A 55,410-nucleotide genomic window follows, 5' to 3' on the forward strand; every position below is an offset into this window, starting at 1 on the left:
CACGCCGGCCATTCTTGGCGGTGGCCGCAGCGTCATGATCGCCGAGCTGATCTACCTGCGCCTGTTCCAGAGCCCCGACTGGGGGCTGGGCGCTGCCATCAGCGTCATCCTCATGCTCATCGTCGGCGCGCTCCTGATCCTGATGCTGCGGCTCGTGCGGCCGAACAAGATGCTGGGTTGAGCCGATGTCGATGAAGCCCACGCCCATTGCCGTTTTCCTCGCTTTTGCCGTGGCGCTGTTCCTGCTCCTGCCGCTGATCGCCGTCGTGCCGGTCTCCTTCACCCCCGCGCGTTTCCTGTCCATGCCGACCGATGTCTGGTCGCTCCGGCATTACCAGGCGCTCCTCGACAATCCGGCCTGGCTGCAGAGCATCTGGCTCAGCCTGCGCATCGGTATCCTCAGTTCAGTGATCGCGACGTTGCTGGCACTGATGTTCAGTCTCGGCATCTGGATGTTCCGCCCGTGGTTCGGCAGCCTGCTGTTCGGCTTCGTGCTGTTGCCGATGGTGGCGCCGCCGGTGGTTTCGGCCATCACGCTGTATTTCTTCCTGACGACCCTGTCCAAGGTCAACGATGTCGTCGCCTACGATACTTGGGTCGGCGTTGCGATTGCCCATGCGGTAATGATCGCGCCGTTTGCGGTGGTCATGGTGACGGTTGCGCTTGCGCAGGTGGACCGGCGGATCGATCTGGCCGCGCGCGGTTTCGGCGCCTCCGTCAGCCAGCGGATATTCAAGATCATCCTGCCGAACATTAAGTTCGGCGTGTTCACCGCCTTCTTCCTCTCCTTCGTGCTCTCCTGGGAAGAGATCGGCGTGACGCTGTTCATCACCAGCGTTGATGCGGTGACGCTGCCGCGGATGATGTGGATGGGTTTGCGCGACAATATCGATCCGGCCATCGCGGCGATCTCGGTGATCCTGATCATTATCGTTATCACGGTCATCCTGGTTAAGACCGCCATCACCCTCAAGCTTTCCCGTAAATCCTGAGATAACGAGCCGCAGGTCTTGCGCGCGGTTGAATTATACAATTGTATAGCAATGAATGAGACGAGGAACACCCGCATGATCAGCACCGGCATGTATCTGACGAAACTGCTGACGTCCTATGGCGTCGATACCGTCTTCGGCATTCCGGGCGTGCATACGGTCGAGCTTTATCGCGGGCTGGCCGGCAGTACGATCCGGCACGTGACGCCGCGCCACGAGCAGGGGGCGGGTTTCATGGCCGATGGTTATGCGCGGGCCACCGGCAGGCCGGGCGTCTGCTTCATCATCACCGGGCCGGGCATGACCAATATCGTCACCGCGATGGGCCAGGCCTATGGTGACAGTATCCCGATGCTGGTGATCTCGACCGTCAATGCGCATGGCCGGATGGGCTCGGGCGAAGGCTGGCTGCATGAGCTGCCCAACCAGCAGGCGCTGGTGAGCGGCGTCTCAGCCTTCAGCTGCACCGTCAACCGGCCGGAGGACCTGGCACCGGCTTTGGCGCGGGCCTTCGCGATCTTCGACAGCGCCCGGCCGCGTCCGGTGCATATCGAGCTGCCGATCAACGTCATGCTCGCTTCGGCAGAGCACTTTGCCCTGCCGCAAAAGCCTGTCCGCCTGTCGCGACCGGCCGGTGACGTTAGCGCATTGAAGGCAGCGGCAACATTGCTTGACGGCGCGAAGGCACCGGTCATCCTGGTGGGCGGCGGCGCAATCGGTGCGGCAGCGCAAATCCGCGCGTTGGCGGAAAAGCTCGATGCGCCTGTGGTGATGACCACCAATGGCCGAGGCATCCTGCCGTTGGGGCATACGCTGGCGGTCAACCTTTCAGCCAGCATGCCGGCCACCCGCGCGCTGATCGAGGCCGCCGATGTGGTGCTCGGCATCGGCACGGAGCTTGGGCCGACCGATTACGATATGTACGAGGATGGGCTCTTTTCCATTCCCGGTGCCTTCATTCGCGTCGATATCGATCCGGCGCAACTAATGCGCACCCACGCACCCGAAATCGGCATTGTCGGCGATGCGGCGGCCTGCGCGGCCGGGTTGGCGGAGCTGGTGGCGCAGTGTGTTCACGATGGTGCGGCGCGCGCGGCGCAGGTCGAAACACTCGTCCACCGCGACGTTCCGGCCGCCATGCTCGACGACCTGATCATTCTGGAAACGATCCGCGATACACTACCGGACGTGCTGATCGCCGGGGATTCGACTCAGCTCGTCTATGCCGGCAACACAGCCTATGAGGCGGCCTCGCCGGGCTCCTATTTCAACTCGGCGACCGGTTACGGCACGCTCGGCTACGGCCTTCCGGCGGGCATCGGCGCCAAGATCGGGCGGCCGGAGCGGCCGGTCGTGGTGCTGGCGGGAGACGGCGGCCTGCAGTTCTCGCTGGCCGAACTTGCCTCGGCAATGGAGGCGAAGGCGCCTGTCATCCTGATGCTGCATGACAATGGCGGCTATGGCGAAATCAAGTCCTACATGGTGTCGAAGAACATTCCGACGCTCGGCGTCGATCTGCATACGCCGGATTTCATCGCCATCGGCCGGGCCTATGGCTGGCATGCGGAACGACTGGAGAGCTTCGAGGCCTTGAAGCCAGCGCTTGAAGCGGCGCAGGGAAGGGACGTCCCGACCATACTGGTGTTCGGCGACGCTTTTCGCGTGCAGGCGGCGGGCGGCAAGCGGTAGTTGGAACGCCTGTCACTCGGCCGGCTGCACCCGGGCAATCGACATCGCTGCATAGCCGCCTGATGTCAAAAGAATGATGACGCAGACATAGATGTCGGCGGTCATGGTGAGCCCGACGGCGCGCGAGAGGAACCCGGCGAGGATGGCGGGAATGCTGAAGGCGAGATAGCTCTGGACATAATACGCTGAAAGCAGCCCGGCGCGTTCCTCCGGCTTGGCGAGCGGCATGATCGTGCTGACGGCGCCGAGGAAGCAGGAGCCGAAGCCGGTACCGGCGATGATCGTGCCGGAAAACAGCAGCGCCACAAGACCGGTGTGGACGCCGGCAACGACGATCAACAGCCCGGTCATCATCGTAAAGACGCCAAGCGTCAGGTTGGCACGAGCCGGCTTCTGCCGCCGGAAAAAGACCGCGAGTGCGCCGCTGAGCGTGAGGGCCGCAACGGTCAGGCCGCCGGTCATCGGTGAATGATTGCCGGTGGCGGCACCCACGAGCGACGGCATCAAAGAGAGATAGAAACCGCCGAGCGACCAGATCGAGATATTGATCGGTGTGATGGCCATCAGCGACGGGCGGACCTGCGGCGGCACGCCGGCATGCGGGCGCAGCGATGCCAGCGCGCCGGGCTTGGACACAGCCGTTTCGGGAACGCTCCAGATGAAGACGGCCTGCGCCAGCAAGGCTGCGAAAACCACGAGATAGACCAGACGCATCGGATCGGGCGCGAACTGGACGAGCGCGCCGGCGCCCAACGCACCGACGGCCATGCCGAGAAGCGGCGAAATGCTGTTGACGATCGGTCCTGTTGTCTTGTTGGCGTCGACCAATGCTGCGCCGATGGCGCCGCTGGCGGCCCCCGTGGCGAGGCCCTGGACGATGCGGGCGGCGATCAGCCAGGCCGGACTGTCTGCCAGTATGAACAGCAGCATTGCGGCTGCCTGCAGCAGGATGGCGGCGAAGATGACGGGCCGCCGGCCGATATGGTCGGATAGGGAGCCGACGATCAAAAGGGTCGTCAGCAGGCTGAAGGCATAGACGCTGAAGATGAAGGTGAGCAGGATCGGCGAGAAATGCCAGTTCACCTGATAGAGGTGATAGAGCGGCGTCGGCGCTGCGGATGCGGCAAGGAACGTGACCAGCGTCACCGCATGGAAGCCCAGGGCCCAGCGCCGTTTGGCGGGTGAAAGGCTGCCGGGAACAGGTTCACTTTTGCTCGACATAGCGCTATGGTTCCTAAAAGCTAAAATATTGCTTTAGCCCTTGTAGAGCGAAGCCGGTCTAAAAGCAAATTATTTGCGTTAGTGGTTTTGGGAGGCGAGCAGTAAGCGGAGATGGTGCGATGACCATACGGGAGAATATCAGGCCGGGCGGGCGCAGTGCCCGTGTGCAGGCCTCGGTGCACCAGGCGGTGCGCGGCCTCCTGTCGACGATGGACCGGAGCGACGTGACGATCCCGCTGATTGCCACTGAGGCTGGCGTCACGCCGTCAACGATCTACCGGCGCTGGGGCGATCTGCAGGAACTGCTGGCCGATGTGGCTGTCGAACGCCTGCGCCCGGATGTGGCCCCGAAGGATACAGGTTCGGCGCGCACCGATCTTATGCAATGGGCCGAGCAATATGCCGATGAAATGGCCTCCGGCATCGGCCGGGCGATGATCCGAGACGTGCTCGCCAGCGTTGGCGCAGATACCGGCAATGCCGGAAAATGTTGCAGCTATACCCGCGAACAACTGCAGATCATTGCTGAGCGCGCACGCGATCGCGGTGAGGACTTTCCGGATGTGGAAACGGTGATCGACACAGTCGTCGCCCCGATCATGTACCGCATTCTCTTCGACGACGTGCCCCCGGCCTCCGAGAAGGTTTTGGCGCTGGTCGAGGGTATGATGCCGCAACAGGGATAGGCGCTATTAGGCCCGCATCTTGAAGTCGGCCTGCCGAGTGCGACAGTGACGACGAAGGGGCAGGTGACCATTCCCAAGCCGGTGCGGGATTTTCTCGGTATCGTGCCGGGAACGCGGGTGGATTTTCAGCGTGCCGCCGACGGCAGTGTCGTGCTGACACGCGCCGACGAAAAACGCCCCGCCAGCCGCTTCAGCAAACTGCGCGGCCATGCCGGCAAGGGGTTGAGCACCGATGCCATCATGGCGCTGACGCGTGGTGACGAGTGACGCTGGTCGATACCAACGTTCTGCTCGACGTGATCACCGACGATCCGGACTGGGCAGACTGGTCGATCGTACAGTTAGAAACTGCTGCATTGCGCGGCCCCCTCTGATCAACGATGTTGTCTATGCCGAACTTGCGGTGCGCTACGAGCGGATCGAGCGGCTGGAGGCGTTTCTCTCTCCGAGGCCGGGATCGAGCTCGCCGCCATGCCTCGCCCGGCTCTGTTTCTGGCCGGAAAAGTCTTTCAGAAATACCGCAAGGCGGGTGGGTCGCGTGCCGGTGTCCTGCCGGATTTTTTTATTGGCGCGCATGCGGCTGTTGATAGGCTGGACCTGCTGACCAGGGATACGGGGCGGTACCGGATGTATTTTCCAACGATGAAGTTGATTGCGCCGGATCGGTAGGGGCGTTGGAATTGCGGACTAGGATAGCGGCTACCGAACAAACCGTCGGAGCTTGGCGCTCGTCTGAAGCGCCAGACGTTGTCGCGAGCTATATCTTGTTTTTGGCATGTTTTGTCTGGCGTCATCCGGGACTTGTTCCGGGAACCAGCCACGGCACGTCTGCGCCGTGAATAGACTTAACCCAACCTGGAACGGTTCTTTCACCACGCAGACGCGCGGTGGCTGGATGCCTGTGACAAGCACAGGCATGACGCAGGAGAGTTTGGCAACACTCCAGGGAGCCACGGGCTGTCTATCATCGGAAAAAGCCGGGCAAATCCTCGGCCCGTCATTCCTCAAATCATCCCTGATTCCGGCGGGACAGGCTTTTCCTTTGGCTTGTACCCGACCGATTGGAGCGCGACATAAAAGACCGGGGTCAGGAACAGGCCGAGGATGGTGACGCCGAGCATGCCGGAGAAGACTGCGGTGCCGAGCGACTGGCGCATTTCCGCACCCGGGCCTGTGGCGATCATCAGCGGCACGACGCCCAGGATGAAGGCAAAGGCCGTCATCAGGATCGGCCGCAGGCGAAGGCGGCTGGCCTCGACTGCGGCATTGACCGGGTTCATCCCGTCATCCTGCGCTTGTCGGGCGAACTCGACGATCAGGATGGCGTTCTTGGCCGCAAGGCCGATGAGAACGATCAGCCCGATCTGGGTCAGGATGTTGTTGTCCTGCCCCCTCAAGTGAACGCCGATCAGAGCGGCGAGAACGGCCATCGGCACGACGAGGATGATCGCCAGTGGCAGGATCCAGCTTTCATATTGGGCCGACAGCGCCAGGAAGACGAAGATCACCGAGAGGGCGAAGATGAAGATCGCTGTATTGCCGGTATTGCGTTCCTGGAAGGCAAGGTCGGTCCATTCGAACGAAGTGCCCGGCGGCAATATCTGTGCAGCCAGAGCCTCCATCTTGTCGAGCGCGGTGCCGGTCGAGACGCCGGGGGCGGGATTGCCCTGGATCGGGACCGACACATACATATTGTAGCGCTGGACGAGCGATGGGCCTGTGGTATCGCGGATATCGACGAGCGTTCCGAGCGGCACCAGGGCGCCGGTGGCGGAACGCACCTTCAGGTCGAGAATGTCCTCCCGGTCCAGCCGAAACTGCTGGTCGGCCTGCGCCCGGACCTGGTAGACGCGGCCAAAGGCGTTGAAGTCGTTAACGTAGGAGGTGCCAAGGTTGATCGACAGCGTTTCGAAGATGTTGGGGATCGGCACGCTCAGCGCCCGTGCTTTGTCGCGGTCGATCGCCAGGAAATATTGTGGGCTGGAGGCAGAGAAGGTCGTGAAGACGCCGGTCAGCCCCTCCGTCTGGTTAGCGGCGCCCATCATCTGATAGGCAAGGCCAAGCGCCCGGCGCATGTCGGAGCTTTCGCGGTCGACGATCTGCATTTTGAAGCCGCCGGAATTGCCGATGCCGCGGATCGACGGCGGCGGCACGGCGATGATGAAGGCTTCCTGCAGCGATTGCATCGTGCCGTAGAGCTGGCCGATGATCTGGTTGGCACTCTGGCCGTGTTTCAAGCGCTCCTCGAAGCTTTCGAACGGTGTGAAGATGACGCCGGAATTCGAGGCATTGGTGAAGGTCGCGCCGTTGAAGCCGGCAAAGGAAACCGCACCGCTGATGCCGGGCACCTTGCGGATCATCTCGGTCGCCTTCTGAACCACTGCATCGGTACGGGCCAGCGAGGCGCCGTCGGGCAATTGCACGACGACGATCGCATAGCCCTGGTCCATGGTCGGGACAAAGCCGCGCGGCACGATCTGCGACATGTACCAGGTGCCGGCGAGCAACCCGAAGAAAACCAGCAGGGTGGCGCCAAGCGCCACCTTCGTCGAGACCAGATGGTGGACGATCCACGAATAACCTTGGGTCATCCGGTCGAAACCGTTGTTGAAGCCGTTGGCAAGCCCCCTGAAGACGCGGGTGAACGGATTTCGGGTTTCGTGATGCTCCTGGTGCGGGCGCAGGATCAGGGCGGCCAGCGCCGGCGACAAGGTTAGCGAGTTCAGCGCCGAAATCGCCGTCGCCACGGAGATCGTCACGGCGAACTGCAGGTAGAACTGCCCGGAAATGCCGGGGATGAAGGCGGTCGGTACGAAGACGGCGATCAGCACTAGCGAGATAGCAATGACGGCGGTGCCGACCTCGTCCATCGTCACATGCGCCGCCTGTTTGGGCGTCATTCCCTTGGCCAGATTTCGCTCGACATTTTCCACCACGACGATGGCGTCATCCACCACAATACCGATCGCTAGCACGAGCCCGAACAACGTGAGCATATTGAGCGAGAAGCCGAAGGCGAGCAGGAAGGCGAAGCAGCCGATCAGCGACACCGGGATGGCAATGATGGGGATCAGCGCCGTACGCCAAGATTGCAGGAAGACGAGCACCACGATGGCAACCAGAATGGCCGCCTCGAGGATGGTCTTGTAGACCTCGTTGATCGATTCCGAAATGAATTCGGTCGGGTTGTAGACGATGGTATATTCGAGGCCCGGCGGGAAATCCTTCTTCAGGGTTTCCATTGTCGCCTTGATCTGCTCAGCCGCTTCAAGCGCATTGGTGCCCGGTCGCGAGAAGATACCCATGGCGACTGCCGCCTTGCCGTTCAGGTAGCTGTTGGTGACGTAATCCTTGGCGCCAAGTTCGATGCGGGCCACATCCTGCAGTGTCACAAGCCGTCCGTTTGTCGTCGATTTGACGATGACGTAGCGGAATTGGCGGGGGTCGTTGAAGCGGCCCTGGGTCGTTACCGTGTACTGGAAGGCATTGGTGCCCGCGGTGGGCGGGCCGCCGATGGAACCGCCGGAAACCTGGACGTTTTGGTCGCGCAGCGACTGAACGACATCGCCTGAGGTCATTCCATACGAAGCCAGTTTTTCCGGGTCGAGCCAGATGCGCAGCGCATATTCGCGCTCACCGAACAGGATGACGTCACCAACACCCTCAAGCCGCACCAGCTGATCGCGGGCGCGGCTGCGGGCATAGTTGGAGACGTAAAGCTGGTCATAGCGGTCGTTCGGCGAGAGCAAATGGACGACCATCATCAGGTCGGGCGAGCTTTTCGCAGTCGTGATGCCGATGCGGCGGACTTCTTCCGGCAGGCGCGGTTCGGCGATCGAGACGCGGTTCTGGACGAGCACCTGCGCCTTGTCGAGATCGGTGCCGAGCTTGAAGGTGACGGTTAGCGCCATCGAACCGTCGGCAGTCGAATAGGAAGACATGTAAAGCATGTCCTCGACGCCATTGATTTCCTGTTCGAGCGGCGTGGAGACCGTATCGGCAATGGTCTCGGCGTCGGCGCCCGGATAGGCAGTGCGGATGACGATGGTTGGGGGCGCAATTTCCGGATATTGCGCGACGGGCAACTGGAAATAGGCGATGCCGCCGACAATCAGGAGGACAATTGACAGCACCGACGCGAAGATCGGTCTGTCCACGAAGAAATGGGCAAATCTCATTGACCATTCTCCGTCGTCGCGGCGGCTTCGGGCGGCAGGACAACCAGCTTGGGATCGACAATCACGCCGGGCCGCAGCCGTGTCAGGCCGTTGACCACGATGGTCTCGTCGCCGGCCATGCCTTCGCGGATGACGCGGTAGCCGTAGAGTTTTGGTCCGATGCGAACGGGTTTGGTGACGAAGCTGCCATCCTCGGCCACGACATAGACGACACGCTGATCCTGGTCGGAGCCGATCGCTTCATCAGGAACGAGAATGCCCTTGTAGGTGTTGGATGCATTGACCTCAACACGGCCGAACAGACCGGGCTGCAGGACGAATTTCGGATTGTCGAAACGGGCGCGCACCCGCATCGTGCCGGTTTCCTGATCGACGCGATTCTCGGCAAAATCAAGCTTGCCTTTGAACGGTTTCTCGGTGCTGTCGGCAATGGTCACCGACACTTCCAGCGCGCCGCCGCCTTCCTGCAGGTTGCTGCCGTGTTCGCGGGCAACGCGGGCATAGTTCAACAGGCGGCGCTCATCGACATCGAAGTAAAAGTCGATCGGATCCAGCGAAACGATCGTCGTCAATGCGGTCTGGTCCGGCTGCACGAGGTTGCCGACGGAGATCAGCCGCCGGTCGATACGGCCGCTGAGCGGGGCAAAGATCGTAGTATATTCCATGTCGAGCTTGGCCCGGGCAAGGCTTGCCTCGGCGCCGCGCAGATTGGCTTGGCCGGACTGCAGTTCGCGTCGGCGGTCATCCAGGGTAGAGACAGAAAGCGTTCCTTTTTGCACGAGTGCTTCCGTGCGGTTGAATTCCGATTCCGCGAAGGTCAGCGACGACTTCGCCACTTCCAGCGCAGATGTTGCGACGTCGAGCGCGGTCTTGAAGGGGCGCTGGTCGATGACGAAGAGCGGATCGCCTTTCTTGACCATCGCGCCGTCCTTGAAATTGACCTGGTCGAGATAACCGCCGACACGCGAGCGCAGTGTCACTTCATCGACGGCTTCGAAGCGGCCGATGAACTCGTCGCTATCGACGACATCGCGGACAACGGGTTTGGCCACGGTGACCGCGGCCTTTGGTTGTTCCTGTGCGAGAGAGGGGCCTGCGGAGACTGTAGTTGAGAAGAGCAGTAGTGCCGGAACAAGCCAGTGTCGTACCATGGTGAGCCCCCTGAAGCGCATGAAACACGTTATCCCACGCGGTTGAGCGTGGCAGTTCTTGACGTTTTAGATTGGTCAGGCCGCCAAATTCCATGTGATTTCGGGCAGTCTGGGCAGGGGCATGACCAAGTCGCGGGTCGTTCAAAATCAACAAATATTTCAAGTCGGTAGATGATTTGCCCGCTGGTTGCCCCAGCCGTTGAAGCCGCAGCTATATCAAGCAGGCAATGCTATTTTCACCTGTAGCTTACATTATTCGAATTTCGTGTCACCACGGAAAAGACACGATCCGGTACGCGTGTGTTATTTAAGATTTTCCTTCCGTTTGCCGGGGCTAAATTACTCCCCAAGCAACACTTCCATAGGCAAGCGGCCTTTCTGCAAGCGGCGCGGCGCGAAATTCGCGAAAACCGGAGTTTTCACCCCGGTTGTCAATGTCTCGGCCTTGCGCGGTCTCTACGGTCGCATGATTTTCGTCTGCAGCTTATGGGCGATCCAGGCGGCGAAGGAGCCGAGACCGCTGACGGCGGCGAGTTCGGAGAAGGCGAGGATTCCGGGTTCGAGATGGGCGGCGAACAAGGTGATCAGGCCGAGGAAATAGGCCGGCACATTATTGACCGGTGGTAGGGCTCGCAGCGAAACGACGACGATCGCCACCACGAAGACGACCGGGCCGAAGGCGAGCGGACCGATCAGCGGTATCAGTGCACCGACGGCGGCAGCTGCGCCGACACCGAAGGCGATGCCGATGACAAGGCACAGATAGCTGAAGAATGCGTCGCTGGCCGAATGGCCGCGGACGAAGAACGCCACCCAGCCCATGAACATCGCCCAAACCGGCCAGCCGAGGCTGGCGGATGCGGTTGCGGCGATGGCGGCGGTGAGCGCAGCCGCAAGCGTCAGGATGGTAAAGCGCACCGAGGTCGGCGCCAGCGCCGCTTTGATTTCGAAGGTCATTGTCTTCTCCTTGAGATCTGTGTGTAGGAAAGCCGGCTCTCCAATCGTCCGGGGGCCGGTCGATCGCGGTTAGCCGTTGTCGATGGGCTTCAGAAGGTCTGACAGGCCTATATTGCGGAACATTTCGGCCCGCATGCGGTCGGCAACGCCGTTGACGATCTCGGCGCCATCCTGAGACGGATCCACATGGACGCGGAACGGTCGGGTGCCGAAGGGACTGTTGACGATATCGACGACGGCTGCGGCAACGGAGGCTGGATCAGCGTCGATCGGTTCCAGAGTGGCCAGACCCTGCAGCGCCTTTTCCGGCACGCCCTTGTAAGGACCTTCATTGTATTCGGCGGCGCGAGCCTGATCGGCCGGAGAGCCGGAATGGGCAAAGTGATTGGTGCCCTTGGTGAAGGCGCCGGGCACGACGATCGAGGTCTCGATGCCCCAACGGGAAAGCTCGGCAGCATAGGAGACAGCCAGCGAGTCCATCGCCGCCTTTGCGGCGAAGTAGGGCGACAGGTAGGGAGGTGTTCCGCCTCGGGTCGAGGAGGAGGAAATCCAGACGACCAGGCCCTTGCCCTGCTTGCGCATGTGGGGGAGCGCTGCGCGGTTCACCCGCTGGGTGGACAGCACATTGATGTCGTAAAGTTCGGCGAACTGTTCCGGCGTGAAGGCTTCGGCCGGACCGAAGGACATGTGGCCGGCATTGTGGATGATGACATCAATACGGCCGGCCTCCGCGATGATGGTGGCGATGCCAGCTACGACGGAAGCATCGGAGGCGACATCGAGTTCGACGGAGCGCAGATCGACATTGTGTTCCGCAGCGAAAGCCGCTGCATTGGCAACCGCTTTGACGTTACGGGTGTCGGTGGCGCGCATGCCGGCATAGACGGTGTGGCCGGCGGTTGAGAGCGCGCGGGCGGTCATGGCGCCGAAGCCGCTGGAGGCACCGGTGACGACGATTACTTGCTTGGTCATCGAGTTAATCCATCTGAAGAAGCGTGGGGGATTGAGTTTTTCGAAATTCGTTGCGGGGCCGTGCGTCGGAGATTGTGCTCCGCCATTCTGGTTTGGCGCTCAGACCATGCCGCCATTGGCGCGCAGGACCTGGCCGTTGATCCAGGAGCCGTCAGGGCCGGTGAGGAAGGCGACGGCGGAGGCGATGTCTTGCGGGGTGCCGAGGCGTTCGAGCGGGTTCATCTTCGACATACGGGCGATCAGCTCGTCGCTCTTGCCGTTGAGGAAAAGGTCTGTGGCCGTTGGGCCAGGAGCCACCGCATTGACGGTGATCGAGCGGCCGCGCAGTTCCTTCGACAGGATGGCGGTGAGCGTTTCGACGGCCGCCTTGGTGGCGGCATAGACACTATAATTTTCGAGCTTCAGGCCGACGACACTGGTTGAGAAATTGACGATCCGGCCGCCGTCACGCAGACGCTTTGCCGCTTCCCTGAGCGTGTTGAACGTGCCCTTCAAGTTGATGGCAATCTGGCGGTCGAACAGGGCGTCGGTGCTTTCGGCGAGCGATGAGAGCGCCATGATGCCGGCATTGTTGACGAGCACATCGACGCCACCGAAGGCGGCTTCCGCCGCGTCGAACATTTTGCGGACCGCTTCCGCGTCGCTGACGTCGGCTTTTGCGGTCAGAGCACGGCCGCCTATGTCTTCAATTTTCCGGGCCAGTGCTTCGGCGGGCGCTGCATCGCCGGAATAGTTGATGACGACGGTGAAACCGTCTTTCGCAAGGCGTTCGGCGATGGCTGCACCAATACCGCGCGAGGCGCCGGTGACGATGGCGACTTTGTTGCTGTTGTCGGGCATTTCATTCTCCTTGATTAACCACGCCACGGCGCGTTTTCGATGAGGAGAGGATGCAGCTTTTCATCCGGCGGATAATGAGCCATTATTCGGCATCACTATTCGGAAATGGCGAACAATCCCCGATGGACAGATTTGAAGCGATGCGGGTGTTTTCGCGCGTGGTGGAGCGGCGCAGTTTTACGCTGGCCGCCGAAGACACGGGCCTTCCCCGCTCGACCGTGACCGATGCGGTGAAGCAGCTGGAAGCCCGGCTGGGCGTTCGCCTTCTCCAGCGGACGACCCGCCAGGTCAGCCCGACGCTTGACGGCGAGGCCTATTACCGCCGCTGTCTGACCATTCTGTCCGATATCGAGGATGCCGAAGGCGCCTTTGCCGGGGCCAAGCCGAAGGGCTTGCTGCGCGTCGATGTGCACGGCAAGCTGGCTAGGCATTTCGTTCTGCCCGGATTGCCGGCGTTCCTTGACACATATCCGGATATCCAACTCTATATGAGCGAAGGCGACAGGCTGGTGGATCTGATCCGCGAGGGGATCGACTGCGTGCTGCGCGTCGGCGACTTGCAGGACAGCGACATGATCGCCCGGCGGGTGGCGCTTCTGGAGGAGGTGACCTGCGTTTCGCCGGAATACATTGCCCGCTTCGGCCTGCCGAACAGCATTGACGAACTTTCCGGGCACCAGATGATCGGCTTCTGGTCGACGGCGATCGGTGGCCTGCTGCCGCTGGAGTTTACGGTTGCAGGCGGCATCCGTACCGTGTCGCTGCCGGCTGTGGTGTCCGTCAACGGTGCCGACACGCTGGCGGCGGTGGCGCGGCTGGGGCTCGGCATCATGCAGGCGCCGCGTTACTCGCTGGAAGAGGACCTGAAAAACGGTACTCTTGTTGCCATCCTGCCGGACAATCCGCCGTCCCGCACGCCGGTCTCGTTGCTTTATCCCCGCAGCCGCCAGTTGTCGCCGCGGGTGCGCGTTTTCATCGACTGGCTGTCCCGCGAATTTGTCACACGCCAGGACGATATATAAAAAGACGCTTGTTGAGCCTTGCCTTTCGGCTGTCGGCCACCCACATGCGCGACACTTCAGCCATCCCCTCATACGTCCTCCCCGCACGGCCCAACCATCGGAACCCGCCGTTCCCCAAAATCGTTCCGGATCGACGGGTTATGCGCTAGACGTGTGAATGTCCGCAGGAATCAAGGAAATCGACATGAACGCAGACCATATCGGCGAGATTTCCGCCTGGTTGACGACGCAGGGCCTTAAGGGCACCGATGAAATGGACATCGTCAACGGCTTCTGTCAGCGCGTCCGCGCCGCCGGCATGCGGCTTGATCGCGGCCTTGCGCTGATCGATACGCTGCATCCGGTCTATGAGGGACGGGCCTTCCAATGGGACAGCAAGGAGCCGGTGAAAGCGGCCTTCGAATACGGACCGACCAATGAGGGTGTCTCCGCCGAGAACTGGGAGCGCTCGGCGTTCTTTCACCTGCGCGAGAAAAATCAGAGCGAAATTCGCCGGCGTCTCGGTTTCGGCGATCCCGCCGATTTCTACATGCTGGATGTGATGCTGGCAGCCGGGCACAAGGACTATATCGCGATGATCCATCGCTTCGCCCAGGATAGCCATATCGGCGATATGGACTGCTTTTATTCGCACTGGACGACGATGGACGAGGAGGGTTTTCGCGAGGAAGACCTCACAGCACTTCGGCAACTGGTTCCGGTACTGGCACTGGCGATCAAGTCGGGATCTCTGACACGTATTTCGCGTACCATTGCCGAGGTCTATCTTGGCGAAGATGCCGCCAAGCAGGTTCTCGAAGGCCGTATCTCGCGTGGCAAGGCCGAGCGGATTTCCGCCGTGCTGTGGTTTTCCGACCTGCAGAACTATACCCGCATCTCCGACAACCTGCCGCCGGACGAGATCATCCCGTTCCTGAACGACTATGCCGATGCGGTGATCTCCTCCATCCACGAAGCCGGCGGCAACGTGCTGAAGCTGATCGGCGATGGTACGCTGGCGATCTTCAAGGCCGAGGAACGTGAGGACGCTTGCGGCCGGGCCTTGCTTGCCGAACAGAATTTGCGTGCAAAGCTGAAGGGGCTGAACGAATTTCGCATGCTCGAAGGGCGCCCCGTCACCGAGGTCTATCTCGGCCTGCATATCGGCGATGTCTTCTATGGCAATATTGGCTCGAGCGACCGGCTGGATTTCACCGTTATCGGCCCGGCTGTCAACGAGGTCAGCCGCATCGCCTCGATGTGCCGTTTCGTCGATCGCAGCGTCATCATGTCATCGCAGTTCGTTGCCGCAGCACCACCGCCGCGCAATTCGGAAGTGGTCTCCATCGGTCGCTACGCGCTGCGCGGCGTCAAGCGTGCCCAGGAACTGTTCACGCTGATGCCGTTGGAAAAGGCTGTCGAATAGCTCAGGCGTTTTCGGCTGCCTGAGCGCGGCGATGCTTGAGAAAGATGGCATCCGACGGGTTCGAGGCAAGGTCGATGGCGCGATCATCGGCGGCGAGTGCTGCGCTGTTCTGGCCACAGCGTGACAGCAGTTCGGCTTGGGCAGCATGAAACGGCTGATAGGCTGCGAGTACCGGCGCCAGCGATTCCAAACCCGCAGACCGGCCTCGATTGGCCGGCTTCTGCAAATGCAACCGCGCGGTTCAGCCGCCCCGGTCTGTCCGTGCCAGGACCTCGATGGCCCGGGCAACGGATCGCCGATCGGGAGCGGCCGGGTGCATCAGGAATTAGAGTCCATCAATGGCCGCACCTCGATGGTGCAATAGGCGGCCGAGGGGATCATGGCGGCGTAGCGCAAGGCGGCATCCAGATCGGGAACCTCCATGACGAAGAAGCAACCCAGCCGCTCCTTGGTTTCGGCAAAAGGGCCATCCATGGTTTCCACCTTGCCCCCGCGAACCCGTACGCTTGTGGCCGTATCAATGTCCTGCAGGCCTTCGCCGGAGACATAGACCCCTGCTGCTTTCAAGGTTTCGTTGAAGGCAAAGTAACCCTGCATCATGGTGTCGAATTCGGGTGTGCCATTGGCCAATTCCAGCGCCGGGTCGGAATGATCAGTGCCATATACTGCATAGTGGATCTCCTCATGGATCGTGTAGTTTCAATGGCCTGCACGACGGTCGAGTTCAATCTTGATACCCCAAGAAGCTGGCTGATCGGGAATTTCGACATGGCATGGATTATTTTGCAGAACCTGGCAGACGATAGGGATGGCGGCGAACGAGAAAGGGACTTTCGCCAGTTTAAGAAAAACGAACGTCCACAACCGACGCGGGGATGGTGATCTCGTCACCCAGCGACCATTCCGCTGCGCGCGCCGCCATGCTGGCTGGAACCTTTGGCGATCCGCCGGGGCCTGGAGGCACGTCATAGGTAGCGTGTCCGTCATGCGGCAGGATCACACCATAGCCGCGTTGCATCGCCGCCCGGGCGGTCGCTGCCACGCACATTTCGGACAGCACACCGCAGAGGGCAACGGTTTGCACGGCCGACGCCACGAGCAGGTCGTGCAATGATGTGCCATCGAAGCCGTCATCTGCGGTTTTCCGCACCACGCTTTCGCCGGCAAGCGGTGGAAAGTGAAGTGCCCAGCCGGGCTGATGCGGCTCATCGGCCGTGTCGGGCGCTCCGTCATTCTGCAGGAAAATAACCGGAACCTTTGCCGCGCGCGCCGAGCCAATCAGAGCCTCGACAGCTTTGAGCAATCCGGCATGGTCCGGGACAGCCCCGATCCCGGTGACGAAGGCCACTTGGACATCGACAACAATCAGGGCATCCGCCGTTGCCTCAACACTCTCTGATTGCTCCACCAAAATGTTCCTCGTTCGCTTTCATCACATCGCAAAGATCGGGAAGTCGTGTGGATATGAGGACTGTTTCGCCGCCAGGACATGGAGCCATTCGGTCGGCTTGTTGTCATATCCGCTTCCCGATTGCGCCTCGATCCAGATAGATGCCCAGCCCAGTTTGGCGTAGGTGTCTCTCAGCCAGCTTTCGGAAGGATAGTTGTAATACCGGTCGAACTCGTCGCGGCCTTCGGTCTCTCCAGCCTTGAAGCTGGCATAGAAAACCCCGCCTGCCTTCAACGCAGCATGGATGCGGGCGAGGATATCCGGCAGTTCGGCTCTGGGGATGTGGAGAAGACAGGCATTGGCCCATATGCCGTCATAGGCTCCTTGCTCGTCGAGATCGCCGAACAGCAATGTGGCGACCGGGATTCCCAAGCGTTTTTCTGCTTCGCCGGCAATTTCGGGGGTGCCGTCCGTCGGGCGGACGTCAAATCCTTTCGCTAACATGAATTCGCTGTCTTGGCCGCCGCCGCATCCGAGTTCAAGAATAGTCGCGCCCGGCTGCAATTGCGCGAGAAAGCTCTCGATCCGGCCCCGGCTCGGCTCCTGGCCTCTGGCTGTGTATTTGATGGCTTCCATTCCGTAGAAGCGCAGGGTGTTGGAATCGTGAGACATTGCTCTTTCAGGAATTTCTCATAAACCATTGTTTATATTGAGAATACTAAAAGTCGTTGACAATGTCAAAACCGGTAGTTGAACCCTGTCTTCTCGATCGGAAATCAGACCTTCCGACCGGCCTCGTTGAAGAAATGCAGATTTTCCACTGGAAGCCTGACATCGACCTCGCCCTGCATGCCGAGGAAACGGCGGTCGAGCGTGAAGGCCTTGAAGGCGACCGGGCCGAGTTTCAAATGGACGATGATGCCGAAGCCGGTGGGTTCGACCAGATCGACGGTGGCCTTGAGAACATCCGTGCCTTCGGCGCCGAGAACGACGTGTTCCGGTCGGATGCCGAGCGTGGCGCGGCTTCCGTCGGCGAGATTGGCGGTGCCCCCGAGTGGCAGAACGATGCCGCCGGTCAGCGCAAAGCTTGCTGTGTCTTCAGTCACCATGTAGCGGCCTTCGAAGAAGTTCATGCCCGGCGAGCCGATGAACCCGGCGACGAACAGGTTGGCGGGATTGTCGTAGAGTTCGAGGGGACTGCCGACCTGCTGGATGATACCGCCATGCATGGCGACGATCCGGTCGGCCAGCGTCATTGCTTCGATTTGGTCATGGGTGACGTAGATCGAGGTGGCGCCGAGATCCTGATGCAGCTTCTTGATTTCGGCGCGCATTTGTTCGCGCAGGCGGGCGTCAAGGTTGGACAGCGGCTCGTCAAACAGGAAAGCTTTCGGCTCACGCACGATGGCGCGGCCCATGGCGACGCGCTGGCGCTGGCCGCCGGAGAGCGCTTTCGGGCGGCGTTCCATCAGCGGATCGAGCCCGAGTTTCGTGGCAGCGCTGGCGACGACGGAGGCGATCTTTTCCTTCGCAGTCTTTCGTAGCCGCAGGCTGTAGCTCATGTTTTTCGCGACGCTCATATGTGGATAGAGCGCGTAGGACTGGAACACCATGGCGATATCGCGGTCCTTCGGCGCAAGATCGTTGACACGCTTGCCGTCGATGCGAATTTCGCCATCGGTAACGGCTTCCAGGCCGGCAATCATCCGCAGCAGCGTAGACTTGCCGCAGCCCGACGGGCCGACCAGAACGACGAATTCGCCGTCCTTGATCTCGAGATCGATGCCGTGCAGCACCGGGTGGATGCCGTAGGACTTGTGGATAGCGGCGATATCGATGGATGCCATGGGATCAGCCTTTCACGGCGCCGGCCGTCAGGCCCTGCACGAGGTAACGTTGGATCAACAGGAAGAACAGGCAGGCCGGGATGAGCGCCATGACGCCCGCCGCCATCATCTGTCCAAAATCGACCGAGAATTTCGATACGAAGGAAAGCAGCCCGACCGGGAAGGTCGCTGAATCGTTGCCGGAAATCAGCATCAGCGAGAACAAAAGCTCGCTCCAGGCGGCGGTGAAGACGAAGCCGAGGGTCGCGGCAATACCCGGCAGCGTCAGCGGCAGGATGATCTGCCGGAAGGCGACGAACTGGGTGGCGCCGTCGATCATCGCGGCTTCCTCGAGATCCTTCGGGATCCCGTCGAAGAAGGACTGCATCAGGAACGTGGCAAAGGGCACGTTGAAGGCGGTGTAGACGATAACGAGGCCGGTGAGGCTGTTGGTGAGGCCGAGCGGCGACAGGATCTTGAAGATCGGCGCTACCAACATGACCAGTGGGAACATTTGGGTCAGCAGCATCAGCGTGATGATCCAGTACTTGCCACGGAAATTGAAGCGCGACATGGCGTAGCCGGCAAGCGAGGCAAGCACTGTGACGATGATGGCAGTCGAGCCGGAGACGATCAGGCTGTTCTTAAAGAAGGTCGGAAATTCGCTGTGTTTCAAGACAAAGTCGAAATGCTCGAAGCTGGTCCGCGACGGCCACATCTTGATGCCCTCGGAGTAGAGCAGCTTGTTGGGCGTCACCGAGACTTTCAACAGCCAGTAGAGCGGGAACAACGCGAAGATGACATAGGCGATAATGGCCAGACGATGGGCTAGGATGGAGGCGATGCGTTTGCCGGTCATGATCTCAATCCTTGCTCAACAGCCACTGACGCAGGATCACGATCAGCATGGAATAGGTGATCAAAAGCGCGAGCAGGACGAGCGCGATGGCCGAGGCATAGCCAAAGTCGAGTCGCTTGAAGGCCTGGGTGAAGATGTAGCTTGCGACGATCTGGCTGCGGTCGGCTGGCCCGCCATTGGTCATGACGATGATCAGGTCGGCGAAATTGGAGATCCAGACGGTGCGCAGAAGAACCGTGATGGCGATGGTCGGGGCGAGGAAGGGCAGGGTGATCGAGATGAAACGCTGCACCGGTCCGGCGCCGTCGATGCTGGCCGCTTCGTAAAGGTCGCGCGGGATCGCCTGCAGGGCCGCCAAAAGGGTAATGGCGAAGAAGGGAATGCCCCACCAGACATTGGCGATGATCGGTCCCCACATCGACAACTGTGGATCCGACAGAATGTTGTAGGGTTCGTTCATCAGGCCAAGGGCAAACAGCCAATGGGGAATGGGGCCGACGACGGGGTTGAACAGCCAGGCCCAGTTGAGGCCGGCAAGAAAGCTTGGAACCGCCCACGGCAGGAAAACCAGCGCCTGCACGATGGCGCGGCCGTAGAATGGCTTATCCAGCAAAAGCGCCAGGATCAGGCCGAAGACGAACTGCAGCAAGACGGACCAGCCGGTCCACCACAGCGTGTTCTTCAAGGCTCGAAAGAAATTCTGGTCCTGCGATAGCGTCCTGAAGTGATCGAGGCCGATGAAGCCGCCGGACATCGGATTGAGCAGCTGGATATCGCGGAAGGCGTAGGAGATGCCGAGGATCAGCGGCACCAGCATGACGGTGACGATCAGGATCAGCGCGGGCGCGCTATAGAGATAGGGGGCGGAGGCATCGGCAAGGCGCTTCTTCAGCGGCCGCTGGTCCCTGCGCACGCCGTCATTGCGGGCTGCTGCATGTGAAGCCATCGTCAAATATTTCCATTTCGCGGCGCGTTGAGGCGTGCCGGCTTTTCCGTCAGGGGAATGAGCCGCAGGCAGCCGACATCATGTCGCTGCCTGCGGTTAAAGGCTGATGACTTATTTGCTCGCGAGGAACTTCTGTTGAGCCTTGGTCATGTAGTCAGCCCATTGCTTGGCCATTTCTTCCGGCGTGATATCGCCGAGCATGGCTTCCTGGCTGGTCTTGATCGCCATCGAATCCTTGAAGAAGGCGAATTCTTCCAGGTAGGTCGGCATGACGGTCGGAACGGCGTCCTTGTCTGCCAGTTCCTCGAACCAGCCCTTGAACTGATCCGTGGCGAAGAAGGGGTCCTTCTCGGCGGACTTGAGTGCCGGCAGGGCGCCGATCTTCTTGTTCCACTCGATATTGCCTTCCGGGCCTTCAAGCGTGGCGATCAGCTTCCAGGACAGATCCTTGTTTGCACTGGCCGACATCATCGACCAGCCGGCAAAGCCGATGGTTGGGAATGTCTTGCCGGATGGGCCTTTCGGCATGGTGGTGACGCCGTAATCGGCCGCATCCATGCGCTCGGCGATGGCGATCAGCGCGTCCGGATCCTGATCAAGCATCGCGCAAGTGCCGGTATAGAAGCCGGCGACGATCTCGTTGAAGCCCCAGTTGACGCTGTCCTTTGGCGCATAGCCGTTCTTGTAGAGGTCGATCATCCAGGTGAAGCCCTTGACCCAGCCTTCTTCCGAGAATTTCGAGGTACCGTCGGCATTGAAAAAGGTGTTGTCGCCCGCCATTGTGGCGCCCATCATCATCCAGCCGTTGAGGCCGCCCGGACCGCCGCGCATGCAATAGGCATATTTGCCCGGCAGCTTCTTGATCTTCTCGGCGGCTGCAACGAAATCGTCCATCGTCTTCGGCGGGCCGTCGACGCCGGCTTCAGCGAAGATCTTCTTGTTGTAGAACATGGCGCGTAGATAAAAGCCGTAAGGCAGCATATAGGCCGTGTCCTTGACGTCGCGGCCAAGTTCAAGGGCGCGATCCGTCAGTTCCGGGGTCTGGTCCCAGGTCTTGAGGTAAGGCTCAAGGCTTTCGAGCATGCCGTTATTGGCATAGAGCGACAGCCACGTGTCCGGCATTTCCATAACGTCCGGGATTTCGCCTGCAGACACCATGGTGGCAAACTTCTGGAAGGCTTCGCCCCAGGGCAGCGAGATGATCTCGACCGTGGTGCCGGGGTTGGCGGCTTCAAATTTTGCGACGATCGACTTCAGCGTTTCGGTGCGTTCCGGGCTGGTGATGACTTCCACCAGCTTCAGCTTGGTATCGGCAAGGGCAGTGCCTGCCATCAGTGTGGCGACCATGGTCGCCGCGATCAGTTTCCTCATTTTCGTTTTCCCTTTTATTGTTGGTTGGGTTGTCTGCTGTCGTGTCAGCCTACCGATGCGGCAGTGATTGCCGCTTCGAGATCGCTCCAGAGGGCCTCCGTTCCCTCCAGGCCGACATGGAGCCGTACCGACCGCGGACTGATGCCGAAGGCGACCGCGGAATTGGGTTGTGCTTTTTGCGAAAGGACGACTTCGCCCGGCACGATCAGGCTTTCGTGGCCGCCCCAGCTGACACCGAGTTTGAAAAGCTCAAGGTGATCGGAGAAGGTGCGGACGTTGATGCCGTCCTTGAAGATGAAGGAGAACAGGCCGGACGTGCCCTTGAGACCGGGTGGCAGGTGATTGGCAAGGCCGGGATAGTTGACCGATTCAACCGCATCGTGCGCCTGCAGGCGCTTGGCGATCTCGACAGTGGAGTGTTCATGCGCCTTCATGCGGATCGGCAATGTACGCATGCCGCGGATCAAAAGCCACGCATCGAACGGCGACAGCTTGCCGCCGAGATAGGGGTAGGCCTCGGAGCGGATGCGTCCGATCAGTTCCTTGGAGCCCGCGACAACGCCGGCGACAACATCGCTATGGCCGCCAAGATATTTCGAAGCCGAGTGAATAACCAGATCGACGCCGAGCGAAATCGGCTGCTGGAAGATCGGGCTCGCCCAGCTGTTGTCGATGGCTGAGATGATGCCGTGGGTCTTGGCCAGCGACGCAAGCGCTGCGACATCGTGGGTTTGCATCACCCAGCTTGTCGGGCTTTCGAGATAAAGGAACTTTGCACCGGGCAGGGCCCTGGCCACTTCTTCTTCGTCGCGGCCATCGACATAGGTCACCTCGATTCCCATGCGCTTGAAGAACGTGCCGAACAGGCGGTAGGCATCGGGATAGAGATGTTTGACCGCTACGATCCGGTCGCCCGGCTCGACGAAGGATAAAACCGTCGAGGAGATTGCCGACATGCCGCTGGCAAAGCCGATGGCGTCTTCCGCGCCTTCGAGTTTTGCCAGCATTTCCTCGAATATCCGCACTGTCGGGTTGAGGCCGCGTGTATAAATCGGCCTGACTTTTTCGCCGCGATAGGAGGCGACCATGTCGTCGTAATCGGTGAAGGTAAACAGCGACGTCTGCACGATCGGCGGCACGACGGCGTCATAGGCATTGCTCACGTCATGGGCGACGATGAGGGAGGCTTCCTCGAACGGATCAAACCCGTTGCTCATTTGGACATTTCCTTGATGTCTTCCTCGACGATCGCGAGGATTTTCAATGTTTCGGTACGCGCGGATTCAGGGTCTTGCGCCGCGATGGCGTTGAAAAGGGTGCGGTGGAACGGAAAGGAGCGGCGAGCAAAATCCGGCCGGTCAAAAGGCTTTTCCCAGAAGCGTTCGAAAGCGCCGCGCATCTGTTCAAGCAACTGCTTGAACAGCGGATTGTGGGTGGCGTCGTAAATGGCGAGGTGGAAAGCGAGGTCTTCTGGGCCGGATGTGCCCTTGGAGAGATGCACCCGTTCCATCTCATTCAGCTTTTCTTCGATCATACGCACGTCTTGAGGCGTCCGAACGCGGGCGGCAACCATGCCGGCTTCCGCCTCGATGCCGCGGCGTACTTCCAAAGTCATCAACAGCACGTCGCGCAGATGCGTCGTGTCCAGCGATAGCGGCATGTGGATGGTGGTGCCGGAGATCGGCTTCAATAGGTAGGTGCCGCTGCCCTTGCGGGCCTCGACGACGCCGAGCGCCTGAAAATGCCGAATGACTTCGCGGATAGTCGAGCGTCCGACGGCAAGCGCGCTCATCAGTTCCCGCTCGGCCGGAAGCCGGTCGCCGGGGACAAGGTTGGAGCCTTGAATGTAATCGGCAAGCGCTGCCGTCACCTGCTGCGCCCGGTCGGCCGGGGGCAGGGGGACAAGTGCCGATCTCGCATCCAAATGCTTCATCGTCCGCTTTCGAGCTAAAACCAGAATTGGTCTGACATCTGAGCAATAATGCAAATAGGAAGGGACGCGTCAAGGGGCGGATATTGGTTTCCGCACTGCAACGATATGAACTTGCGCGACGATACCGAACGGGATGGTTGAAATGGCGGCGTGCCTACTGATGGGGTAAACTGGCCCGGTGAAGTTGCCGCATCGGCGCCGGAGTGTTCCTGCGCTCGAAACGGACAGGTGCGAGATGTCATTCGCAAACCGCAAGGACGCAGGCATTAGACTGGCCGCTGCGTTAGCAGGCTATCGCGGGAAATACCCGGTCGTGATTGCGCTTCCGCGCGGCGGCGTGGTCGTCGCTGCCGAAATTGCCAAAGCGCTTGATGCGCCGCTGGACCTTCTCTTCGTGCAAAAGATCGGCGTGCCTTTCCATTCTGAACTTGCGATGGGCGCCATCGTCGACGGAAGAGAGCCAACAATCGTTCGCAACGAAAACGTGATCCGGCAGGCTCGAATCCGCGACGGGGAATTTTCCGCCATATGCAAGTCGCAACAGGCGGAGATGGAGCGGCGCAAGCGGCTTTATCTCGGCAATCGCAGTGGCATCCCTCTTACCGGGCGCGTGGTCATCGTTGTTGATGATGGCATCGCAACCGGTTCCACCGTCAAAGCGGCGCTCAAGGCCATTCGAAAACAACAGCCGCAGGAACTGGTACTGGCTGTTCCGGTTGCGCCGGCCGTTTCACTTGAGGAGTTGGAAGGAGACGTTGATGTACTCATCTGCCTCCAAGCGCCGATCGTCTTCCGCGCTGTCGGGTATTTTTACGATGATTTTCGCCAGGTGAGCGATGCAGAAGTGATTGCCGTGCTTGAGGCCAATCAGGGCTGAGCAGCGTAATCCCGGGGACTCCAATATTTGGCGGGAGCACCGCCGCGAAAGCGCTACATTCACGGGAAGAATGTATCAGTTTCTCCCAAGCTCCGAGCCTGCGATACCTTGCGGATAAGTCCTGTCGCTGAGAGGAACCGCTTCGATCGCCGCGATCAGCCTGTCGACCAGCAGATTCTCGGCGCGACTGCCGCGCGCGAAGCGCCGGGTGACCAGATAGACATCGGCGGCGGGCGGGTTTTCGTAAGGCGGCAATTGCCACAGTTGCCGCGCCTCGATATCGGCCGACACGACATGGATCGGCAGGGGACCGAAGCCGAATCCGACCTTGATGAGCCGCTTGACCTCTTCGAGATTGGTGAAAAGACCAAGCACCTGACCGCTGAAATTTTCCCGCTGCCTCAGGCGCGCGATCGGTGCCAGCGCACCGCCGAGATGATCGGTCTTGAAGGATACATAATCGAGAGCGGAGAGGTCGGCCGTCTCTGTCCCGCGTTTGCCGAACAGCGGATGACCGGGTGCACAAAAGAAGCCGAAATGCTCGCGATAAAGCACGGCGTAGTCCAGTTCCAGGTGCTTTTCGTGGGCAAGGCAGATGCCGAGACAGGCTTCTCCGGACAGGACGTTGTCAATGACCGTCTGGCTAGCGGACACCGTGGTGGAGAAACTGACACGCGGAAAGGTCTTGTGGAAATCGGCAAGGAAACGATCGAGGAACGGGCATTCGATATGGCTGGCAAAGGCCATCTCGACATGGCCGGTGACAAGATCCGGATCGTCCTTGACGAGATCGGGTAGGCCACTGACAATGTTGAACATGGTCCGGCACTCGGCATAGAGCCGTGCCCCCGCCGGTGTAGTCCGGAAATGGTTCGACGAGCGGTCGATCAGACGGCAGGCCATATGTTCTTCGAGGCGGCGCAAAGCATTGCTGATGGTCGGCTGCTTCAGTGACAGCCGGTTGCCCGCCGCTGTCAGGCTCTTTTCCTCGACGATCACCGTGAAGGTGCGCAACAGGTTCCAGTCGATCTCCCAGACGAAGCGACGCCTTGGACTGAGCATGGGTGGCCTCATTCATTTGGTGAATGCTGGTCCTTCACCTAATGTATTTGTCGGGCCAAGTCCATTGTGGTTTGATCATCGCATTCGAGACCCAGCGAGGCTTTACGTGACCGACAGAACCCAAGTTTTCCCCGATTTCGGGTTGAGCCCCGAGGAGCGGCACCAGGCCGTTCGCGGTCACTATTACGAATATCCGGGCATGGACGGCGCCCGCGGCGAGATCTGGTGTTACACGCGTTCCTATTCCTATGCGCGCGGCGCGATGGTGGACCTGCATATCAGTTCGACAGCCTCCTCCTGCCGGCTGGAGATCGTCCGCGACGGTGCGGTCGAGACCAGCGTCTATGGTACCGATGATATCACCACCATCTGGCAGGAAACGCCTGATCAGGTTTCGGTCACCGGCTGCGGCTGGGCGCCGACCTTCACTTTCCAGGTTCACGACAGCTGGCCATCCGGCGCCTACCGCATCACGCTGACGGCTGAGGGGCGTAACGGCAAGCCGGTCCGGTGTCACCACATGATCATCGTCCTACCAAATGCGGGCCCAAAGCCTGGCCGTATTCTGCAGGTCGCTGCCACCGGCACTTGGACCGCCTATAATACCTGGGGCGGTTCGAACCACTATCAGGGCATCACCGGCCCCAATCGCGACAAATACGCCACCACGGTCAGCATTGAGCGGCCGCTCTGCCGCGGCTTCGTTATGCTGCCGCCGGACGCGCCGCGCGTGCCGCTGGAGGTGAGCCTGCCGGCCGGCACCATTCCGCGTTATCCGCATATGGAATGGGCCTTTGCCAACGGTTATTCGAAGAAATACACCTCGTCCGGCTGGGCAAGTTATGACAGTCAATTCTTCCGCTGGGCGGAGCGTCAGGGGTACGGTGTCGATCTCGCCAGCCAGCACGAACTGCACAACAATCCTAGCATTCTCAACGATTATGACTGCGTCGTATTCGTCGGCCATGACGAATACTGGACCTGGGAAATGCGCGATGCCGTCGATGCCTACGTCGACCAGGGCGGGCATGTCGCCCGTTTTGCCGGCAATTTCATGTGGCAGACGCGGCTGGAAGACGAGGGGCAGCGGCAGGTCTGCTACAAATATGTCGCGCGCAAGGAAGACCCGGCCTATCAGGGCGGCGATATCACCCGCGCCACCAATTCCTGGGAAGCCCCCGAAATCGGCCGCCCCGGCGCTCTGACCTTCGGGCTTAATGCGACCAATGGCGTCTATTCCGGCTGGGGCGGCTGCGCCCCGCGCGGCGTTCGTGGCTTTCCGATCTGCCGGCCGCGCCACTGGGCCTTTGCCGGAACCGGCCTGTTCTACGGCGACCTGCTGGGTGCCGACAGCCATATCTATGGCTATGAAGTCGATGGTCTCGCCTATGAAATCCGTTACGGCCTGCCATATCCGACCGCCGATAGTGGCGCGCCGGTGGGCTTGGAAATCCTGGCTTTGGGCATGGCGAGCCAAGTCGAGGAAAGCGATATTTTGACGCGCGAAGACCTGTTTTTCGGTGACGAGGACGGGCGCTTCATCGCCGAGACGCTCTATGGCGAGGCGAGCGACGAGAACATGGAAAAGGTCCGTTACAGCAACGGCATGATCGTCAATTTCAAGCGCGGCAAGGGCGAGGTTTTCCACGCCGGTACCTGCGAATGGGTGGCTGGCCTGCTGCGCAACGACAAGATGGTCGAGCGCGTCACTGCCAATGTCCTCAACCGCTATCTCAACCAATAATTTCATCCAGAGCAGAGCATCATGAACATCCAAGCCAATGAGCGGCCCGCATCCCATCTCTTCTATGCGACACGCCTGCGCCGGCCGCTGGTCGACCGTGCCGAGGGCATTTATTTCTGGACGCAGGACGGGCGGCGGTTCATCGATGGATCGAGCGGGCCGATGGTCAGCAATATCGGCCATGGCAATCGTCACGTCATCGAGGCGATGAAGCGGCAGATGGAGAAGACGAGCTTCGCCTATCGTCTGCATTTCGAGAACGAACCGGCAGAGGAACTGGCCCGGCGTCTGGCAGGAAAAATGCCAGGCGATCTCGACCGGATCTTCTTCGTCTCGGGTGGTTCGGAAGCGGTGGAATCGGCGATCAAGCTGGCGCGGCAATGGGCCGTGGCAACCAATCAGCCGAAACGCTGGAAAGTGATCTGCCGTTTCCCGTCCTATCACGGCGGCACGATCGGCGCGCTTGGCGTCACCGGCGACCTGGCACTGACGGAGATCTTTGCGCCGCAGATCCAACCGATGCCGGCCATCCCGGCTCCGACAGCCTACCGCGACCGCGACAACCTGACGATGGAACAGCGTGGCTTGCGCTATGCCGACATGTTGGAGGAGAAAATCCTCGCCGAAGGGCCGGAAAGCGTCGTCGCCTTCATCATGGAGCCGGTCGGCGGCGCGGCAACCGCCGCACTCGTGGCGCCTGAAAGCTATTTCGCGCGCATCCGCGAAATCTGCGACAAATACGGCATCCTGCTGATCCATGACGAGGTGATGAGCGGTGCCGCGCGCACCGGCAAATATCTCGGCGGTGATCACTGGAACTGCAAGCCGGATATCATCACGCTGTCGAAGGGCATCGGCTCCGGCTACGCCGCGCTCGGCGCCATGGCGGCCTCGGCGAAACTGGTAAAGCCGGTGCTCGACATGGGCGGCTTCCAGCACGGCTATACCTATGCAGGCAATCCGCTCGCCTGCACAGCGGGCTTGGCGGTGCTCGAGGAGATGGAACGGCTTGGCGTCGAAGCCAACGCCACTTCGATGGGCGATCTCTTGAAATCCGAGCTGGAAGGCTTGTCGAAACGCTTCCCGTTCATCGCCGGTATCCGCGGCAAGGGCCTGCTGATCGGCGCCGATCTCGTCGCTGACCCTGTGACCTTCAAATCCTTTCCCAAATCACAGGCGACCAACCAGCGGTTGCTCGATATTGCCTACGATAAGGGGCTGATCCTCTATTCCCGCCGTATCCGTGGCGACGGTTATGAAGCAGACAACCTGATCCTCGCACCGCCGTTGATCATCACTGCTCAGGAAATCGGTGAGATGGTTTCGATCCTCGGCGACAGCTTCGAACAGCTGGCGCATGAGCTCAACCTCCCGGTCAACGGATCAAAGTAAGATCATGAAGAACAAAGTCATCATCACCTGCGCCGTCACCGGATCCGTTCACACGCCGTCGATGAGCCCCTATCTGCCGGTGACGCCGGATCAGATCGCAGAACAGGCGATCGCGGCGGCCGAAGCCGGTGCATCGATCCTACATCTGCATGCCCGCAATCCGGCCGATGGCCGGCCGACGGCCGATCCGGCCGTGTTCATGCAGTTCCTGCCGCGTATCAAGCAGGCAACCGACGCCGTCATCAACATCTCCACCGGCGGCAGTTCGCTGATGTCGCTGGACGAGCGCCTGGCCGCTTCGCTTCAGGCGCAACCGGAAATGTGCTCGCTCAACATGGGCTCGATGAATTTCGGCATTTTCCCGCTGGCAAAACCCGGCATGGAATGGCAGCACGAATGGGAGCCGCAGTTGCTGGAAGCGACGCGCGGCACGATCTTCAAGAACACTTTTGCCGATATTGAGGACATTCTGAAGCGGCTGGGCGAGGGGTGCGGCACGCGCTTCGAATTCGAATGCTACGATGTCGGCCATCTCTATTCGCTGAAGCATTTTTACGATCGCGGGCTGGTGAAAGGCCCGTTGTTCGTCCAGTTCGTGCTGGGCATTCTCGGCGGCATCGGCGCCGATCCGGATAATCTCAGCCATATGAAGCGCATTGCCGACAAGCTGTTCGGCGATGACTATCGCTTCTCGGTTCTTGCGGCCGGCCGCCAGCAGATGCCGCTGATCACCATGGGGGCGGCGATGGGCGGCAATGTGCGGGTCGGGCTGGAAGACAGCCTCTATCTCGGCCGCGGGGAACTGGCCAAATCCAACGCCGATCAGGTGAGCCGCATCCGCACCATTCTGGAAGCCCTGTCGCTGGAGGTCGCGACGCCTGACGAAGCGCGCATGATGCTGGCGCTCAAGGGCGGCGATCGGGTGGGTTTCTGATGGTTGATATCCCGAACCAGCACTTGGCAATCCGTGTCGCAGCGGCTGAAGATGTGCATCTCGTCCATGCCGGATTGCTGACCATCGCCCGGCATCTCGATGCCGAAGGCAAAGTCACTGCAACGCCGGACGATCTTCGCAAACACGGGTTCGGTCCGCAACCTGCCTTTACCGTTCTGCTTGCAGAAATTGGTGGAGACTTTGCCGGCATGTGCCTGTTCTTTCAGAGCTTCTCGACCTGGGGTGGGCAGAAGGGCGCCTATATCCAGGACATCGTCGTCGAAGAACGATTTCGAGGTGCCGGCATCGGCGTCGCACTTCTGCGCCACACGGCGGCGCATGTCCGTGCCGGGGGAGGTACCTATCTGCGGCTGTCGGTCGATGCGAAAAACCTCTCGGCCCAGCACTTCTATCAGCGGATGGGGCTTGTCTGGTCTGAGGAAGAACGCATTCATGCCGCCTACGGCGATACATTCGAGGCGCTTGCCGGGCAGCACGAGAGCGGGGTTTGAGGAATGAGCATGAAGACCTTCTACGCTGAAGAGCAGGCGAAACATGATCCGAAAATGTTTCTGTCGAGCGGAGCGCCGCAGCCCAACCCGGAAAAGCCGGAGCGGATCGCCCGCCTGCTCGAAGGCGCAAAGGCTGTCGGATCCGAGATCGTCCGGCCGCGTGATCACGGCTTAAAACCGATCGCGGCCATCCACACGCCGGAATATCTCGAATTCCTGCAGAATATCTTTCTGCGCTGGCAGCGGATCGAGGGTGCCTCGGAAGAGGTGGTCCCGAACATCCATCCGCTGGCACGGACCGGCCGTTATCCGGCTTCTGCCGTTGGCCAGGCGGGTTACCATATGGCCGATACGGCGTGCCCGATATCAGCCGATACCTGGAGCAGTGCCTGCTGGAGCGCCTGGAGTGCTGTCGAGGCTGCGGAAGCGGTTTTGGCCGGTGCCCGCCACACTTACGCACTCTGCCGGCCGCCGGGCCACCATGCCTTTGCCGATGTCGCCGGCGGTTTCTGCTTCCTCAACAATTCTGCCATTGCCGCGCAGCATTTGCTGCAGTCGTCAAAACGCGTCGCCATCCTCGACGTCGACCTGCATCACGGCAACGGTACGCAAGGTATTTTCTACGGGCGCAGCGACGTACTGACGGTCTCGCTGCACGCCGACCCGGTGCGTTTCTATCCATTCTTCTGGGGCAATGCCGACGAGCGCGGCGAAGGCCCTGGGCTCGGCTACAACTACAATCTGCCACTGCCGCGCAAGACGGCGGATACTGGGTTTCTGGAGGCACTGGAGGCAGCCAACCGCCGCATCGAAGCCTTTGCGCCAGATGCGCTGGTGGTTGCGCTGGGCCTCGACGCCTTTGAAGGCGATCCCTTTGGCGGACTGTCCGTCTCGACATCGGGCTTTGCCCGTATTGCCCAAGCCATCAGCAGCCTCGGCCTGCCGACCGTCATCGTCCAAGAAGGTGGTTATCTCTGCGACGAACTCGGCGATAATCTGGCGTCGTTTCTGACCGGGTTTGGAAACTGAGGATATGGGGGTGTAAGCTCCATAATTGAGCTTACACCCCAAAGTGCACTGAATTTCAGCTTGGTGGTTCATATCCATTCAAGGCAGTTCAATCTCCGATCTACTGGCGTTATCGTTGCTGATCTGTTCGATTATAGATGCGGATGCAGTCATATTCGAAAGGCCGTCTTGTTTTGTAAGCCTTCAGGCGCCTTCCAGCCGCCTTCGACGCCTCCACGGACAGGACCAAGTCTGTCCGACGACTTCGGACGAGGTTACAAGGCAAGAGACACTTTCGTCCCTCTCGCTTGTATTTTGCAGTCATCAAAGCGTCTAATTTGAAGGCTTGAGCGACTTCAAAATTTCCCCCAAATCAGCGCTATGTGCATCTTGGGTTGCTTTGGTACCCCAATACGTCACCACGAGCATCTTGCCTTCAGCAGGCGATGCGAAACCAAGGGAAACCTCTACAGGACCGTCGGCATCCTTGCCATCGAACTCGATGCTACCGAAGTTCATGCCATTGATTTCGACGTCGCCAGAGTCTCTTTGCGTTGCCGCGTCAATGGTGACGCCGTTATCGGTCAGAAAATTCACGGCCTCGTCAATGACCTTGTCCATATCCTTATCGGTTGCAACATCGATCGAGAAATAGATTGCGCCGTCGGGCGACTTGGCTTCGATGCCGGAAATTGTTTCTTTGGGACCCCAAGCATCGGGGATGGTCACCGACGCAATCGGCGCATCGCTCGGAAAAACGAGTGTTCCAGCATGGGCAAGAAAGGGGATCATGGCAAATGCCGCGGCTATAACGAATGTCTTTTTCAAGAGAAGTCCTCTATTGGAAATGAGCTGTATTCACGAGCAAAGGTGAAGACCCTGTCGCTGGACGCAATTAGACCGAAAATACTACGAAGATCAATTTAAGTTGCCCTGAAAGAGAACAACGCGCCTTGGCGTCTGGGATAATCTGAATGCCGATTGTAAAAGCGGAGCCAAGGATAGCCCAGATAGACTAAACAGCCCCCGATTTCTAAGGGAAACAGAAGGTTGGAGGCCCAAAGTTGAATGTAGCGTGGCCCAAATTAGCCCCAGGGCACAAAAAACGGGTCGAAGCCCGGTTGTTGTGTGAAAAAAGACTTTTCGGGAATTAGGCGTGCAGATCGCTCATCATCTGAGTATACCTGAGCATCCCGCACAATGCTCGAAAGGACCGAGAACCGCTTCGGCTTGCGGCCGGACTATCTGGCTGTGATAGCGCTTACAGTGCCGCCGACTTGGCATGGCTGGTCAAGGAGAAGAAGATCGCGCCGCACATTCCTGTCTTCGACAAATCGAATCGGACGGACGATACCTTCTCACCCATAGGCATCGGCGTTTTGTCCACGATAAAGGACACTGCCATGGATGTTCCGGGGCCGCTGGTGTGGGTCGCCGGGATCGTAACCGTCCAAGGCGTCAAATGCAGGACGGGACTTACTCACTGGCGATTTTGATTGTCACCTTGCCGGGCCGGGCAAAGATCGAGACGTCGCCTTGGACTTCACCCAGAATGACAATACCCGGTGACGGCACGTGTCCGTCACGATAGTAGATGACGAAATCGCCCGAACTCCAAAGTCCAAGCGTACCGGTGGAGAATTGGCGCTGGCGTGGAGCTGACGGCAATGCAGCTGGCAGGTCGCCAGTCTTTTCCTGACGCCGATGATCGTCCATATCAATGGTCAACGGCAGCATTCCGGCAAAGGCGCGAGCAGCCGCGTTGTCAGCCAGTTCGGCGGTGATATTGCCCCAGTCGGATGAAATCGAAATGCGGTCCTGCGCCAAGGCGGATCCTCCAAATAGTAGTGTGAGCGAAGCTGCGATGAATACTGTTCCTGCGTGTTTTTTCATGTGCCACCATTGTCTGACTGAGAACGAAGCTTTCCGACTGACCTCAAACCGGCCATCGAATAGCGTGAGAACGCGGCGACACCAGCAATGACCACTGTCCAGTGCGCGTAAAACGGCGTTACCGAGATTGTGAAATCCCAGAAATCCGAACTGTAGCCGTACATCAGTTTCGTCGGGACGCCGAGAACAGCGAAACTCCAGGCGCCAAGGATCAGCGGGATCACGGAAACGAGCCTGAGCACGCCGGCCCTGATCCGCGACGGAGAGAGCCTGAACACTGTCCCTGCCGCCGCCATCACACGGGCCCAGGGGCTGCCGACATGGACGGCGATGATGAGCGCCACCCAATAGGCGGAACCAGTGGAGTTCGATGACGCCGACATTATCCGTGAATTGGATGAAGCTCAGCACCGAGCGGGAGATCAGCACGCTGGTCACCAACAGCACTGTCATATTGATCGGGAGCCACGAGTGTCTCAAGACAACAGCCCAGCGTCGGGCGTCATAACTGCCAGTGCCAAGTTTCAGGAACCAACGCCTGTTGGCGTAGAGGTGCCATGCCAGAAGTCCGAACATGACTGTCCCGAAGATCTCGTGCGGGCCGTTGTCGAGCCACCAGTAGCCGAGCGATAGCAACAAAAGCGCAGCCAAGCCGGCGGGAAGAAGAAGGCGATCGGGCGCTAGTCGGACCATAATTGCACCTCGCTGACATCAAAGCGGGTCATTATCGGAGATGGCTCCATCTAATGTGAATGAACTGTTCGGACTGACGTGATCGGTGGCAGGAATAGCAACGAGCGACATTCTCGTCTGTCTTGACAGTCCGATTGGGCCAGAACCACTGGTAATTCCCATTCGGCACCATCACCGATTTTCTGACCGACGAGATAGCGGGTCAGAACATCGCTCTGTTAGTCGACAAGGACCATGTGCGTGCCAGTGGGTACAGGCTGCCCGGCTTTGAGCGCCGCGAGGGCCTCAGGGTGTCAGCATGTGCACGCGGGTGATCCCCCGCCGAACAGTCGTGTAAAGCGCGAGCTGCTCGAGGCGTTGCAGGCGATAGCTCAGTTCCCACGAGGAAGTCACCTGTCAGAACGACCACGAAGGGTTGGGCCATCAGGCCGGACCAGCGAACAATATTTATTGTCTTTATCCCTTATGCCGATCGATCAACGGCTGCTGCACTCTCCGCCTCGCAATGCGCGCGGGGCGATTGGGCCTCGGCGTGACCCCGGGCAAAGTTGGAAGTTTCCTTATTCTGGAACTCCCATGATGTCTCGGCCGTCGCAGGACGACGGCCGAGACAAATGGTTGGCCGGACTTGAGCTACAAACAGCTTCCTCAAGCTCAGTTTCGGCTTACATTCAGGCGAGGTTATGATCGAAGAAGCCCTTCAGCTTATCGAACGGGATGAGGTCCACGCGGTCGTAGAGATCGACGTGACCTGCGCCCTTCACCCAAACGAGTTCCTTCGGCTCGGAGGCACGCTTGTAGGCGTCCTCGCTAAATTCCTTGGAATGCGCTTGGTCCCCGGAAATGAACAGCATCGGCCGCGGTGAAATCGTTTCGATGTCGTTGAACGGGTAAAAGTTCGCGAACTTGACCACACTGCTCATCGTTGGCTTGGTCGTCGTCTGCCTTGTCGCGCCTGCCGGGGTGAACTCGCCGCGCGGCGTGCGGTAGAAATCGAAGAATTCGCGCTGGACCGGGTCGGTGTCGGCCGTCAGCTCGAGGGTGGTGCCACCGACGTATTGGACAGGGGCGCCATCGGCCTCGGCCCAGCGCTGCTCGGCCGCCGCTGCGATGAACTTCTTACGCTGCTCGACGCTCTGGGAATGGTTGAGCGCATCGCGGAAGGCTGAGCCCATATCATACATGCTGACGGTTGCGACCGCCTTGATACGCGGGTCGATCTTGGCGGCGCTGATGACAAAGCTGCCGCTGCCGCAGACACCAATGGCGCCGATGTTGGCGCGATCGACGAAGGCATAGGAGCCGAGGAAATCGACACCGGCGCTGAACGCCTCGGAATAGACTTCCGGGGAAACGAGATTGCGGGTCTGCCGGTCGCTTTCCCCCCAGAAGGGCAGATCGATGGACATGGCGACGAAGCCCTCTTCCGCCATTTTGGTCGCATAGAGATTGGCGCTCTGCTCCTTAACCGCACCCATCGGATGACCGACGATGATCGCCGGGTTCTTCATTGCGCGGTCAAGATCGTTGGGAAGATAGAGATTGCCGGCGACATTCGTCTGATACTGGGTCTTGAACGTAACCTTCTGCAGGGTCACGCGATCGCTGGTGTAGAAATTGGATGCGCCGTTGGACATGTCTTGAGCCTTTGCAATTGTCGTGTCGAAAATGGACATCGCCCCGAGGGCCGCAACGCCGGCACCCGTCATCTTGAGCAGGTGGCGGCGGTCCATGCCGGGCACAGAAGTCTGTACGAAATCTGCGTTTTGCTTGTCAGTCATTTGCATTTCTCCTTAATGATGTTGCGATGGAAATTGAGCCGAATGGAGCGACCGCTGATCATGTCAACGGCCTGTGGAATGCCAGGCGGCCACGGCGAGGATGGATGAGCCGGCCAGTAGGACGGCTGCGAATAAAAAGGTGGTCCACCAGCCGGAGCTGTCGAACAGGACGCCGCCGATGGACGCGCCCAAGGTAATCGCCAGCTGAATGGTCGCCACCTGCAGGCCGCCGCCTGCCTCCGCGTCGTCGGGCATGGTTCGGCTGAGCCAAGTGCCCCAGCCGACGGGAGCGGCCGTGCTGAACAGACCCCAACCGATCAGAAGGGCGGCAGTGATTGTCGAGGACGATCCAAATGCGATCAGCCCCGATGCGATAATGGCCATAATTAGCGGGATTGCGCCGAGGATGACGAACAACCGCTTTTGGAGCATGTGGCTGACGATGGTGGTCCCAGCAACCCCCGCCAGACCCATCAGCAGGAGCAGGAGAGAGAGGGTCGATATCGAAACATGCGTCACTGTTTCCAGAAATGGGCGAAGGTATGTAAACAGGGCGAACTGGCCCGTGAAGAGGAGCATGATCGAGGCTGTGCCGATCGCCACCGGAGGGCGGAGAAGCAGCCGAAAGACATTCGACGGCCCCTCGCTATCACGCGGCGGCAGCGACGGCAGGCTGACCCACTGCCAAACCAAAGCCAGCAGTGCCAGTGGAACGACGGCAAAGAACGCGCCGCGCCATCCGATATAGCTGCCGAGCAGGCTTCCTAGAGGTGCGGAGATCGTTGCCGCGATGGCATTGCCTGCGTTCAGCATCGCAATTCCCTTTGGCACAGAATCTTCCGGAACCAGGCGCATCACGATCGAAGTCGACATCGACCAAAAGCTGCCGATGGCGATGCCCAGCATGGCGCGGCCGATCATCAGCACGAGATAGTTGGGGGCGAATGTGACGATCGTTCCGGAGATCACCAGGACCAATGAGGACGACACGAGAACCAGTCGCCTGTCCAATCGACGCGTCAGCCCCGCCACCAGAATGCTGGTGAGGACGGCAAAGATGCCGGAGATCGATATCGCTTGCCCGGCGCGCCCCTCCGTGACACCCAGTTCCGTTGCGATCGGTGAGAGAAGGCTGACGGGCATGAACTCAGATGCAATCAAAACGGCCACGCACAGGGCCATTGAGAAGACCGCGCCCCAGGCTGCAATCTGCATAGCGGAGTTAGCGGTCAGCGCGGTCCGGGGGCCAGTGTCGTCATTCACGAATTCAGAACGTGTGAGAGCTTGCTGTGTCATGGCGGCAATATATGCCAGCCACAGTTTGAAGATTAGTCGTTGCAATTCGCTTGGACTTATCGATCTATGACATTAATCAATGATGCTACGAGGCGACCATGAAGCGACAAGATCTCAATGACATGCTCTGGTTTCTGGCTGTGGCAGAAGAGCGGAGCTTTACAAAGGCTGCAGCAAAACTCGGCACATCGCAATCGACGATCAGTCATACGATCAAGAAGCTCGAAGCTCGGATGGGTCTTCGCCTTCTGACACGGACAACCCGCAGCGTCGTTCCGACGGATGCGGGCGAAAGGCTGATCCGCTCGCTGGCGCCCCGCATCGAAGAAATCGAAACGGAGATCGACGCGCTGATGGAAATGAGGGAGAAGCCATCCGGAATTGTTCGGATAACCCTCTCGGACTTCGCGTTGGAGCGTTTCGTCTGGCCGAAACTGCGACCGGTTCTCCGGGAATACCCCGACATCAAGGTCGAACTAAACAGCGACAACGGTCTTACAGATATCGTGGAAGGGAAGTTCGATGCAGGTGTCCGGCTTGGTGAAAGCTTGGACAAGGACATGATAGCAGTCCGAATCGGGCCTGACTGGCGTCTCGTGGCTGTCGGGTCACCCGGATATTTCGCAAACTGCTCGATACCGCAAACTCCTCAGGAGCTTGTGGGCCACAACTGTATCAACCATCGGCAATCCAGTGGCGGCGGGCTCTACGCCTGGGAATTTGACAAGGATGGGCGAGAGTTTCGGGTCCGCGTCGAGGGGCAACTGACGTTTAACACCTCGTACGCCATGATCGATGCTGCCGTGAACCACTACGGTATCGCATATGTACCTGAAGATCTCGTTGAACGGCAGCTTGCCTTGGGACAATTGGTGCAGGTTCTGGATGACTGGACGCCGCTGTTTTCGGGATACTACCTCTACTATCCAAGCAGGCGACAGAACTCGCCGGCCTTCAAGGTGGTTGTAGAAGCCCTTCGTATCTGAGGAGGAATTGCGAGATAGGGGTGACCACCATTAACGTCGATGAGAGAGTGGGCGGCGTCTCATGGTGGTTGGTCGTCATGTCTTTTGTCTTAGACCCTTCCGCTTGGGAAGCTCACACCTAGGTCTTTCCCACGGCCGAAAAGGAAGCGGGCGACGTCCAAGTAAACCGGCGATACCGTGACTGCTAGTTCCTGCCCAAACTAAACAAGCTGGCCAAATGATTGACCCCCTCGCTGATCGACGATACCGGCATGGACGCATATCCAAATATGAAGCCCGCACGCGGTTCCGTCGCCGTGGAATAGAGACGAGACACGGGATAAATACCGACGCCATTCTCCCTGGCCCTGGTTGCGAAATCCTCCTCGTGCTGTGCTTTCAGCTGGTTGAACCAAACGACGACATGAAGTCCGGCGGACGTGCCGACGATCTCGACCTCGCCGCCAAACGTCTCAGCCATTGCTGTCAGGAAAACTTCCCGACGTTGCGCATTTGCGCGTCTCATTCGGCGGACGTGCCGTTCATACGCACCTGTAGTGAGGAGGGAAGCGAGCGCTTTCTGCTCGAAAGAGGGTGTATGGCGATCGGCAAACTGTTTGCAGTGGACGAAGGCGCCCACGAGCGCTTTGGGGAGGACCATGTATCCAAGTCGGAGCGCTGGAGACAGGGTTTTCGAAACCGTGCCGACGTAGATGACCCGTCCTTCGCCCAAGAGGTAGAGGGGAGGGATCGGGCTTACGTCGTAGCGATATTCGCCGTCATAATCGTCCTCGACCACATAGGCTCTGTAGGAACGCGCCCACTCCATCAGCGCATGACGGCGACCCACCGGTAGAACGCCGCCGAGCGGAAACTGATGACTTGGGGTCACATAGGCCAGAGCGACATCATCAGCGTCCGGCAGTAACGCTGTGTCCATGCCGTGATCGTCGCACGGCACGGGAACCGCGGTTGCGCCGACCGCGATCATGACGTTGCGCGCCATGGCATAACATGGATCTTCGAGGACGACCTTGTCGCCTGGATTGACGAGTACCCGGGCGCACAGGTCAAGCGCTTGCTGCGATCCGTTGACAACGACGATCTGATCGAGATCGCACATGATGCCACGCGATCGCCAGACGTAACCATGCAACGCCTTTCGCAGGGCAATGTTGCCAGCAGGATCGTCGTAGGCTTGCCGCTCGCGATGAGTGAGGAAGGTCGCAGTCATAGCCTTGCGCCACGCCGCCTGGGGAAAATCGTCGGACGCCAGGTCGCCATAGCGAAAATCGAATTGTAGCAGCTGTCTTCCGGCCGAGCTGTTGGAGCGCAGAGCCATCGCGCGTGTGGCGTAGTCCGACAGCGATCTGTCAGCGCCATGTCGGTCACAATCTTGAGCAATCGGACCTGGCCGGCCGATGGATGTAACCGTAGGCCGCTTTCCCTGGCTGACGCGCACATAGCCTTCTGAAATGAGCTGCTCAAAGGCCGCTGTTACCGTCGTTCTCGATACGCCCAGTTCCTCGGCGAGCGACCGGCTTGAAGGCAAGGACGTGCTGACTGCAAAAACGCCAGCTTCGATTTGCCGGAGAAGCGACAGATAGATGCGCCGGGTTGTTCCGGTCTGAGCGGACGTTTCACCGAACTGGACCAATAAAAATCTCCTAAACTGGCAGTGGACCTTGGGCCAGTTCACTGAAATACGTCGGTAGTGTCAATCGGAAATAGGCCTCACCGATTGCCGTCGATTATTGGAGAACGACAGCGGATGTTCGAAACACCTATCATTAACGAAAGACTGCGGGAGATCGCGCCAGGGTTTCGAGCGGTCAGCATCCATGTCGATGCGAGCTCGGCCGGCCAGGTAAGCCTTGATCCAAGTGTTCTGGTGCAAGCGTGTGACCTCGCAATTGCAGGCGGACCGGACTGGGCGGACGCACATCTGGCGAGCTGGGCCGACACCTACATCCGTTTTGGCGCGAAACCGAACCGCACCCCGTGCTCGGCTCAGGCTCTGAGAAGGAGGGTTGTAAAGGATGGTGGACTTCCGTCGATCAACCCGGTCGTAGATCTCTACAACGCTATAAGCCTCAAATATGCAATTCCGGTCGGCGGTGAAAACTACGACGCTTATGTGGGCCGACCGTTCCTGACGATCGCCGATGGCACGGAAACATTTGAAACCATGACAAACGGCGTGGCCGCCAACGATCCTCCGGTCCCAGGGGAAGTGATCTGGCGCGATGATGTCGGCGTCACCTGCCGGCGCTGGAACTGGCGGCAGGGCACGCGGACGCGCCTTGAGGCGGCCAGCGGTCGGATGTGGTTTATTCTGGAGGCACTGGAAACCATGCCCGGCGATGCATTGACTGAGGCAAGTGGTGAGATGGCGGTCGTTTTGGAACGCCTGATGCCCGGATGTAAAATCCTGACGACGCCGGTGGGTCTTGCATAGTGCTTTTGCGCATCATGCCGTTGTTTCGAGGAGTTCAGTGATGTCAGCCGATTTCCAGCAGCTTTTGACCGTCTACGCCGCCTATGTGATCGCGGCCGGAAGTCCCGGACCGAGTAACATGCGCATAATGGGTGTGGCTATGGCACAAGGCAGAAGCGCTGCACTGACGCTCGCCTTGGGTGTCGTTAGCGGTTCGATCTTCTGGGGGCTCATGGCCTCAACCGGAATTTCCGCACTGCTGACGACCTACGCTGGCGCATTGACCGTCTTGCAGATATTCGGAGGGTTCTATCTCCTTTACCTCGCCTTCAAGGCGGCGCGCTCAGCTCTCACGTCCAACGAAAAGCTAAGCCCAAATACTTTAGGTGCCGAGGGCGTGACGCGTGGAGCGCTCTACCGACGAGGTCTGCTGATGCATCTGGCAAATCCCAAGTCCGTCCTGGCTTGGATCGCACTTGTGACGTTGGGTATCGGCCCGAGTGCATCGTGGGAGACCGTCGCAATCATTCTCGCCGGCTGCGCAGTCCTGAGCGCTACCATCTTCTGCGGCTACGCGATCGTGTTTTCCACGTCGACCATGGTCGCGCTTTATCGTCGTTCTCGACGCTGGATCGAAGGGCTGCTTACGGTTTTCTTTGTCTTCGCCGGACTTCGCATGCTCATGACCCGCATCTAATCAAGGGATACCCATTATGACGATCTGTCGCGGCCTCTCAGCGTTCCCGCTCACCCCAACCAATGAGGCAGGACAGGTCAAAGCCGAGGAACTTGCCCGGTTTGTCGATCGCATTGCGGCTGCCGGAGCTGACTCAATCGGCTTGCTGGGGAGCACAGGCGGCTATGCCTACCTGTCGCGGGAAGAACGCAAGCGCGCTGTCCGGATTGCCGTTGAGAGTACTGGCGGCAAGCTACCTCTCGTCGTTGGGGTTGGCGCATTGCGAACTGACGACGCGCAGGCTTTGGCGCGGGACGCGAAGGCTGCCGGTGCGGACGGTTTGTTGCTGGCCCCGATGTCTTATGTCCCCTTGGGAGAAGAGGAAGTCTTCCAGCACTTCGTAGCTGTGGCTGAGGCTGGAGACCTGCCACTTTGCATCTACAATAACCCGAGCACCACCCGGTTCACCTTCAAGGACGGGTTGATCGAGCGTTTGTCCCGCGTTCCTAACATCGTTGCCGTGAAAATGCCTCTGGCGGCGAACGAAGATTATGTCGGTGAACTCGCTCGCTTACGGCAGATGACCCCAAAGGAATTCACGATCGGCTACAGCGGAGATTGGGGCATGATGGCAGCTTTGAACGAAGGGTGTGATACTTTCTACAGCGTGGTGGCAGGTCTTTTGCCTGCTCCAGCTCTCGCACTGACCCGCGCGGCGCAATCCGGGGACAGAGAGACTGCCGCGCGCCTGAATGAAGATTTCCAGCCTCTTTGGACCCTCTTCAAGCGCTACGGCAGCTTCCGCGTCATGTTCGTCATCGCTGAGCTTTTGGGGCTTGCACATGTCCAGCCACCGCGACCCGTGTTGCCTCTTCCCAAAGATGCGCACGATGATGTGAGACAGGCCTTGGATACGCTGGGCACACAAAAGCTCGGCTAGGTCGGGACGAAGTGGGTGTCACCAATCAGCTTAGGCCGTGACACCAGCTCTAACCCTCAACAGCATACATATGGTCATCGGCCGGGCTGGGTGGCTCATGAGTGCTTTCGGCAGTCTTATCACAAGGCTTAGGCGCAGAGCCTCCTGAAACCCTGACGTGGAGAGCGACCATCTGTTGCACTGGTCGGAGGCGAAGATGTAAGTACAGGTGACGCGTTCCTCACCGTGGCTCAGCGCGGATGACGTTGATGAGCTCAGCAGCTCCTGCGTTGCGTTCCTTGCTGTTTCAGCGCTTCGGTCTCGAGATGCATCTTGAAGTGATCTTCGATGTCCTCGCCCATATGCTGCTCGGCCGAGGCGGTCAGATATGGGGTGGCCATGTTGCAATGATTCGTGGCCAGACCCGTGGACGGCATGCGCTGTTCGCACCTTTGCCGATGATCGGATGTGGCTCATAGGCTTGGCATGGTGTCGCTTTTGCGTGAGCCCCGTTTAAAAGCAATCGAACCTACGATGGAACTGCGCCAACTCACCTACTTCGTTGCGGTCGCCGAAGAGCTGCGCTTCGGCAGGGCTGCAGCACGGTTCATATCGCCCAGCCTGGCTTGTCGACGCAGATCCAGGCGATGGAGCAGGAGTTGGGTGTGCAGTTGTTTGTCTGCACGACACGGCGGGTACAGCAAAGTGAAAACCCCGCTTTGATGCGAGGTTCGCAAACAATGCAAATGCCGTTTTAAAAGTTGTATCAGCTCTTCGGGCTCAGATCGACTTTGAACCATTTTTTTGACAACTCGGCCAATGTTCCCTCTGCTAAGGCGGCTCACGCGGGGTCAATTTCAAGGAGGGCGTCAGCGCGATCCGTGAAGTCGCATACAAGATCTTGGCTCTGGATGCCTTTACCGACATGCAGAGCGGCATCACGCTCAGCGGCGGTTCGTCCACCAACACCGTTGCGGCGCACGCGCTTGGGGAGGTCCGCTTTGTCGATAACGAGCAACGTGGCCACCTCATCACGCAGATCGAAGCAGTCCTCGCGCGCTCGACGATCCCGATGTCGAAGACCTCTTCGAGCGGCAAAGCCACTCTATCACTCCGACGCCCAACGCCGTATGCCGGGGCACCTGAACAAGCTGCTCGCCGAAGCCAATGTGCCCTATGACAAGGTGTTAGAACTCGAAGACATCGACGCGGAGTTCGCCCAGGCCGATGTTGCTTATTCATCGGTGCCAATGACGTCACCAATCCGGCGGCGCGCGACAACACTTCGCCGATCTACGGCATGCCGATCCTCGATGTCGACGAGGCCAAGACCTGCCTGTTCGTCAAGCGCTCGCTCGGCTCCAGCTATGCCGGCATCGAAAACACGCTGTCCTACAAGGACGGTACCATGATGCTGGTTTGCGATGCGAAGAAGATGACCGACGACATCTTCAAGGCGATGAACCACTGAGGCGATGGGCCAGTGACAGGTCTTCGTTGATGCTGACACACAAAAATGCCCGCCGGTGAGGCGGGCATTTTTTGTGACTGGAGGTCAGAATGTTTGGCTTAGATGGCAGCCGGTGCCAGCGTCATCTTCTCGACCCCAACGGCGATGTTCAGACCTTCCTGGACCTGAACGTTGACAGGCTGCAGCATGAAGGCCTTGTCGATCCCGCCGCCGAGTACCTTGGCGCCTGCACCTGCGGCAAAGCTCGCATCGGCTCCGACACCATAATATTCGCCGCTCAGCGGAAAGTTCGCATCGCTGGCGCCGGTCTTGGCTAGCACATCCCAGATCATCACGCTCTTGCCGGTCTTCCCGAGATCGATGCCGTATTTCTGGATCTTGCCGTCATAGACGGCAGCCGGGCCGCCCGCCGCCGAGGTATAGGTACATTTCAGCATTTTCTCGGATGTGACGATCATTCCGACGCCGCCCTCCGAGCCGCAAACCAGCCGTCCAACGGTCACGTAATTTGCAGCACCCGCAGGTACGACCCAAACGGCAGCAAGTGCAGTCGTGGCGATGATTGTGCGTTTCAACATGATTTTACTCCTGTTCGACCCAGCCATGCAATCGGTTCTCAGGTGGGCGTGTATTTCGCTTGGCGCATTCCAATTCTTGCGAACGATGCCCTGATGACGCCCGATAACGGCTCGCAGGACGGATGGTTCCGCAGTGGCGGGACAAACAGGCAATAAATAACCCGCTGTGGTGGCAACGGGTTCATTAACGCCCCACCTTGGGGACGGCCAAAGGTGTTCGCGATATTGCCGCGGCAGGAGATGGTTTTCTACTCCTTTCGGGGCCGGAAAAGGACACAGTCGGGGACGCAAGCGTGTGCTTTTGGAAGCCTGGTTTTCGGACGCAACGCTGTGCCGCGAGATTACGCAGGCTGGGCCGACCGACAGCAAGCCGGAAGCGCTTACGGTTCTTAAAACCACCGACGATCACTACCAGGTTTTGATCATGTCCGACGGCGTGAGCAATGGAGCTCCGGCAGCCTATGAGGTTCTCCGCTGATCAGTGGCACGAACTGCTATTGCTGCAAGATGTCCGTGAAATAGTGCTCGTGAGCAAGGCGGTTACCCGGAGATCCCGTGTAGGGCGAAAAACGCGCTGAAATTCATCGTCAATAAACTCGAAATATATTATGTGCATATTGACAGCGACTTAGAACGGTCGCGAACGATTTTCCCTATTCAAGGATCTACCAATGGCTGATGATACGAACTTTGCTCCTGCAGTCGAGACTGCGTCCGCTGAGGCGTCTTCGAAGACAAAAGACAAGAAGACGCGCACACCGCGGAAGCCGAAGGCCGCTGCGGAAGCTGTCGCTGACACTTCGGTAAGCGCTCCTGTAAAGAAGACCCGCGGCCCGGCAAAGAAAGCAGCGGTGACCAGCGCGCCCGTTGCAGCCGAGCCGGCCGCTAAAGCATCGGCTCCAGCAAAGACGGCGACGGCTGCGAAGGCTCGGCCTGCAAAGCGCGCACAGCAAAAAGCCGTGGCCGCGCCGGTTAATACGGACGGTTTCGCCGATCTTCTGAAGCTCGAGGAAGAAAACCAGAAGCTTCGTAAGGAGCTTTCCGGCAAACTCCGCGCCGAAAACGCTGATCTCCGCAAAAAGCTCGGGATGGTTTGATCGTAGACGATCGCCAACAGCGGCTGATTTTAGTGCCGCTTCACGACTAAAGACCGGGCTCGCATTGCAAGCCCGGTCTCCCGCTCGGTACTATGGAGCCAGGAAACGAGTCGGGAGACGGTCGATGAGATCACCATGGCAACTAATCAAGGGCTTTGCATCACGCCGCAAGTCGGATGAAGCCGGTGCATCGGTCGATAAGGCCGTGCCGACATCTGATCCGCAGGTTGAGGTGCTCGAGCAGCGCCATGCGCCGAAAAGGGAACTGGAAGCGGACCCAGATACAAACTCTCGATCGCTCGCTGAGGGGAACGAGACAGACCGGCACCCGGCTTCTATCGGAGCAGACGCCAAGCAACCCTTACCAGCGGTGCAAACCGATCCCTTGCCCTCGCAGGTGGCAGATAACGTTGCTCCGGACGGACAAGAGCAGCCCGCACCGATGGCGCCTGCAGTGGAGACTATCGACGGGGCAGGGGATACAGGCACTGTTACGACCGGCTCGACCGAGCGACGGGCAAAGGCGGCTCAAGCGCGAGAAAACCTCGGCAAGCGGACGGTTGTCAAGAACGCCGTAGAACAGCCAGGAGCGACCAAGAAGAGGGCCCTTGACGAAGGCGCTGAGCTGGACCTTGAAATCAAAAACCTTCGATTGCAGCTGTCTACGAAACTGCTTGAGCAGAACAAGCAGTTACGTCGTATGATTGAGCGCTACCATGACACTTGAGCACGAGTCTGGCAGTGATGGTTTTACCAACCCTGTCCCGGGCAGCTTGGGAATTCTTGTGGTGAGGTCACGTTGGAGAGTGTAGCGTTGGACGAGATTTTGGGGTTCGCGTGCAATTGTGCGAACAAGTTCGGAAACTGACGAATTGCATGGACAAGGGTCTCTGCAAATCCAGTGCACACGTGGTGGCCTCCGCACTTGCACTTCTCGCAAAGCTTGCCAGTGAAAGCGTCGGAAACGCGGAGTCACTGAGTGTTTGACTTTTGGGCCTCCCAACCCAGCGCGCAAAGCTCTGCTCTCTCCCGCGCGCCTAGGCTCCGAAAAGACGACGATCCCAGTACACCGGTTGGTGCAGACTGGCGCTGGTCATTGCGAACTCCGGATGGGCCGGATTGATCAGTACATTGTGATCGAACCTGGCCACGACGCTCGGCACCAAGAGGATGGCGCTGCGCCGTTCCGAACACCACCGTTCACCAAATTCCTTGCTGACCGTCGCTGGCATGCTGTCCCATCCCGGTAGCGCCGGCGGAGAAAAGACCTCGTAGGACAAGCCGAGCGGAAGCGTTATCTCGACGTAGTGCTGGTTTGGTGGCAGTCGGCCGCTACCGTGCACCAGTTTCTCGAGCAATGCCGTCGAATAGTGGTCACTGGTATAGATCAAAGGACTGCCGGGCGTGTTCCACCGGCCTGGCGCTATCGTCGAGCCCGTCGCGTCAAAAATGGGATAGGCGCCACCGGGATCGCCAATCCTGAAGCTGGTCAATGTTCGGTCGAGAACCTGCGCTGTCACGCAGCACTGCCATATTTCAGACCTCCAAGAACGTCGAGAATAATCTCTGCACCGATCTCACTCTGAATGACGCCGTCGATGGGGCGTCTGTCCTCCAGCATAGGGTGGGAGCGAAACAGGAAATCCCGAGCCTCCTCTTCTGTTTGCCAGACATCCAACGCCAGGCTCCAGACGCGAGCTACCTGCGCAAGACGCGTGCCCTCGTCCGAAGACAGACGGAGCGCGGTCTTGCGCCTTTCATAGGTAGCCTTCGCAATTAATAGATATTTGAACTGCGCATCGCTCGGTGCGAGAAGATGACCAACTCGCTCAAGGGCGCCGATTGGCAATCCGTCCTCGATTCGGGACATCAATCCAAACGGGGAACGCGCAGTGATCTCCTTTGCCGGAAGGCCTAGCACATCGGCCAACCTGAGAATGCAAGCATCGTCTCTTCCTTTTCAGTTGAGGGTATCCTTGGAAGACGTCTCGTTCGCAGGAACTTCGGCTGAACTTTTCCCGGTTGACACACTTTGAAACGTTGGCGGGATACCTCTTCTCGCCGACGGTAAGAAAGGGTGGCCGGGATCGACTGACGATCTGATCGGGAACAGTCGCGCCGTCGCCGCAAGCGGAGATGCGGCTAATCGATACCGGCGTGCCATTGAACACAGTTCGCGCTACACTCCGACGTTCGAACAGATCAAGGTGGTGCAATGCCGGGCAATGGTAACTCGAGATTTTTCGACGAACTTCCCGTTTTGGAAGAGTTCGCCGGCGTGACTGACTTTAGCAGCTACAGACCGCTCCCATTGGATTGGGTGCTCGCTGTCGCTGATGTGGTGGATTCAACGAAAGCAATTACCGAAGGGCGGTATAAGGCCGTGAACACTGCGGGTGCAAGCGTCATAACTGCGCTACTGAATGGCCTCGGGAGCCATAAGCACCCCTTTGTTTTCGGTGGTGACGGCGCACTGATGGCATTGCCTGGAGGTCGGAACGAAGAAGCGGTCGAAATTCTTTCCTCGCTCGTCGTATGGGTGTCGGAAGCGCTTAACCTGGAAATGCGCGCTGCTATCGTTCCGATGGCGGATGTCAGAAACGCTGGCTACGACGTCCAGGTATTACGGTATCGTGCAAGCGTAAACGCTGTCTACTCCATGTTCGTCGGGGGAGGCTCCAGCTGGGCCGAAGATCAAATGAAACGCGGTCGGTACTTGGTGCAAGCGGCTCCGTCAGGTTCCAGGCCTGACCTAACTGGCCTTTCCTGTCGCTGGGATCCGATCCCGGCCAGTCATGGCGAAATCCTGTCTCTCATAATCGCCCCAGGCGTCGACGGTATCGGGCCTCGATTCAAATCTCTTCTGAAGGATATTCTAATTATTGTGGCCCAGCAGGCTAGGGACGGTCATCCCTTGCCTCCTGAAGGCCCGCCTCTTACGCTTACTACCAAGGGCATTGATCCCGAGGCACGCGCGACTGCCTCCCAGGGACACCTGCTGGCTCGTAAACTGGGTATTTTCGCGGAAACCATGCTTGCAGTGGGGATTGATTATCTCGGTATCCCAATCGGCTCGTTTGACCCCAAACGTTATAAAGTGGAGGTCGCGGAAAACAGTGATTTCCGCAAATTCGACGACGGCCTTAAAATGACCGTTGATCTCAGCGCGGTGCAGTCAAATCAAATCGAGGACTTACTCGTCGAAGCTGCGGCGTCAGGGATTTGCCGCTTCGGTATCCACCGCCAACCCGAAGCCCTTATGACTTGCTTCGTGCCGTCACTAGACGCACGGGATCATATCCATTTCGTTGACGGAGCGGGTGGTGGGTATGCTCTCGCGGCAAGCAGGATGAAGGCGGATTTTCGCCCAAGCGACGCGCCATGACGCGTATTCGCACCTGGTTAAGGCTAGCGTCCCGCCACTGACCCTTGAATTCATCGTCAACAAAGGCATCTACTCTTTCGGGCCTGCGGAATAGCAGGCAGCTTTCCAGGGAGATAAGCATGGCCAACGAACAGGAATTGCGGGACAAGTTCTGGAAGGCGTTGAAATCAGATATGACGGTAATGCTTGGTCTGTCTGGCGTTGACGAAAGCCATACCCGGCCAATGACAGCCCAACTAGACGGCGACCGAAGTCCCATTTGGTTCTTTTCATCGACCGAGTCGGAACTCGTTCAGCAAGCCGCTGGAGAGGGCCGTGCAGTGGCGACCTTCGCCTCCAAGGGCCACGATATTTTTGCGGCTATCCATGGCAACCTCCGTATCGATAACGACCGCGCCGTCATCGATCGTCTTTGGAACAACTACGTTGCAGCTTGGTACGAAGGCGGAAAGGACGACCCAAAACTGGTTCTTTTGAGGCTCGATGCTGAACACGCGGAAATATGGAAAGATGGTTCCAGTTTGTGGGCTGGTGTGAAAACTGTGTTCGGCGGGGACCCTAAGGAGGACTACAAGGATAACGTTGCCGACGTCGATCTTAAATAGTCTTGATTTCGGCAGTCCATCCATCGTCATTGCCTGCTCGCATCGACGACGGACGTGTGTTTTCGGCTCCGCAGCCGCGCCTGCGTGGTGCGATAGTCACATAGGACTGGTTTAGCCCAGGAAGCCAATGACGGCGCACAATCGTGAATCCACCCGTCGCTGCATCTTCGTCGCCACGCTGATTAGCAGTAAAATGGGTCGCACAGCGCCCAAGAGATAAACGCCAGACAAAGAGCTCGGCCGTAAACCGACCACGTTCTGTATATACCCGGGAACGGCTATCGAAGCGCCCGCGCTTGAGAATGCGAATGCGAATGCGATGAGGATAACATAATCCGTCCGGTTCAATGCTAATCTCACGCCGGACGGCCCGCAGAATAAGCCTGATTGACCTTACATTCGAGCAAACACCTCATCATTGACGAGGGGAGCGCGACATCGATGTTCTCCCTGTTGTCGCCCAATGGACGATGTCCACGAACATCCGATACTGAGGTCACCCGATGACCCACGGGCGAAGCCAACGTCCGGACGAGCGGGTAGGGTCCGATAATGAATGTTATCGGACCTCGAGCCCAAAAAATCCGAAATCCGAGGTTTTTGAACGTGAGGGCGGTAGGCTCCGCAGTTTCCGAAGATCAAGGTAGTGGCCCAGCTAACGAAGATTGACATCTTCCTCCAGCGCTCTTCGCGTCTTCCTATGTTTTCCCTTCTTTCGGCGCTGAAATGACGGGGGTAAGGAACGCAGTCAGCTCGATGATCGATTCAATTTGTTGAGACGCGAATTCGCTTCTCTCGAAGCATTGAAATGCTTATCAATGTGGTGGCTGTTGGTCACTAGCCTCAATCATGCTTTTCCTGGAGAGAGACCGCCCACGCAAAATTTACACTGCATGCCTTCGGCATACGGGGTATCGATGACAGCAAATCCATCTGTCGATTTCACTCATCCCAACTCTTTGGTCCGGCTTTTTCATTTCGCGCCTTATGGGCCCGGAAGATTCTATCTTTGAGCACCTTGAAAGTCACGACGCGGCGGGGAGAGATCGGCGGTTCCTCACCTGTCTTTGGATTTAGGCCAATCCGCTCGTTTGTCTCGCACGTTAAACGTGCCGAATGACAAGAGTTTCACTGTTTCGTCGCGGTCGAGAGCGCTGTAAATCTCGTCCAAGACGAACGCGACAAGCTCAGCGGATTCGGTCCGCGACAGGCCAACCTTCCGGAGGACTGTTTCCGCCAGCTCCTGACGGGTGATTATTTCGACATTCATCTACCGTTCTCGTCGCTGAGTCACGCCTTTCCCCGGCGCAAACGGTTCATAAGTCGCAGTAAGATTGTTGGGAACACGCACGCTGTATCGGTGCTAGCAGTAACGGTTTCCCGGTGAACGTGCGTTCAAGCTACTCGGGCAGGCGATCCATTGATCTGGCGGTTGGCTCAAGCCGATACGAGGTGGATGTTGATAGCTCTCGGACCGTTGCCCGTCCGATCTGGTTCGGTGTCGAACGAGATTTTCTGGCCCTGGCGGAGCGCCTCGACCCCAGACGCCTGCAACGCGGAGATATGAACAAAAATGTCCTTTGCTCCATCATCCGGCGAGATGAAACCGAATCCTTTTTCGCTGTTAAAAAACTTTACCGTGCCGCTCGCCATAATCCCCCCTGAGCTCGTACTGCCCGACAACATGCAATCGTCCGGGGCGTGACGCAACAGGTATTACCGCGATTTGACGGCTATTGCCGGTGAGTTGCGCGAAGCAGAAGCTATAGCGGCGGCGGGTTGGCGCAAGGCGAGAAAATAAACTTCCCGATTAGACGGGGAACAGATCGTTCGTCCTGATGGGATGCCCTCCAAGCCCCCCGACTTTAGTGTAACGGGGCAAAACCATCATGCTAGGGAGAACTCGTGCACCCTTCTGATCTCGTCGCTGGCATAAAAACCAGATCGACAGCCAGGTCACCCTGAGCCCATTTGCTTGGCGACTACGGCGGCATACTATTCGAAGTAAGGCGTCGTCTTCGCCATCTCCTGTCTAAATCCAGCGCGCCATCGGGCCACCAGACCGGCCCACGCTCGCCCAGCGCGAGGGCGGCACGCAGCCGCAACTCGTCACGGGCGGAGTCCTTGACCGCGGGCCTTGCCGACATCGGCTCCGAGACCAGGCGTTTCCGATCTTCTTCCGGAAGAAATGGGTTCGGCTTCCGCCACAGGCGACCCCGCACAACGATGTAGCGCCAGCCCGGCGTTTCGAGGAAGTTGATGGTTTCCTTCAAAAAGGGTTCTCCCGCTCCGTTGGATCGACCTTTCTGAGCCTGAAGAAATACCTTCGGTCGTCACCAGCGACGCACATCATGCCGGCAATCTCGCGTTCATCGATGCGGCGAAAGTAATCGATAATTGGCTGGTTGTCGTAAACCATCGCAACCGTCTCTCCGACGTCCATGTCCCGCACCGTAAGCGCCGCCGTGGTGTTTCGCGCCCGGACTGCCTTCTGAAGATGCGAAAACCAGTTCCTGGCAATTGCAGTGCGCCCGAATGGCGCCAAGCGGATCGCCATCCCGATTGGAAAGTACGCCGGATTGATCGGGACGAGGCGACCTGGCCGCCACTGAAAAAGCAGGGCGTCGGCCCGTAGGTCGGCATGGAAGCGTTTTCCAAACCATTGCAAGTTCTCCAGAACGCCGTCGAGAGGGTGCCCGGCCGGAATGCCGACGCCGCTCCACAGACCGACCATCTCTGCTGGCCGCAACGGCTGAAGCGTCTGGAACCACTTTTGCTTGGCTTTCTGCAGATCGACGGTCATCGTTCCCCTCCCGTGCGCTTAATGTCGGGCGAGGCCCGATGTTCCAATTCATATTCGCAGGCGGCGTGCGTCCGCTTTTGCGCCGGCTAGTGCAGTCTGGCGTAGGGAGTATTTCTGGCAGGAACCAACCGCCTCTGTCTCCGTTTGGCGAAGAATTGCAAGGAGGTTACAGTAAGCCGATACGGCGACGAACACGTTGTGGAACGGCGCGAGCAGACATGAAGTAGCGTCGCGCAGCATAGGATCGCGATCTGCTGGGAGACTCAACTCCTGCTGCTCACCCAGATGGGTGATGATTTGATGGAAAAGCGGAAAAACGATCCACAACATTGGAGACCCCGCAACAGTCTGTCCGGCAAGCAGGATGCCGTATGCCGCTCCGTTATTTCTCCATCCCATCGATTCAGATCCTATCCGCGGAAGGTACCAGGCCGGGCACGCCAGAGCAGCGCCGTCCTCGGCACCACGTAGCCGGTGGCGATGGCGACGAAGATGATACCTTCGCGAGGTGCTTTAAGTGGACTTCGCGCGCGGGATGCGCTTTGCACGATCAGCCAGTGCTTCCCGGTATCGTCATCCCGAACATTGGCAGCGCCAAGAATGCCTTCGCACCAAGTGCGTTTGCAAGATCGACGAAAAACGATCCCGCCCGCGCGATCAGCAGGAACGCCTTCGGGGCGGGGCCGTAGCGGCGCGCGACCTCGTCCATGGTTGCCATCGCGACGGGCATCGAGGATATGCCGAAGCCAAGGAAGCCGCCGACCGTAACCTCAGCCTTGTAATCGCGGCCGAGTAGCCGGAACAGGATGAAATATGCAATCGCCACGATTACGACGATCTGCAGCATCACATAGACGAGAAGCGGTGCGAGGATGGCGGCAACAGCGATGAACTTGGTGCCCATGAGACCCGCCTTGCCGGTTGTAACTGCTACCGATGAGCCGTCGTGCCGCACGTTGTGTTACCGCCAGACCAGCCGCTTCCTCATCCCCAATTTCTATGGAATTGTCGATTCCTATCGATTAGGGATTCCAATGACAGCACCAGCCAAAATTACTCCACCAATTGCCCATTATCTGATGAGAATAAATCAAGCCGAACAAGATTTGGAGAAGGGCGTGTTTCCGGCTGATGGCTTGATCACACCAGCCAGCCACAACAGTTCAGGCTATCAGGTCCAGTTATGGGATAAGACCGGTGCGAAAACCGTAAGGTGTGCGACAGCTTTCGATGTGAACTTGTGTCTGACGGAAGCAAGGTCGGCGGCTGTACATAAGCAACTGGTTGCGCGACACGTCTCACATGCATTCTATCAATCATTTTTTTATGCCGTCGATTCAAGACGCCCGCTTCATATGACCAATGCGGAATTGCGGCTTTGTGGTGCCTATCGGAAAATTGCCAAGGCGATTGGGGTCTACAATGCGTTTATTCGCGATGAAGACGAAAGCAAACATGACCCGGAAAGTCAGAAAGTCTTTCGAGCATTATCGATTGCCGTTGATCGTACAATAAAGCGGGCAAACAATCTGTACGCCGAAGTGGAAGCTGAAGCCGCTGATACACGCCGCTGATGCATCCGGAAGTTTGGCGGATTTCATACAAAAAATTTAGGGCAGAGGTATCCGGTGCATCAGCCCGAATTTCCATGTTCATATTAAAATTGCGGATGACCATATCTTTAAGTGAGCGAAAGCCAGCGCGGGTGGTAGGGGTGCAGAAAACCAGCAAATCGAGGATCGGGACCAATCTATTTCCATTCGTCACTCGCAAGCCATTTGACATCATTGATGTATTTTTGGGCGGAAATTGCTTTGTAATGCAGGAAGGTACATCGACCAAAACCGCTACATCTAAGCATGCGTTTATCTTAGGGAAATGAGACGTGGATTTTCGCGGTCGTGTTCGTTGGGTTCATCTTGTACGCAGGCCATCGCCGACGCCATCAAACAGTTCAAACCTGACGAATGCCGGAATTACTTCCAGGCTGCCGGGTATGATGCTCTCTGAGGGGAAATTGCTCTAGCCTGTTTAGTTTCTGTTTCGCTTTGACAGTTTTATATTGATCATCTCAGCGGTCGTTTACGGTGGTGGCAGGACTATCGGATGGATTGTGAGCGGCTTCAGACCATCGACTTAATGAAGCGTGGTTGACCCGTCATCGTGTGCCGAACACAATGCCGACATCCTCTATTGCGATGTAGCCAGCCACGAGCAAAGCCAGCGAAGGAATCCTTGACGTTCCCCGAGACATCAGCGCCACGCCTGACCATCCTGTCGACATAATCGCTATCGGTATACCCTTGATATTAGGCAAGAAATATACCGAGAACGAAGTTTCTATGGGCTGATGTGGCTGAAGTCGGAAGGCGTGATTGAGCTTGTGGACGGCAACCGGTTGCGGGTGGTGAATCCGTTGCCCGATAAAGCTTAGGCGGCTAATCAGGATGCAGCCAAGACGATAGGTCTCGTTTCGTTCGCCCATGAGATGCATAAACATTTACGCAACGTTCGCATATTGTTTGCATGGATTATTAGTTTTCGCTACTTTACTTACTTAAATGTTAGCCAGCTTTTGCATCTTGCTCTAGTGAGAATATCAAATCGTTTGCCCGTTTCAAATGCCTTTCGCACATATCGAGATGTACCAAACCCGCTTCGATGATGGCGACTGCTCTGGCTTGTTGCCGTATTGTTGTTGACGCCTCCTCAAATACGGTAATTGCCTTATCTGCACGGTATGCGGCGGCTTCGGCAGCGATCCGAGCCCGTTTATTCTGTGCCGTCTCAGCCTTCACGATAAGCGAGAGGGCGGTTTGCCTATGTTCGACGGCAATCCAAATGTTTGGGTTTAGCAACGTCATGAATGCGTCTTGCGACATCGCAAATCCTTTTCGAAACAGCTACTATAATTAGCCAATGCTAAAATAACCTGCTATCATACAAATCCAGTTTCGGCGGATGTATTTGAACGGATGCCTACAATGATTATCGATGTCAATAATCCGATGCTGCTGAAGAGTAATATGATGTTGCTGTCACAAGACCCATTACGCGGGCTGTTGACGTTAGAGACCGATCAAGGTCAGTCCCGTATTGAACTTGATGAAAAGAGTGCAGACGGTCTTCTTGATGAAGTGCTGTCGCTCTATGGGGTTCGTCGTCCTTCAACCGAAGGAGTGAACACCAGCCCGGAACACTGACGGCGTCCTTAGATGAAGCTGGAGTGGCCCATAAAAACCGGACAGGATCAGATTTCTGTTTGACGGTTTAAGAACTCACGCGGGATCGATATCCCAAAGCCTTGTGCGGGTGAAGCGTGTTGTACAACGCGACAACAGAACACCCACGGGCCCGACGTGTCGCGCCTCGAAGCCGTATCCAATGTGATCGGCGCGGAGCCTGAGGCAAAGACCTGCGACGCCATTCTTGGATCACCGACGAGGGTGCCGAGATCATGGAGGAATACGAGGGCACCCCCGCCCTGGATGCTAGGTTGCGGGCTGCAGCCCAGGCTGTAGAACATTATGAAATGTACGTTAGGGAACCCTTCGAATTTGGGCGCTGGAACTCGGCTTTGAAGAAGTCGCCGAGGTACTTCAGTCGACGCTCGACGAAGAGCAGGTGACAGATCTAGCACTCACCGCGATCGCTAGGTCTGCGGTGAACCAAAAGCCGCAGGTTGATGAGGCCCAACGGGCCCCGATAGAGGAGGTGGGGCAGATCCGGTAGCACGTGAACAGCGTATCAAAGCCGGCCTTTCATGGCGAATGTGAAAGCTATGTCGCGATTGAATTCCAGAGAGCCCAAACTGCTACCAGGAGCGTGGCGACTATCAGTGCAC

At 58.7% G+C, this 55,410-nt stretch carries 58 protein-coding genes and 5 pseudogenes (1 of these 63 only partly in view); 31 read left to right on the plus strand and 32 right to left on the minus strand.

The genetic code is table 11. The annotated features are described in order from the left end of the window. The 3 genes from ACP7E0_RS26240 to ACP7E0_RS26250 all read left to right on the plus strand — a co-directional run. Positions 1–181, plus strand: partial view of an ABC transporter permease gene (locus ACP7E0_RS26240; protein ID WP_426129221.1) — the 3' portion only. Its footprint begins 647 nt before the window's first position; 181 of the gene's 828 nt are visible here — the last part of the coding sequence; the start codon falls outside the window, past its left edge; it ends in the stop codon at positions 179–181. A 4-nt stretch (positions 182–185) separates the two neighbouring features. Next, positions 186–992: an ABC transporter permease gene (locus tag ACP7E0_RS26245; RefSeq protein ID WP_426129223.1), complete on the plus strand. Its 807-nt coding sequence runs from the start codon at positions 186–188 to the stop codon at positions 990–992. Positions 993–1,067: 75 nt separating this feature from the next. Then, positions 1,068–2,681, plus strand: coding sequence for a 5-guanidino-2-oxopentanoate decarboxylase (locus ACP7E0_RS26250; RefSeq protein ID WP_426129225.1), 1,614 nt, complete (start codon positions 1,068–1,070; stop codon positions 2,679–2,681). Positions 2,682–2,693: 12 nt separating this feature from the next. Here ACP7E0_RS26250 and ACP7E0_RS26255 read toward each other — a convergent pair whose 3' ends face one another. Then, the gene (locus tag ACP7E0_RS26255; RefSeq protein ID WP_426129227.1) at positions 2,694–3,902 is read right to left on the minus strand and encodes an MFS transporter; all 1,209 of its coding nucleotides are present in this window, start codon (positions 3,900–3,902) and stop codon (positions 2,694–2,696) included. A 119-nt stretch (positions 3,903–4,021) separates the two neighbouring features. Here ACP7E0_RS26255 and ACP7E0_RS26260 point away from each other — a divergent pair, with 119 nt between their 5' ends. The 3 genes and pseudogenes from ACP7E0_RS26260 (at position 4,022) to ACP7E0_RS26270 (ending at position 5,257) form a co-directional block, all read left to right on the plus strand. Further along, positions 4,022–4,588, plus strand: coding sequence for a TetR/AcrR family transcriptional regulator (locus ACP7E0_RS26260; protein WP_426129228.1), 567 nt, complete (start codon positions 4,022–4,024; stop codon positions 4,586–4,588). A 45-nt stretch (positions 4,589–4,633) separates the two neighbouring features. Further along, positions 4,634–4,855: an AbrB/MazE/SpoVT family DNA-binding domain-containing protein gene (locus ACP7E0_RS26265; protein ID WP_426129229.1), complete on the plus strand. Its 222-nt coding sequence runs from the start codon at positions 4,634–4,636 to the stop codon at positions 4,853–4,855. Beyond that, positions 4,852–5,257, plus strand: a pseudogene (locus tag ACP7E0_RS26270) (type II toxin-antitoxin system VapC family toxin). The gene ACP7E0_RS26265 and the pseudogene ACP7E0_RS26270 overlap by 4 nt, the downstream one beginning before the upstream one ends. Positions 5,258–5,592: 335 nt before the next feature. On the opposite strand, the gene ACP7E0_RS26275 reads toward ACP7E0_RS26270, so the two are convergent. The 5 genes from ACP7E0_RS26275 to ACP7E0_RS26295 form a co-directional block, all read right to left on the minus strand. Then, positions 5,593–8,766: an efflux RND transporter permease subunit gene (locus ACP7E0_RS26275; protein WP_426129231.1), complete on the minus strand. Its 3,174-nt coding sequence runs from the start codon at positions 8,764–8,766 to the stop codon at positions 5,593–5,595. Continuing rightward, positions 8,763–9,917, minus strand: a complete 1,155-nt coding sequence (locus ACP7E0_RS26280) for an efflux RND transporter periplasmic adaptor subunit (protein ID WP_426129232.1) — start codon at positions 9,915–9,917, stop codon at positions 8,763–8,765. Before ACP7E0_RS26280 ends, ACP7E0_RS26275 begins: the two co-directional genes overlap by 4 nt. Positions 9,918–10,373: 456 nt before the next feature. Next, on the minus strand, positions 10,374–10,874 hold the full coding sequence (locus ACP7E0_RS26285) for a DUF1097 domain-containing protein (protein ID WP_426129234.1): 501 nt from the start codon (positions 10,872–10,874) through the stop codon (positions 10,374–10,376). Between the two features lie 69 nt (positions 10,875–10,943). After that, the gene (locus ACP7E0_RS26290; protein ID WP_426129236.1) at positions 10,944–11,846 is read right to left on the minus strand and encodes an SDR family oxidoreductase; all 903 of its coding nucleotides are present in this window, start codon (positions 11,844–11,846) and stop codon (positions 10,944–10,946) included. A 99-nt stretch (positions 11,847–11,945) separates the two neighbouring features. Then, complete coding sequence (locus ACP7E0_RS26295; protein ID WP_426129238.1) at positions 11,946–12,686, minus strand: SDR family oxidoreductase; 741 nt, start codon at positions 12,684–12,686, stop codon at positions 11,946–11,948. Between the two features lie 122 nt (positions 12,687–12,808). Between ACP7E0_RS26295 and ACP7E0_RS26300 the strand changes: the two genes are divergently transcribed. Further along, the gene (locus ACP7E0_RS26300; protein ID WP_426129240.1) at positions 12,809–13,708 is read left to right on the plus strand and encodes a LysR family transcriptional regulator; all 900 of its coding nucleotides are present in this window, start codon (positions 12,809–12,811) and stop codon (positions 13,706–13,708) included. 184 nt (positions 13,709–13,892) lie between these two features. Beyond that, positions 13,893–15,113 (plus strand): adenylate/guanylate cyclase domain-containing protein, encoded by a 1,221-nt coding sequence (locus ACP7E0_RS26305; protein WP_426129242.1) that lies wholly within the window; start codon positions 13,893–13,895, stop codon positions 15,111–15,113. Position 15,114: 1 nt separating this feature from the next. On the opposite strand, the gene ACP7E0_RS26310 is transcribed toward ACP7E0_RS26305, so the two are convergent. From ACP7E0_RS26310 to ACP7E0_RS26355, 10 genes are all read right to left on the minus strand, one after another. Next, complete coding sequence (locus ACP7E0_RS26310) at positions 15,115–15,345, minus strand: hypothetical protein (protein WP_426129244.1); 231 nt, start codon at positions 15,343–15,345, stop codon at positions 15,115–15,117. Between the two features lie 86 nt (positions 15,346–15,431). Then, positions 15,432–15,743 carry a YciI family protein gene (locus tag ACP7E0_RS26315; protein WP_426129245.1) on the minus strand — a complete coding sequence of 104 codons (312 nt, stop codon included), beginning with the start codon at positions 15,741–15,743 and terminating at the stop codon, positions 15,432–15,434. Between the two features lie 211 nt (positions 15,744–15,954). Beyond that, complete coding sequence (locus ACP7E0_RS26320; RefSeq protein ID WP_426129247.1) at positions 15,955–16,521, minus strand: isochorismatase family protein; 567 nt, start codon at positions 16,519–16,521, stop codon at positions 15,955–15,957. A 24-nt stretch (positions 16,522–16,545) separates the two neighbouring features. Continuing rightward, complete coding sequence (locus ACP7E0_RS26325; protein ID WP_426129249.1) at positions 16,546–17,175, minus strand: class I SAM-dependent methyltransferase; 630 nt, start codon at positions 17,173–17,175, stop codon at positions 16,546–16,548. A 104-nt stretch (positions 17,176–17,279) separates the two neighbouring features. Beyond that, positions 17,280–18,350 (minus strand): ABC transporter ATP-binding protein, encoded by a 1,071-nt coding sequence (locus tag ACP7E0_RS26330; RefSeq protein ID WP_426129250.1) that lies wholly within the window; start codon positions 18,348–18,350, stop codon positions 17,280–17,282. Positions 18,351–18,354: 4 nt separating this feature from the next. After that, a complete protein-coding gene (locus tag ACP7E0_RS26335) occupies positions 18,355–19,188 on the minus strand; it encodes a carbohydrate ABC transporter permease (protein ID WP_426129252.1) in 834 nt (277 codons plus the stop codon). A 4-nt stretch (positions 19,189–19,192) separates the two neighbouring features. Beyond that, a complete protein-coding gene (locus ACP7E0_RS26340; protein ID WP_426129254.1) occupies positions 19,193–20,134 on the minus strand; it encodes a carbohydrate ABC transporter permease in 942 nt (313 codons plus the stop codon). Between the two features lie 111 nt (positions 20,135–20,245). Beyond that, entirely contained in the window at positions 20,246–21,505 is a 1,260-nt protein-coding gene (locus tag ACP7E0_RS26345) for an ABC transporter substrate-binding protein (RefSeq protein ID WP_426129256.1), read from the minus strand. A 44-nt stretch (positions 21,506–21,549) separates the two neighbouring features. Next, complete coding sequence (locus ACP7E0_RS26350) at positions 21,550–22,722, minus strand: PLP-dependent transferase (RefSeq protein ID WP_426129258.1); 1,173 nt, start codon at positions 22,720–22,722, stop codon at positions 21,550–21,552. Then, positions 22,719–23,438 carry a FadR/GntR family transcriptional regulator gene (locus ACP7E0_RS26355; RefSeq protein ID WP_426129259.1) on the minus strand — a complete coding sequence of 240 codons (720 nt, stop codon included), beginning with the start codon at positions 23,436–23,438 and terminating at the stop codon, positions 22,719–22,721. The genes ACP7E0_RS26350 and ACP7E0_RS26355 overlap by 4 nt, the downstream gene beginning before the upstream one ends. Before the next feature lie 235 nt (positions 23,439–23,673). On the opposite strand from ACP7E0_RS26355, the gene ACP7E0_RS26360 reads away from it, so the two are divergent. Then, positions 23,674–24,315, plus strand: a complete 642-nt coding sequence (locus tag ACP7E0_RS26360; protein WP_426129261.1) for a phosphoribosyltransferase — start codon at positions 23,674–23,676, stop codon at positions 24,313–24,315. 75 nt (positions 24,316–24,390) lie between these two features. Here ACP7E0_RS26360 and ACP7E0_RS26365 read toward each other — a convergent pair whose 3' ends face one another. Further along, positions 24,391–25,377 carry a LysR family transcriptional regulator gene (locus tag ACP7E0_RS26365; RefSeq protein WP_426129263.1) on the minus strand — a complete coding sequence of 329 codons (987 nt, stop codon included), beginning with the start codon at positions 25,375–25,377 and terminating at the stop codon, positions 24,391–24,393. 106 nt (positions 25,378–25,483) lie between these two features. Here ACP7E0_RS26365 and ACP7E0_RS26370 point away from each other — a divergent pair, with 106 nt between their 5' ends. From ACP7E0_RS26370 to ACP7E0_RS26390, 5 genes are read left to right on the plus strand one after another with little or no spacing between them, the layout of a single operon-like run. Next, on the plus strand, positions 25,484–27,121 hold the full coding sequence (locus tag ACP7E0_RS26370) for a N,N-dimethylformamidase beta subunit family domain-containing protein (protein ID WP_426129264.1): 1,638 nt from the start codon (positions 25,484–25,486) through the stop codon (positions 27,119–27,121). Positions 27,122–27,142: 21 nt separating this feature from the next. Then, on the plus strand, positions 27,143–28,513 hold the full coding sequence (locus ACP7E0_RS26375; RefSeq protein WP_426129266.1) for an aspartate aminotransferase family protein: 1,371 nt from the start codon (positions 27,143–27,145) through the stop codon (positions 28,511–28,513). Position 28,514: 1 nt separating this feature from the next. Next, positions 28,515–29,447, plus strand: a complete 933-nt coding sequence (locus ACP7E0_RS26380; RefSeq protein ID WP_426129360.1) for a 3-keto-5-aminohexanoate cleavage protein — start codon at positions 28,515–28,517, stop codon at positions 29,445–29,447. Beyond that, the gene (locus ACP7E0_RS26385; RefSeq protein WP_426129268.1) at positions 29,447–29,959 is read left to right on the plus strand and encodes a GNAT family N-acetyltransferase; all 513 of its coding nucleotides are present in this window, start codon (positions 29,447–29,449) and stop codon (positions 29,957–29,959) included. The genes ACP7E0_RS26380 and ACP7E0_RS26385 overlap by 1 nt, the downstream gene beginning before the upstream one ends. A 9-nt stretch (positions 29,960–29,968) precedes the next feature. Then, entirely contained in the window at positions 29,969–30,988 is a 1,020-nt protein-coding gene (locus tag ACP7E0_RS26390; protein ID WP_426129270.1) for a histone deacetylase family protein, read from the plus strand. 312 nt (positions 30,989–31,300) lie between these two features. On the opposite strand, the gene ACP7E0_RS26395 is transcribed toward ACP7E0_RS26390, so the two are convergent. Further along, positions 31,301–31,795, minus strand: coding sequence for a histidine kinase (locus ACP7E0_RS26395; RefSeq protein ID WP_426129272.1), 495 nt, complete (start codon positions 31,793–31,795; stop codon positions 31,301–31,303). Between the two features lie 360 nt (positions 31,796–32,155). Between ACP7E0_RS26395 and ACP7E0_RS26400 the strand changes: the two are divergent. Then, positions 32,156–32,328 (plus strand): annotated as a pseudogene (locus ACP7E0_RS26400) (IS5/IS1182 family transposase); the annotation flags it as partial. 115 nt (positions 32,329–32,443) lie between these two features. On the opposite strand, the gene ACP7E0_RS26405 reads toward ACP7E0_RS26400, so the two are convergent. The 3 genes from ACP7E0_RS26405 to ACP7E0_RS26415 form a co-directional block, all read right to left on the minus strand. Continuing rightward, positions 32,444–33,553, minus strand: coding sequence for a cyclophilin-like fold protein (locus tag ACP7E0_RS26405; RefSeq protein ID WP_426129274.1), 1,110 nt, complete (start codon positions 33,551–33,553; stop codon positions 32,444–32,446). A gap of 671 nt (positions 33,554–34,224) precedes the next feature. Then, the gene (locus tag ACP7E0_RS26410; protein WP_426129276.1) at positions 34,225–35,334 is read right to left on the minus strand and encodes an alpha/beta hydrolase; all 1,110 of its coding nucleotides are present in this window, start codon (positions 35,332–35,334) and stop codon (positions 34,225–34,227) included. Positions 35,335–35,397: 63 nt separating this feature from the next. Beyond that, positions 35,398–36,549, minus strand: a complete 1,152-nt coding sequence (locus ACP7E0_RS26415; RefSeq protein WP_426129277.1) for an MFS transporter — start codon at positions 36,547–36,549, stop codon at positions 35,398–35,400. Positions 36,550–36,728: 179 nt separating this feature from the next. On the opposite strand from ACP7E0_RS26415, the gene ACP7E0_RS26420 reads away from it, so the two are divergent. Beyond that, the gene (locus ACP7E0_RS26420; protein WP_426129279.1) at positions 36,729–37,616 is read left to right on the plus strand and encodes a LysR family transcriptional regulator; all 888 of its coding nucleotides are present in this window, start codon (positions 36,729–36,731) and stop codon (positions 37,614–37,616) included. A 184-nt stretch (positions 37,617–37,800) separates the two neighbouring features. On the opposite strand, the gene ACP7E0_RS26425 is transcribed toward ACP7E0_RS26420, so the two are convergent. Continuing rightward, positions 37,801–39,252, minus strand: coding sequence for a PLP-dependent aminotransferase family protein (locus ACP7E0_RS26425; protein WP_426129362.1), 1,452 nt, complete (start codon positions 39,250–39,252; stop codon positions 37,801–37,803). Between the two features lie 114 nt (positions 39,253–39,366). On the opposite strand from ACP7E0_RS26425, the gene ACP7E0_RS26430 reads away from it, so the two are divergent. From ACP7E0_RS26430 to ACP7E0_RS26460, 7 genes and pseudogenes are all read left to right on the plus strand, one after another. Continuing rightward, a complete protein-coding gene (locus tag ACP7E0_RS26430) occupies positions 39,367–40,053 on the plus strand; it encodes a B3/B4 domain-containing protein (RefSeq protein ID WP_426129281.1) in 687 nt (228 codons plus the stop codon). 40 nt (positions 40,054–40,093) lie between these two features. Then, positions 40,094–40,729, plus strand: coding sequence for a LysE family translocator (locus ACP7E0_RS26435; RefSeq protein ID WP_426129283.1), 636 nt, complete (start codon positions 40,094–40,096; stop codon positions 40,727–40,729). 16 nt (positions 40,730–40,745) lie between these two features. Continuing rightward, positions 40,746–41,648 carry a dihydrodipicolinate synthase family protein gene (locus ACP7E0_RS26440; protein WP_426129285.1) on the plus strand — a complete coding sequence of 301 codons (903 nt, stop codon included), beginning with the start codon at positions 40,746–40,748 and terminating at the stop codon, positions 41,646–41,648. Positions 41,649–41,896: 248 nt separating this feature from the next. Beyond that, positions 41,897–42,106 (plus strand): hypothetical protein, encoded by a 210-nt coding sequence (locus ACP7E0_RS26445; RefSeq protein WP_426129287.1) that lies wholly within the window; start codon positions 41,897–41,899, stop codon positions 42,104–42,106. A 55-nt stretch (positions 42,107–42,161) separates the two neighbouring features. Continuing rightward, positions 42,162–42,328, plus strand: a pseudogene (locus ACP7E0_RS26450) (LysR family transcriptional regulator); the annotation flags it as partial. Positions 42,329–42,528: 200 nt separating this feature from the next. Next, positions 42,529–42,807, plus strand: coding sequence for a hypothetical protein (locus tag ACP7E0_RS26455; RefSeq protein WP_426129365.1), 279 nt, complete (start codon positions 42,529–42,531; stop codon positions 42,805–42,807). Further along, positions 42,755–43,098 (plus strand): annotated as a pseudogene (locus tag ACP7E0_RS26460) (NAD(P)(+) transhydrogenase (Re/Si-specific) subunit beta); the annotation flags it as partial. The gene ACP7E0_RS26455 and the pseudogene ACP7E0_RS26460, both read left to right, overlap by 53 nt. Before the next feature lie 98 nt (positions 43,099–43,196). Here ACP7E0_RS26460 and ACP7E0_RS26465 read toward each other — a convergent pair. Continuing rightward, the gene (locus ACP7E0_RS26465; RefSeq protein WP_426129289.1) at positions 43,197–43,676 is read right to left on the minus strand and encodes a DUF992 domain-containing protein; all 480 of its coding nucleotides are present in this window, start codon (positions 43,674–43,676) and stop codon (positions 43,197–43,199) included. Positions 43,677–43,971: 295 nt separating this feature from the next. On the opposite strand from ACP7E0_RS26465, the gene ACP7E0_RS26470 reads away from it, so the two are divergent. The 3 genes from ACP7E0_RS26470 (at position 43,972) to ACP7E0_RS26480 (ending at position 45,500) form a co-directional block, all read left to right on the plus strand. After that, positions 43,972–44,154: a hypothetical protein gene (locus ACP7E0_RS26470; protein WP_426129291.1), complete on the plus strand. Its 183-nt coding sequence runs from the start codon at positions 43,972–43,974 to the stop codon at positions 44,152–44,154. 373 nt (positions 44,155–44,527) lie between these two features. Beyond that, positions 44,528–44,773 (plus strand): hypothetical protein, encoded by a 246-nt coding sequence (locus ACP7E0_RS26475; protein ID WP_426129293.1) that lies wholly within the window; start codon positions 44,528–44,530, stop codon positions 44,771–44,773. A gap of 124 nt (positions 44,774–44,897) precedes the next feature. Beyond that, on the plus strand, positions 44,898–45,500 hold the full coding sequence (locus tag ACP7E0_RS26480) for a hypothetical protein (RefSeq protein ID WP_426129295.1): 603 nt from the start codon (positions 44,898–44,900) through the stop codon (positions 45,498–45,500). A 310-nt stretch (positions 45,501–45,810) separates the two neighbouring features. Here the strand turns inward: ACP7E0_RS26480 and ACP7E0_RS26485 are convergent, their stop codons facing one another. Together ACP7E0_RS26485 and ACP7E0_RS26490 are read right to left on the minus strand one after the other, a co-directional pair. Beyond that, positions 45,811–46,293: an RES family NAD+ phosphorylase gene (locus ACP7E0_RS26485; protein ID WP_426129297.1), complete on the minus strand. Its 483-nt coding sequence runs from the start codon at positions 46,291–46,293 to the stop codon at positions 45,811–45,813. After that, a complete protein-coding gene (locus tag ACP7E0_RS26490) occupies positions 46,290–46,643 on the minus strand; it encodes an antitoxin Xre-like helix-turn-helix domain-containing protein (RefSeq protein WP_426129299.1) in 354 nt (117 codons plus the stop codon). Before ACP7E0_RS26490 ends, ACP7E0_RS26485 begins: the two co-directional genes overlap by 4 nt. Positions 46,644–46,988: 345 nt before the next feature. On the opposite strand from ACP7E0_RS26490, the gene ACP7E0_RS26495 reads away from it, so the two are divergent. Both ACP7E0_RS26495 and ACP7E0_RS26500 read left to right on the plus strand, forming a co-directional pair. Next, the gene (locus tag ACP7E0_RS26495; protein ID WP_426129301.1) at positions 46,989–48,158 is read left to right on the plus strand and encodes a DUF3095 domain-containing protein; all 1,170 of its coding nucleotides are present in this window, start codon (positions 46,989–46,991) and stop codon (positions 48,156–48,158) included. 119 nt (positions 48,159–48,277) lie between these two features. Further along, positions 48,278–48,763, plus strand: coding sequence for a pyridoxamine 5'-phosphate oxidase family protein (locus ACP7E0_RS26500; RefSeq protein WP_426129303.1), 486 nt, complete (start codon positions 48,278–48,280; stop codon positions 48,761–48,763). A 942-nt stretch (positions 48,764–49,705) separates the two neighbouring features. Here ACP7E0_RS26500 and ACP7E0_RS26505 read toward each other — a convergent pair. The 6 genes and pseudogenes from ACP7E0_RS26505 to ACP7E0_RS26530 all read right to left on the minus strand — a co-directional run bounded on the left by ACP7E0_RS26505 (position 49,706) and on the right by ACP7E0_RS26530 (position 52,470). Further along, positions 49,706–50,033 (minus strand): annotated as a pseudogene (locus ACP7E0_RS26505) (integration host factor subunit alpha). Positions 50,034–50,200: 167 nt separating this feature from the next. Then, positions 50,201–50,416: a cold-shock protein gene (locus tag ACP7E0_RS26510; protein ID WP_426129305.1), complete on the minus strand. Its 216-nt coding sequence runs from the start codon at positions 50,414–50,416 to the stop codon at positions 50,201–50,203. Between the two features lie 329 nt (positions 50,417–50,745). Further along, on the minus strand, positions 50,746–51,036 hold the full coding sequence (locus ACP7E0_RS26515) for a hypothetical protein (RefSeq protein WP_426129306.1): 291 nt from the start codon (positions 51,034–51,036) through the stop codon (positions 50,746–50,748). Then, a complete protein-coding gene (locus ACP7E0_RS26520; RefSeq protein WP_426129308.1) occupies positions 51,033–51,566 on the minus strand; it encodes a GXWXG domain-containing protein in 534 nt (177 codons plus the stop codon). Before ACP7E0_RS26520 ends, ACP7E0_RS26515 begins: the two co-directional genes overlap by 4 nt. Positions 51,567–51,614: 48 nt before the next feature. After that, the gene (locus ACP7E0_RS26525; protein ID WP_426129310.1) at positions 51,615–51,896 is read right to left on the minus strand and encodes a hypothetical protein; all 282 of its coding nucleotides are present in this window, start codon (positions 51,894–51,896) and stop codon (positions 51,615–51,617) included. A gap of 220 nt (positions 51,897–52,116) precedes the next feature. Further along, a complete protein-coding gene (locus ACP7E0_RS26530; RefSeq protein ID WP_426129312.1) occupies positions 52,117–52,470 on the minus strand; it encodes a sodium/glutamate symporter in 354 nt (117 codons plus the stop codon). A 10-nt stretch (positions 52,471–52,480) separates the two neighbouring features. Here ACP7E0_RS26530 and ACP7E0_RS26535 point away from each other — a divergent pair, with 10 nt between their 5' ends. Beyond that, entirely contained in the window at positions 52,481–53,140 is a 660-nt protein-coding gene (locus ACP7E0_RS26535) for a hypothetical protein (protein WP_426129314.1), read from the plus strand. A 990-nt stretch (positions 53,141–54,130) separates the two neighbouring features. Here ACP7E0_RS26535 and ACP7E0_RS26540 read toward each other — a convergent pair. Then, on the minus strand, positions 54,131–54,448 hold the full coding sequence (locus ACP7E0_RS26540) for a hypothetical protein (protein ID WP_426129316.1): 318 nt from the start codon (positions 54,446–54,448) through the stop codon (positions 54,131–54,133). Positions 54,449–54,550: 102 nt separating this feature from the next. Between ACP7E0_RS26540 and ACP7E0_RS26545 the strand changes: the two genes are divergently transcribed. Both ACP7E0_RS26545 and ACP7E0_RS26550 read left to right on the plus strand, forming a co-directional pair. Next, positions 54,551–54,769 (plus strand): hypothetical protein, encoded by a 219-nt coding sequence (locus ACP7E0_RS26545; RefSeq protein ID WP_426129318.1) that lies wholly within the window; start codon positions 54,551–54,553, stop codon positions 54,767–54,769. Between the two features lie 361 nt (positions 54,770–55,130). Continuing rightward, positions 55,131–55,298: a DUF892 family protein gene (locus ACP7E0_RS26550; protein ID WP_426129363.1), complete on the plus strand. Its 168-nt coding sequence runs from the start codon at positions 55,131–55,133 to the stop codon at positions 55,296–55,298. Positions 55,299–55,410: the final 112 nt, after the last annotated feature.

Origin of the sequence: Pararhizobium sp. PWRC1-1 (genome assembly GCF_049897905.1) — a bacterium.
GTDB lineage: Bacteria > Pseudomonadota > Alphaproteobacteria > Rhizobiales > Rhizobiaceae > Pararhizobium.

What these genes read in the sequence shown, in the direction of transcription:
- ACP7E0_RS26520 (WP_426129308.1), bottom strand. Translation starts at nt 51,566, where the DNA reads ATGACCGTCGATCTGCAGAAAGCCAAGCAAAAGTGGTTCCAGACGCTT.
- ACP7E0_RS26305 (WP_426129242.1), top strand. Translation starts at nt 13,893, where the DNA reads ATGAACGCAGACCATATCGGCGAGATTTCCGCCTGGTTGACGACGCAG.
- ACP7E0_RS26500 (WP_426129303.1), top strand. Translation starts at nt 48,278, where the DNA reads ATGGCCAACGAACAGGAATTGCGGGACAAGTTCTGGAAGGCGTTGAAA.
- ACP7E0_RS26365 (WP_426129263.1), bottom strand. Translation starts at nt 25,377, where the DNA reads ATGCTCAGTCCAAGGCGTCGCTTCGTCTGGGAGATCGACTGGAACCTG.
- ACP7E0_RS26495 (WP_426129301.1), top strand. Translation starts at nt 46,989, where the DNA reads ATGCCGGGCAATGGTAACTCGAGATTTTTCGACGAACTTCCCGTTTTG.
- ACP7E0_RS26540 (WP_426129316.1), bottom strand. Translation starts at nt 54,448, where the DNA reads ATGTCGCAAGACGCATTCATGACGTTGCTAAACCCAAACATTTGGATT.
- ACP7E0_RS26545 (WP_426129318.1), top strand. Translation starts at nt 54,551, where the DNA reads ATGATTATCGATGTCAATAATCCGATGCTGCTGAAGAGTAATATGATG.
- ACP7E0_RS26280 (WP_426129232.1), bottom strand. Translation starts at nt 9,917, where the DNA reads ATGGTACGACACTGGCTTGTTCCGGCACTACTGCTCTTCTCAACTACA.
- ACP7E0_RS26330 (WP_426129250.1), bottom strand. Translation starts at nt 18,350, where the DNA reads ATGGCATCCATCGATATCGCCGCTATCCACAAGTCCTACGGCATCCAC.
- ACP7E0_RS26295 (WP_426129238.1), bottom strand. Translation starts at nt 12,686, where the DNA reads ATGCCCGACAACAGCAACAAAGTCGCCATCGTCACCGGCGCCTCGCGC.
- ACP7E0_RS26490 (WP_426129299.1), bottom strand. Translation starts at nt 46,643, where the DNA reads ATGTCCCGAATCGAGGACGGATTGCCAATCGGCGCCCTTGAGCGAGTT.
- ACP7E0_RS26250 (WP_426129225.1), top strand. Translation starts at nt 1,068, where the DNA reads ATGATCAGCACCGGCATGTATCTGACGAAACTGCTGACGTCCTATGGC.
- ACP7E0_RS26335 (WP_426129252.1), bottom strand. Translation starts at nt 19,188, where the DNA reads ATGACCGGCAAACGCATCGCCTCCATCCTAGCCCATCGTCTGGCCATT.
- ACP7E0_RS26530 (WP_426129312.1), bottom strand. Translation starts at nt 52,470, where the DNA reads ATGGGCACCAAGTTCATCGCTGTTGCCGCCATCCTCGCACCGCTTCTC.
- ACP7E0_RS26465 (WP_426129289.1), bottom strand. Translation starts at nt 43,676, where the DNA reads ATGTTGAAACGCACAATCATCGCCACGACTGCACTTGCTGCCGTTTGG.
- ACP7E0_RS26480 (WP_426129295.1), top strand. Translation starts at nt 44,898, where the DNA reads ATGAGATCACCATGGCAACTAATCAAGGGCTTTGCATCACGCCGCAAG.
- ACP7E0_RS26435 (WP_426129283.1), top strand. Translation starts at nt 40,094, where the DNA reads ATGTCAGCCGATTTCCAGCAGCTTTTGACCGTCTACGCCGCCTATGTG.
- ACP7E0_RS26375 (WP_426129266.1), top strand. Translation starts at nt 27,143, where the DNA reads ATGAACATCCAAGCCAATGAGCGGCCCGCATCCCATCTCTTCTATGCG.
- ACP7E0_RS26325 (WP_426129249.1), bottom strand. Translation starts at nt 17,175, where the DNA reads ATGTCTCACGATTCCAACACCCTGCGCTTCTACGGAATGGAAGCCATC.
- ACP7E0_RS26390 (WP_426129270.1), top strand. Translation starts at nt 29,969, where the DNA reads ATGAAGACCTTCTACGCTGAAGAGCAGGCGAAACATGATCCGAAAATG.
- ACP7E0_RS26415 (WP_426129277.1), bottom strand. Translation starts at nt 36,549, where the DNA reads ATGCAGATTGCAGCCTGGGGCGCGGTCTTCTCAATGGCCCTGTGCGTG.
- ACP7E0_RS26275 (WP_426129231.1), bottom strand. Translation starts at nt 8,766, where the DNA reads ATGAGATTTGCCCATTTCTTCGTGGACAGACCGATCTTCGCGTCGGTG.
- ACP7E0_RS26340 (WP_426129254.1), bottom strand. Translation starts at nt 20,134, where the DNA reads ATGGCTTCACATGCAGCAGCCCGCAATGACGGCGTGCGCAGGGACCAG.
- ACP7E0_RS26255 (WP_426129227.1), bottom strand. Translation starts at nt 3,902, where the DNA reads ATGTCGAGCAAAAGTGAACCTGTTCCCGGCAGCCTTTCACCCGCCAAA.
- ACP7E0_RS26510 (WP_426129305.1), bottom strand. Translation starts at nt 50,416, where the DNA reads ATGGCGAGCGGCACGGTAAAGTTTTTTAACAGCGAAAAAGGATTCGGT.
- ACP7E0_RS26350 (WP_426129258.1), bottom strand. Translation starts at nt 22,722, where the DNA reads ATGAGCAACGGGTTTGATCCGTTCGAGGAAGCCTCCCTCATCGTCGCC.
- ACP7E0_RS26290 (WP_426129236.1), bottom strand. Translation starts at nt 11,846, where the DNA reads ATGACCAAGCAAGTAATCGTCGTCACCGGTGCCTCCAGCGGCTTCGGC.
- ACP7E0_RS26420 (WP_426129279.1), top strand. Translation starts at nt 36,729, where the DNA reads ATGAAGCGACAAGATCTCAATGACATGCTCTGGTTTCTGGCTGTGGCA.
- ACP7E0_RS26385 (WP_426129268.1), top strand. Translation starts at nt 29,447, where the DNA reads ATGGTTGATATCCCGAACCAGCACTTGGCAATCCGTGTCGCAGCGGCT.
- ACP7E0_RS26355 (WP_426129259.1), bottom strand. Translation starts at nt 23,438, where the DNA reads ATGAAGCATTTGGATGCGAGATCGGCACTTGTCCCCCTGCCCCCGGCC.
- ACP7E0_RS26405 (WP_426129274.1), bottom strand. Translation starts at nt 33,553, where the DNA reads ATGGTCCGACTAGCGCCCGATCGCCTTCTTCTTCCCGCCGGCTTGGCT.
- ACP7E0_RS26300 (WP_426129240.1), top strand. Translation starts at nt 12,809, where the DNA reads ATGGACAGATTTGAAGCGATGCGGGTGTTTTCGCGCGTGGTGGAGCGG.
- ACP7E0_RS26345 (WP_426129256.1), bottom strand. Translation starts at nt 21,505, where the DNA reads ATGAGGAAACTGATCGCGGCGACCATGGTCGCCACACTGATGGCAGGC.
- ACP7E0_RS26260 (WP_426129228.1), top strand. Translation starts at nt 4,022, where the DNA reads ATGACCATACGGGAGAATATCAGGCCGGGCGGGCGCAGTGCCCGTGTG.
- ACP7E0_RS26445 (WP_426129287.1), top strand. Translation starts at nt 41,897, where the DNA reads ATGAGCTCAGCAGCTCCTGCGTTGCGTTCCTTGCTGTTTCAGCGCTTC.
- ACP7E0_RS26525 (WP_426129310.1), bottom strand. Translation starts at nt 51,896, where the DNA reads ATGTTGTGGATCGTTTTTCCGCTTTTCCATCAAATCATCACCCATCTG.
- ACP7E0_RS26430 (WP_426129281.1), top strand. Translation starts at nt 39,367, where the DNA reads ATGTTCGAAACACCTATCATTAACGAAAGACTGCGGGAGATCGCGCCA.
- ACP7E0_RS26245 (WP_426129223.1), top strand. Translation starts at nt 186, where the DNA reads ATGTCGATGAAGCCCACGCCCATTGCCGTTTTCCTCGCTTTTGCCGTG.
- ACP7E0_RS26410 (WP_426129276.1), bottom strand. Translation starts at nt 35,334, where the DNA reads ATGACTGACAAGCAAAACGCAGATTTCGTACAGACTTCTGTGCCCGGC.
- ACP7E0_RS26440 (WP_426129285.1), top strand. Translation starts at nt 40,746, where the DNA reads ATGACGATCTGTCGCGGCCTCTCAGCGTTCCCGCTCACCCCAACCAAT.
- ACP7E0_RS26285 (WP_426129234.1), bottom strand. Translation starts at nt 10,874, where the DNA reads ATGACCTTCGAAATCAAAGCGGCGCTGGCGCCGACCTCGGTGCGCTTT.
- ACP7E0_RS26360 (WP_426129261.1), top strand. Translation starts at nt 23,674, where the DNA reads ATGTCATTCGCAAACCGCAAGGACGCAGGCATTAGACTGGCCGCTGCG.